This window comes from Curtobacterium flaccumfaciens (assembly GCF_018598405.1).
In the GTDB taxonomy this organism is placed as follows: Bacteria; Actinomycetota; Actinomycetes; order Actinomycetales; family Microbacteriaceae; genus Curtobacterium; species Curtobacterium aurantiacum.
The window spans coordinates 1-57,671 of the sequence record NZ_JAHEWS010000017.1 but is presented as its reverse complement, the minus strand read 5'-3'; the positions used below and the strand labels follow the sequence as shown (position 1 = coordinate 57,671).

Annotated in this window: 45 protein-coding genes and 1 pseudogene (1 of these 46 running past the window's edge); 41 read left to right on the top strand and 5 right to left on the bottom strand. The window is 70.5% G+C overall.

All coding sequences use genetic code 11. From position 1 onward, the window contains the following. From KK097_RS11910 to KK097_RS11815, 20 genes are all read left to right on the top strand, one after another. A protein-coding gene (locus KK097_RS11910) for a peptidoglycan D,D-transpeptidase FtsI family protein (RefSeq protein WP_214530815.1) crosses the window boundary here: on the top strand, window positions 1–1,693 show its 3' portion. 77 nt of this gene lie to the left of the window's left edge; the window shows 1,693 of its 1,770 coding nt (coding positions 78–1,770); the start codon falls outside the window, past its left edge; the stop codon is at window positions 1,691–1,693. A 14-nt stretch (window positions 1,694–1,707) separates the two neighbouring features. After that, window positions 1,708–3,354 carry a Mur ligase family protein gene (locus tag KK097_RS11905; protein WP_214544930.1) on the top strand — a complete coding sequence of 549 codons (1,647 nt, stop codon included), beginning with the start codon at window positions 1,708–1,710 and terminating at the stop codon, window positions 3,352–3,354. Further along, window positions 3,351–4,859 carry a UDP-N-acetylmuramoyl-tripeptide--D-alanyl-D-alanine ligase gene (locus KK097_RS11900; protein ID WP_214530818.1) on the top strand — a complete coding sequence of 503 codons (1,509 nt, stop codon included), beginning with the start codon at window positions 3,351–3,353 and terminating at the stop codon, window positions 4,857–4,859. Before KK097_RS11905 ends, KK097_RS11900 begins: the two co-directional genes overlap by 4 nt. Then, window positions 4,856–5,959 carry a phospho-N-acetylmuramoyl-pentapeptide-transferase gene (gene mraY / locus KK097_RS11895; protein ID WP_214530820.1) on the top strand — a complete coding sequence of 368 codons (1,104 nt, stop codon included), beginning with the start codon at window positions 4,856–4,858 and terminating at the stop codon, window positions 5,957–5,959. The genes KK097_RS11900 and mraY overlap by 4 nt, the downstream gene beginning before the upstream one ends. 4 nt (window positions 5,960–5,963) lie before the next feature. After that, on the top strand, window positions 5,964–7,499 hold the full coding sequence (gene murD / locus KK097_RS11890) for a UDP-N-acetylmuramoyl-L-alanine--D-glutamate ligase (RefSeq protein ID WP_214544928.1): 1,536 nt from the start codon (window positions 5,964–5,966) through the stop codon (window positions 7,497–7,499). Then, entirely contained in the window at window positions 7,462–8,727 is a 1,266-nt protein-coding gene (ftsW, locus tag KK097_RS11885) for a putative lipid II flippase FtsW (protein ID WP_214544927.1), read from the top strand. Before murD ends, ftsW begins: the two co-directional genes overlap by 38 nt. Next, complete coding sequence (locus tag KK097_RS11880) at window positions 8,724–9,845, top strand: UDP-N-acetylglucosamine--N-acetylmuramyl-(pentapeptide) pyrophosphoryl-undecaprenol N-acetylglucosamine transferase (RefSeq protein WP_214544925.1); 1,122 nt, start codon at window positions 8,724–8,726, stop codon at window positions 9,843–9,845. Before ftsW ends, KK097_RS11880 begins: the two co-directional genes overlap by 4 nt. Further along, window positions 9,842–11,263 (top strand): UDP-N-acetylmuramate--L-alanine ligase, encoded by a 1,422-nt coding sequence (gene murC, locus KK097_RS11875; protein ID WP_214530825.1) that lies wholly within the window; start codon window positions 9,842–9,844, stop codon window positions 11,261–11,263. Before KK097_RS11880 ends, murC begins: the two co-directional genes overlap by 4 nt. Further along, complete coding sequence (locus KK097_RS18705; RefSeq protein ID WP_214544924.1) at window positions 11,260–12,534, top strand: cell division protein FtsQ/DivIB; 1,275 nt, start codon at window positions 11,260–11,262, stop codon at window positions 12,532–12,534. The genes murC and KK097_RS18705 overlap by 4 nt, the downstream gene beginning before the upstream one ends. 169 nt (window positions 12,535–12,703) lie before the next feature. Then, the gene (ftsZ, locus tag KK097_RS11865) at window positions 12,704–13,864 is read left to right on the top strand and encodes a cell division protein FtsZ (protein ID WP_027465251.1); all 1,161 of its coding nucleotides are present in this window, start codon (window positions 12,704–12,706) and stop codon (window positions 13,862–13,864) included. Between the two features lie 7 nt (window positions 13,865–13,871). Next, a complete protein-coding gene (locus KK097_RS11860) occupies window positions 13,872–14,594 on the top strand; it encodes a YggS family pyridoxal phosphate-dependent enzyme (RefSeq protein WP_214544923.1) in 723 nt (240 codons plus the stop codon). 41 nt (window positions 14,595–14,635) lie between these two features. Beyond that, on the top strand, window positions 14,636–15,217 hold the full coding sequence (locus tag KK097_RS11855; RefSeq protein WP_214530832.1) for a cell division protein SepF: 582 nt from the start codon (window positions 14,636–14,638) through the stop codon (window positions 15,215–15,217). A gap of 67 nt (window positions 15,218–15,284) precedes the next feature. Then, the gene (locus KK097_RS11850; protein ID WP_214530851.1) at window positions 15,285–15,575 is read left to right on the top strand and encodes a YggT family protein; all 291 of its coding nucleotides are present in this window, start codon (window positions 15,285–15,287) and stop codon (window positions 15,573–15,575) included. Window positions 15,576–15,757: 182 nt separating this feature from the next. Further along, on the top strand, window positions 15,758–16,438 hold the full coding sequence (locus tag KK097_RS11845) for a DivIVA domain-containing protein (RefSeq protein WP_042537329.1): 681 nt from the start codon (window positions 15,758–15,760) through the stop codon (window positions 16,436–16,438). A gap of 2 nt (window positions 16,439–16,440) precedes the next feature. Further along, a complete protein-coding gene (lspA, locus tag KK097_RS11840) occupies window positions 16,441–17,109 on the top strand; it encodes a signal peptidase II (protein ID WP_250896685.1) in 669 nt (222 codons plus the stop codon). Further along, window positions 17,106–18,035, top strand: a complete 930-nt coding sequence (locus KK097_RS11835) for an RluA family pseudouridine synthase (protein WP_307858408.1) — start codon at window positions 17,106–17,108, stop codon at window positions 18,033–18,035. The genes lspA and KK097_RS11835 overlap by 4 nt, the downstream gene beginning before the upstream one ends. Window positions 18,036–18,520: 485 nt before the next feature. Further along, window positions 18,521–22,000 carry a DNA polymerase III subunit alpha gene (gene dnaE, locus KK097_RS11830; protein ID WP_250893310.1) on the top strand — a complete coding sequence of 1,160 codons (3,480 nt, stop codon included), beginning with the start codon at window positions 18,521–18,523 and terminating at the stop codon, window positions 21,998–22,000. 64 nt (window positions 22,001–22,064) lie between these two features. Then, the gene (hisD, locus tag KK097_RS11825) at window positions 22,065–23,372 is read left to right on the top strand and encodes a histidinol dehydrogenase (RefSeq protein WP_214530837.1); all 1,308 of its coding nucleotides are present in this window, start codon (window positions 22,065–22,067) and stop codon (window positions 23,370–23,372) included. Between the two features lie 13 nt (window positions 23,373–23,385). After that, window positions 23,386–23,886, top strand: a complete 501-nt coding sequence (gene nrdR, locus KK097_RS11820) for a transcriptional regulator NrdR (RefSeq protein ID WP_110892765.1) — start codon at window positions 23,386–23,388, stop codon at window positions 23,884–23,886. Then, window positions 23,883–24,959 carry a quinone-dependent dihydroorotate dehydrogenase gene (locus tag KK097_RS11815; RefSeq protein WP_214530839.1) on the top strand — a complete coding sequence of 359 codons (1,077 nt, stop codon included), beginning with the start codon at window positions 23,883–23,885 and terminating at the stop codon, window positions 24,957–24,959. Before nrdR ends, KK097_RS11815 begins: the two co-directional genes overlap by 4 nt. A gap of 218 nt (window positions 24,960–25,177) precedes the next feature. Here the strand turns inward: KK097_RS11815 and KK097_RS11810 are convergent, their stop codons facing one another. Then, window positions 25,178–25,753: a DUF3043 domain-containing protein gene (locus KK097_RS11810; RefSeq protein WP_307858409.1), complete on the bottom strand. Its 576-nt coding sequence runs from the start codon at window positions 25,751–25,753 to the stop codon at window positions 25,178–25,180. Window positions 25,754–25,805: 52 nt separating this feature from the next. On the opposite strand from KK097_RS11810, the gene KK097_RS11805 reads away from it, so the two are divergent. The 6 genes from KK097_RS11805 (at window position 25,806) to KK097_RS11780 (ending at window position 32,523) form a co-directional block, all read left to right on the top strand. After that, on the top strand, window positions 25,806–27,257 hold the full coding sequence (locus KK097_RS11805) for a dipeptidase (RefSeq protein WP_214544922.1): 1,452 nt from the start codon (window positions 25,806–25,808) through the stop codon (window positions 27,255–27,257). Window positions 27,258–27,315: 58 nt separating this feature from the next. Continuing rightward, a complete protein-coding gene (locus tag KK097_RS11800) occupies window positions 27,316–27,684 on the top strand; it encodes a HesB/IscA family protein (RefSeq protein WP_214544921.1) in 369 nt (122 codons plus the stop codon). 234 nt (window positions 27,685–27,918) lie between these two features. Next, the gene (gene ctaC, locus KK097_RS11795) at window positions 27,919–28,821 is read left to right on the top strand and encodes an aa3-type cytochrome oxidase subunit II (protein ID WP_307858364.1); all 903 of its coding nucleotides are present in this window, start codon (window positions 27,919–27,921) and stop codon (window positions 28,819–28,821) included. 11 nt (window positions 28,822–28,832) lie between these two features. Continuing rightward, on the top strand, window positions 28,833–30,569 hold the full coding sequence (ctaD, locus tag KK097_RS11790) for an aa3-type cytochrome oxidase subunit I (RefSeq protein WP_250893043.1): 1,737 nt from the start codon (window positions 28,833–28,835) through the stop codon (window positions 30,567–30,569). 4 nt (window positions 30,570–30,573) lie between these two features. Next, window positions 30,574–30,990 carry a cytochrome c oxidase subunit 4 gene (locus KK097_RS11785; RefSeq protein WP_214529786.1) on the top strand — a complete coding sequence of 139 codons (417 nt, stop codon included), beginning with the start codon at window positions 30,574–30,576 and terminating at the stop codon, window positions 30,988–30,990. 159 nt (window positions 30,991–31,149) lie between these two features. Then, window positions 31,150–32,523: a glucose-6-phosphate dehydrogenase gene (locus tag KK097_RS11780; RefSeq protein WP_214529787.1), complete on the top strand. Its 1,374-nt coding sequence runs from the start codon at window positions 31,150–31,152 to the stop codon at window positions 32,521–32,523. Between the two features lie 211 nt (window positions 32,524–32,734). Here the strand turns inward: KK097_RS11780 and KK097_RS11775 are convergent, their stop codons facing one another. Beyond that, window positions 32,735–34,651 carry a glycoside hydrolase family 15 protein gene (locus KK097_RS11775; RefSeq protein WP_214544920.1) on the bottom strand — a complete coding sequence of 639 codons (1,917 nt, stop codon included), beginning with the start codon at window positions 34,649–34,651 and terminating at the stop codon, window positions 32,735–32,737. A gap of 78 nt (window positions 34,652–34,729) precedes the next feature. Beyond that, complete coding sequence (locus KK097_RS11770; RefSeq protein ID WP_214529789.1) at window positions 34,730–35,794, bottom strand: App1 family protein phosphatidate phosphatase; 1,065 nt, start codon at window positions 35,792–35,794, stop codon at window positions 34,730–34,732. 139 nt (window positions 35,795–35,933) lie between these two features. Here KK097_RS11770 and KK097_RS11765 point away from each other — a divergent pair, with 139 nt between their 5' ends. The 13 genes and pseudogenes from KK097_RS11765 to holA all read left to right on the top strand — a co-directional run bounded on the left by KK097_RS11765 (window position 35,934) and on the right by holA (window position 53,117). Next, a complete protein-coding gene (locus tag KK097_RS11765) occupies window positions 35,934–36,581 on the top strand; it encodes a TetR/AcrR family transcriptional regulator (protein WP_307858363.1) in 648 nt (215 codons plus the stop codon). A 215-nt stretch (window positions 36,582–36,796) separates the two neighbouring features. Beyond that, on the top strand, window positions 36,797–37,723 hold the full coding sequence (locus tag KK097_RS11760; RefSeq protein ID WP_027465271.1) for an ABC transporter ATP-binding protein: 927 nt from the start codon (window positions 36,797–36,799) through the stop codon (window positions 37,721–37,723). Beyond that, window positions 37,720–38,436 carry an ABC transporter permease gene (locus tag KK097_RS11755; protein WP_214529792.1) on the top strand — a complete coding sequence of 239 codons (717 nt, stop codon included), beginning with the start codon at window positions 37,720–37,722 and terminating at the stop codon, window positions 38,434–38,436. Before KK097_RS11760 ends, KK097_RS11755 begins: the two co-directional genes overlap by 4 nt. Then, window positions 38,433–39,161, top strand: coding sequence for an ABC transporter permease (locus KK097_RS11750; protein WP_214544919.1), 729 nt, complete (start codon window positions 38,433–38,435; stop codon window positions 39,159–39,161). The genes KK097_RS11755 and KK097_RS11750 overlap by 4 nt, the downstream gene beginning before the upstream one ends. Next, window positions 39,158–40,081 carry an ABC transporter substrate-binding protein gene (locus KK097_RS11745; RefSeq protein WP_214544917.1) on the top strand — a complete coding sequence of 308 codons (924 nt, stop codon included), beginning with the start codon at window positions 39,158–39,160 and terminating at the stop codon, window positions 40,079–40,081. Before KK097_RS11750 ends, KK097_RS11745 begins: the two co-directional genes overlap by 4 nt. A gap of 284 nt (window positions 40,082–40,365) precedes the next feature. After that, window positions 40,366–41,778 carry a cytochrome ubiquinol oxidase subunit I gene (locus tag KK097_RS11740; protein ID WP_214529795.1) on the top strand — a complete coding sequence of 471 codons (1,413 nt, stop codon included), beginning with the start codon at window positions 40,366–40,368 and terminating at the stop codon, window positions 41,776–41,778. A 16-nt stretch (window positions 41,779–41,794) separates the two neighbouring features. Next, on the top strand, window positions 41,795–42,799 hold the full coding sequence (gene cydB / locus KK097_RS11735) for a cytochrome d ubiquinol oxidase subunit II (RefSeq protein WP_214529796.1): 1,005 nt from the start codon (window positions 41,795–41,797) through the stop codon (window positions 42,797–42,799). An 11-nt stretch (window positions 42,800–42,810) separates the two neighbouring features. Further along, window positions 42,811–44,511 carry a thiol reductant ABC exporter subunit CydD gene (gene cydD, locus KK097_RS11730; protein WP_214544915.1) on the top strand — a complete coding sequence of 567 codons (1,701 nt, stop codon included), beginning with the start codon at window positions 42,811–42,813 and terminating at the stop codon, window positions 44,509–44,511. Beyond that, the gene (gene cydC, locus KK097_RS11725) at window positions 44,508–46,196 is read left to right on the top strand and encodes a thiol reductant ABC exporter subunit CydC (RefSeq protein WP_214544913.1); all 1,689 of its coding nucleotides are present in this window, start codon (window positions 44,508–44,510) and stop codon (window positions 46,194–46,196) included. Before cydD ends, cydC begins: the two co-directional genes overlap by 4 nt. Before the next feature lie 50 nt (window positions 46,197–46,246). After that, a complete protein-coding gene (gene leuS / locus KK097_RS11720; protein WP_214544911.1) occupies window positions 46,247–48,802 on the top strand; it encodes a leucine--tRNA ligase in 2,556 nt (851 codons plus the stop codon). Between the two features lie 111 nt (window positions 48,803–48,913). Beyond that, window positions 48,914–49,681 carry a helix-hairpin-helix domain-containing protein gene (locus tag KK097_RS11715; RefSeq protein WP_214544909.1) on the top strand — a complete coding sequence of 256 codons (768 nt, stop codon included), beginning with the start codon at window positions 48,914–48,916 and terminating at the stop codon, window positions 49,679–49,681. Between the two features lie 720 nt (window positions 49,682–50,401). Further along, window positions 50,402–51,397, top strand: a pseudogene (locus KK097_RS18825) (ComEC/Rec2 family competence protein); the annotation flags it as partial. Window positions 51,398–52,097: 700 nt separating this feature from the next. Further along, the gene (gene holA / locus KK097_RS11705) at window positions 52,098–53,117 is read left to right on the top strand and encodes a DNA polymerase III subunit delta (protein WP_214529871.1); all 1,020 of its coding nucleotides are present in this window, start codon (window positions 52,098–52,100) and stop codon (window positions 53,115–53,117) included. A 212-nt stretch (window positions 53,118–53,329) separates the two neighbouring features. Here the strand turns inward: holA and rpsT are convergent, their stop codons facing one another. Beyond that, the gene (rpsT, locus tag KK097_RS11700) at window positions 53,330–53,590 is read right to left on the bottom strand and encodes a 30S ribosomal protein S20 (RefSeq protein ID WP_017886662.1); all 261 of its coding nucleotides are present in this window, start codon (window positions 53,588–53,590) and stop codon (window positions 53,330–53,332) included. A gap of 222 nt (window positions 53,591–53,812) precedes the next feature. On the opposite strand from rpsT, the gene KK097_RS11695 reads away from it, so the two are divergent. Continuing rightward, window positions 53,813–54,979, top strand: coding sequence for a pyridoxal phosphate-dependent aminotransferase (locus KK097_RS11695; protein WP_214544907.1), 1,167 nt, complete (start codon window positions 53,813–53,815; stop codon window positions 54,977–54,979). A gap of 234 nt (window positions 54,980–55,213) precedes the next feature. After that, window positions 55,214–57,064: a translation elongation factor 4 gene (gene lepA, locus KK097_RS11690; RefSeq protein ID WP_214544905.1), complete on the top strand. Its 1,851-nt coding sequence runs from the start codon at window positions 55,214–55,216 to the stop codon at window positions 57,062–57,064. A gap of 96 nt (window positions 57,065–57,160) precedes the next feature. Here lepA and KK097_RS11685 read toward each other — a convergent pair whose 3' ends face one another. After that, the gene (locus tag KK097_RS11685; protein WP_214544903.1) at window positions 57,161–57,598 is read right to left on the bottom strand and encodes a hypothetical protein; all 438 of its coding nucleotides are present in this window, start codon (window positions 57,596–57,598) and stop codon (window positions 57,161–57,163) included. Between the last annotated feature and the right edge of the window lie 73 nt (window positions 57,599–57,671).

Genomic DNA, 57,671 nt, shown 5'->3' with positions numbered 1-57,671 from the left:
CGTGGTCCGGCTCGTCGACATCCAGGTCGTGCAGGCGTCGGAGCTGAACAAGGCGTCGGCCCAGAAGCGCAGCATCCCCGTGACCATCTACGGCACCCGCGGGTCGATCGTCGACCGTACGGGCACCCAACTCGCCGACAGCGTCACCCGGTACAACATCACGACCTCCCCGCGCCTGGTGAAGGGCTTCAAGGGCAAGCTCGGCGGCACCCGCATCAAGGAGGTCAGCGTCGGAACCGCGCTCACTGCGCTGGCGAAGGCCTCCGGCGGCGACGTCGCGACCATGCGGAAGAACATCGCCGCGAACCCGAAGTCCGACTTCGCGTACCTGGTCAAGGGCCTCGACGTGTCGCACTACGAGGCCGTGACCGACCTCGGCATCCCCTGGATCTACAAGGAGCAGCAGGCCTCGCGGGTGTACCCGACGGGGGCGACGACGGGCAACATCACCGGGTTCATGGGGACCGACGGAGCACAGGCCGGCCTGGAGTACGCGTACAACAGGTGCCTGTCGGGCACGAACGGGTCGCAGACGTACGAGCGCGGTGAGGACGGCGTGCAGCTGCCCGGCAGCACCGTGACCACCAAGAAGGCCAAGGACGGCGGCACGCTCCAGACCACGATCGACAGCGACCTGCAGTACATGGCGCAGCAGACCATCGCGTCCGCCGCCAAGACCCTGCAGGCCGAGTCGGCGACGGCGACGGTGACCAGTGTCAAGACGGGCGAGCTGCTGGCGGTCGCGGACTACCCGACGGTGGACCCGAACGACGTCGACGCGACGACGGACAAGGGGGCCTTCGGCTCCCGGGCGCTGACGGACTCGTACGAGCCGGGTTCCACGATCAAGGCCGCGATCGCCGCCGCCCTGATCGACCAGGGCAAGTCGAGCCCGACCGACCAGGCCGTCGTGCCGTACTCGCGCACGTTCCCCTGGGGCGGCACGATCCACGACTCCGAGTTCCACCCGACCGAGAACCTCACGCTGACCGGCATCCTGCAGAACTCGTCGAACGTCGGCATCACCGAGCTCGGTGCGCGACTGACGCCGCAGCAGCGCTTCGACTACATGAAGAAGTTCGGCCTGTTCGAGCCGGAGACCGCGATCGACTACCCGGGCCAGCCGGCGATGGACTACGGCACGAGCCCGAACTGGGACCAGCAGACGAACATCAACTCGATGTTCGGGCAGGGCATCTCGACGACCGCCGTGCAGGTCGCCAGCGTGTTCCAGACCATCGCGAACGACGGTGTCCGGATCCCGCTGCACTTCGTCAAGGGCTGCACCACGGCCGACGGCACGACGATCGACGCGCCCGACGTGCAGAAGCAGCGCGTCGTGTCCGCCGCCGCCGCCACGCAGGTCACCGACATGCTGCAGAGCGTCGTCACGGGCGGCACACTGGTGGGGATGAAGCCGATCTCCGGCTACAACATCGCCGCCAAGACCGGCACGGCCGAGGTGGCCGAGGGGGCGCAGGGCTACGGCGGTCAGCGCATCACGTCGGTGGCCGGAATGGCACCCGCCGAAGACCCCCAGTATGTTGTCACGGTGACGTTCACGAAGCCGCAGACCAACAAGTGGTCCAGCGGAGCGGCTCCGGCGTTCCGCACACTCATGTCCCAGGTGCTCGAGAAGTACCGAGTAGCCCCCTCCGCGTCCGAGGCGAAGCTCTACCCGTCCACGTGGTGAGGAAGAAGGAACACTTGTCCGCACGGATCCCCCCGGTCCTCCGACCCGAACACCCGACCCCGAGGGCCGTCGCCGAACTCGCGAACGCGTTCGGTCTGCGTGTCGTCGGCTCGGTCGACAGCCTCGAGACCACCGGGGTCACCCTGAGCGCCACCGAGGTGCAGCCGGGTGACCTGTTCGTCGGCGTGCACGGTGCGAACCGGCACGGCGCGCAGTTCGCGACGGAGGCCGCCGAGCGCGGTGCCGTCGCCGTCCTGACCGACCAGGACGGCGTCGCACTGGTCGAGCCCTCCGGGCTGCCGGTGCTCGTGGTCGACGACCCCCGCGCCGCCCTCGGCGACGTCGCGGCGTGGGTCTACCGCACGCACCCCGACGAAGCCACCGACCTGCCGCAGCTGTTCGCCGTCACCGGCACGAACGGCAAGACGAGCACGTCCTACATCCTCGAGGGCATCCTCAAGCAGCTCGGCCTGGTCACCGGTCTGAGCTCGACCGCCGAGCGCCACATCGGCTCGCTCAGCGTCACGAGCCGCCTCACCACGCCCGAGGCCAGCGAGATGCACGCACTCCTCGCCCGGATGCGCGAGAGCGAGGTCCGCGCGGTCGCCGTCGAGGTCAGTGCCCAGGCCCTGAGCCGCCACCGCGTCGACGGCATCGTCTTCGACGTCGCGGCCTTCACGAACCTGTCGCACGACCACCTCGACGACTACGCCGACATGGAGGAGTACTACCAGGCGAAGCTCCCGCTGTTCCAGCCCGAACACGCCCGTCGCGGCGTCGTCTCGCTCGACACCGACTGGGGCCACCGCGTGGTGCAGGACTCCCGCATCCCGGTCACCACCATCACGGTGCACCCCGACGTCGAGGCCGAGTGGCACGTCGGCATCGTCGAGGCGCACGCCGCGTACACGGAGTTCCGCCTGACCGGACCCGAGGGCCGCGAACTGACCACCCGTGTGCCCCTCATCGGCTGGCACATGGCGGCGAACGCGGCACTCGCGATCGTCATGCTGGTCGAGGGCGGCTTCGAGCTCGGTGCCATCGCACACGCGCTGGAGAGCAACCACCGTCGCTACGCCGACGAGGACGACACGACCGATCGCGACGGCGAGCCGAACCGGGTCTCTGCCATCGAGTGCTACCTGCCTGGTCGCACCGAGCGCGTCTCCGGTGAGCACGGCCCGAGCGTCTACGTCGACTTCGGCCACAGCGCCGACGCCTTCGAGAACACGCTCGCCGCGGTGCGCCAGTTCACCGCAGGCAGGGTCCTCATGCTGTTCGGCGCCGACGGCGACCGCGACACCACGAAGCGCGGCGACATGGCCCGCGTGGCCGCGGCAGGCAGCGACATCCTCGTCGTCACCGACCACCACCCCCGCTTCGAGGACGCCGCGTCGATCCGCAAGACGCTGGTCGACGCCGCCCGTGCTGCCTACCCCGACCACGAGATCCACGAGGTCAGCCCGCCCGAGGCCGCGATCCGCACCGCGGTGAGCCTGCTCGGCGAGGGCGACTCGATCCTCTGGGCCGGTCCCGGTCACCAGGACTACCGCGACATCCAGGGCGTCCGCACGCCGTACTCCGCCCGTGACGAGGCCCGTGCGGCCCTGCGCGAGGCCGGTTGGGAGCCGAACTCCGGTCCGGCGGAGGACGTCCGATGATCGCCATGACCCTCGCCGAGATCGCCACCGCGGTCGGCGGCGAGCTCATCGGCGGTGCCCAGGCGACCGACGTCGCCCAGCCGGGCGACCTGGTCGTCGATGGCTCGGTCGAGACCGACTCGCGCCTGGTCGGCCCCGGCAGCGTCTTCTTCGCCCTGCCCGGTGAGGTCACCGACGGCCGGCGTTTCGTGCCAGCAGCGGTCGACTCCGGTGCCGCCCTGGTGATCACGCCCGAGCGCGTCGACACCACCGCGCCGCAGATCGTCGTCGCGGACGGCTACGAGGCCCTCGCCGCGCTCGCACACGAGGTCGTCACCCGCGTCCGGATGAGCACCGCGGACCGTGTCGACGACGACGGTCGCCCGGCACCCCTGCGGGTCGTCGGCATCACCGGCTCGAACGGCAAGACGAGCACGAAGAACATGCTCCGCACGATCCTCGAGCAGCACGGCGCGACCATCGCGCCCGAAGGCTCGTTCAACAACCACGTCGGCGCCCCGATCTCGATGCTCCGCGTCACCTACGACACGCGGTACCTGGTGGTCGAGATGGGCGCGAGCGGCGTCGGTCACATCGCCAAGCTCGTCTCGATCGCCGAGCCCGACGTCGGCGTCGTCCTCAAGGTGGGCCTCGCGCACGCCGGCGAGTTCGGCGGCATCGAGGCGACGCAGCGCGCGAAGTCCGAGATGGTCACCGACCTGCCCCGGACCGCCACGGCCCTGCTCAACGTCGACGACGACCGCGTCGCGTCGATGCGCGGCCTGACGGCCGCGCGCGTGGTCGGCTTCGGCACGTCGGCCGAGGCCGACTACCGCATCACCGGCATCGAGACGGACCGCAGCGGTACCCGCTTCACCCTCACCGCGCCTCCCGTCCGCCCCGAAGGTGACCGTCCGACGGACGCGACCCTGTCTGGAGGCCCGGATCACGTCGACGTGCGCCTCGCGATCCTGGGTGAGCACCACGCCATGAACGCGTCCGCCGCGCTCACCGTCGCCCACCTGTGGGGCGTCCCGCTCGCCGACGGCGCGGCCGCGCTCGCGTCGATGACGCGCGCCGAGCGCTGGCGCATGGAGCTGCTGCAGGGCGGACCCGAGGGCGTCACCGTCATCAACGACGCCTACAACGCCTCGCCCGACTCCACCGCAGCCGCGCTGCGGACCCTGGCGCAGATCGTGCGCCCGGGGGAGCGGACCGTCGCCGTGCTCGGTGAGATGGCCGAGCTCGGGGAGTTCTCCGTCGAGGAGCACGACCGCATCGGTCGGCTCGTCGTCCGGCTCGGCATCGGACAGCTCGTGGTCGTCGGCCGCGGTGCGATGCCGATCCACCAGGCCGCCACCCTCGAGGGATCGTGGGACGGCGAGTCCGTGTACATCGAGGACGTCGACGACGCCGTCCGTGCCATGCAGGAGATGCTCCGCCCCGGCGACGTCGTCCTCGTCAAGTCCTCGAAGTCTGCCGAACTGCGATTCCTCGGCGACCGCCTCGGAGGTGTCACCGAATGATCGCGCTCCTCGTCGCCGGCGCCACGTCGCTGGTGTTCACGTTGCTGCTCACCCCGTTCTTCATCAAGCTCTTCCACCGTCTCGGGTGGGGGCAGTTCATCCGTGACGACGGACCCCAGTCGCACCACACCAAGCGCGGCACCGCGACCATGGGCGGCATCGTGCTCATCATCGGTGCGGTGATCGGGTACTTCGTCGGGCACCTGGCCGGACGTGACTCGATCACGCTGTCCGGACTGCTCGTGCTGTTCCTGATGGTCGGCCTCGGGTTCGTCGGCTTCATCGACGACTTCCTCAAGGTCCGGCGCCAGCGGAGCCTCGGGCTCGGCGGCTGGGCGAAGATCCTCGGCCAGGTCATCGTCGGCGTCATCTTCGCCACGATCGCCCTGGTCGTGCCGACGTCGAACGGCAAGCCGCCGGCGTCCACGATGATCTCGGCGATCCGCGACGTGCCGTGGCTCGACTTCATGGCGCTCGGCACGGTCATCGGCACCGTGCTGTTCCTCGCCTGGATCGTCCTGCTCACGGTCTCCACGTCGAACGGCGTGAACGTGGCCGACGGGCTCGACGGCCTGGCCACCGGGTCGAGCATCCTGGCGATCGGCTCGTACGTCATCATCGGCTTCTGGCAGTCGAACCAGATCTGCGGCGGTGCCCGGCTCGACGCGAGCACCGAGCACGCCTGCTACACGGTGTCGAACCCGCTCGACCTCGCCGTGGTCGCGGCCGCGGTCTGCGGTGGGCTCATCGGGTTCCTCTGGTACAACACCTCGCCGGCGCAGATCTTCCTCGGCGACACCGGTTCGCTCGGTCTCGGTGGCGCCCTGGCCGGTCTCGCGATCCTCAGCCGCACCGAGCTCCTGCTCATCCTCATCGGTGGCCTGTTCTTCATCGTCACCGGTTCGGTCATCCTGCAGCGGGCGTACTTCAAGATCACGCACGGCAAGCGCATCTTCCTGATGAGTCCGCTGCACCACCACTTCGAACTGAAGGGGTGGGCCGAGGTGACCGTCGTCGTCCGCTTCTGGATCATCGCCGGGCTCTTCGTCGCGGCGGGGGTCGGGCTCTTCTACCTCGAATGGATCGCACGCGTTGGTTGACCCGGTGTCCTCGCCGTCCCGCCTCCAGTCCCTCGACAGCTGGTACTCCGAGGGGTGGAAGGGGCTCAACGTCGCCGTCCTCGGCCTCGGTGCCACCGGGTTCTCGGTCGCCGACACGCTCGTGGAACTCGGCAGCGAGGTGACGGTCTACTCGTCCGACGCCCCCGCCGACAGCGTCGAGCTGCTCGACGTGATCGGTGCCCGGTTCCTGCAGACGCCGCTCGACACCGTGCCGGACGCGCTCGTCGCGCAGGCACCGGACGTCGTGATCGTGTCGCCCGGCCTGCCCCCGCACAACCCGACCGTGCGGTGGTCGGTGGCGAACAGCACCGTCTGGGGCGACATCGAGCTCGCCTGGCGTGTGCGCGACAAGGTCGTCCGCGGTCCGGTCGCCGCGCCGTGGATCACGATCACGGGCACGAACGGCAAGACCACCACGACCCAGCTCACGACCGCCATGTACGAGGCCGGCGGCCTGCGCGCCGTCGCGTGCGGGAACATCGGCGTGCCGGTGCTCGACGTCGTCCGCGACCCGATCGGGTACGACGTGCTCGTCGTCGAGCTGTCGAGTCACCAGCTGCACTACGCGGCGACGTCCGGCGACGGCGCCGTCGTGCCGCTCGCGAGCGCCTGCCTGAACATCGCCGACGACCACCTCGAGTGGCACGGTTCCGCCGAGGCGTACCGCGCCGCGAAGGCCAAGGTCTACGAGCGCACCGTGATGGCGTGCGTGTACAACACCTCGGACGAGGTCACCCGGCAGATGGTGCAGGAGGCCGACGTGGTGGAGGGCTGCCGCGCGGTCGGCTTCACCCCCGGCGTCCCCGCCCCCGGCGACGTCGGCATCGTCGAGGACGTCCTGTGCGACCGGGCCTTCACCGAGGACCGACGCAACAGCGCACTCGAGCTGTCGACGATCGCCGACCTCGAGGCGGCCGGGCTCGCCAGCCCGCACATGACCATGAACGTGCTCGCCGCCGCCGCGCTCGCCCGCGCCGGCACCGTCCAGCCGAGCGCGATCCAGTCGGCCGTCCGGGCCTTCCGCGCCGACCACCACCGCACCGAGCTCGTGGCCCAGGCGGACGGCATCGCGTGGGTGGACGACTCCAAGGCCACGAACCCGCACGCAGCCACCGCGTCCCTGGCGTCCTTCGACACCGTCGTGTGGATCGTCGGCGGCCTGTTCAAGGGCGTGGACATCGACGGTCTGGTCGAGCGCTTCGGCCCCGGTGTCCGCGCCGTCGTGGTGATCGGCACCGACCGGACCCCGGTCCTCGAGGCATTCGCGCGACACGCGTCCACGGTCCCGGTGCTCCAGGTGGAGACGACGGACACTGATCAGGTCATGCGCGAGGCGATCCGGCATGCCGCATCGGTCGCGAGGCCGGGCGACACCGTCCTCCTCGCCCCGGCGGCGGCGTCGTTCGACCAGTTCGGCTCCTACGCCGACCGGGGGCAGCGTTTCGCGGCCGCGGTCAACGAGCACCTGGGAGGAGAAGTCGATGGCGACGACACCGACGGATCTTCCGAACAGCCGTAACGGCCGGAGCGCGTCGACCGCACGACGGACGAACGGCGCGATCGTCGCCGTCAAGAACGTCTTCGTCGCGGAGTCGAGCACCTTCTACACGATCCTCGGCGTCACGCTGTTCCTCGTCGTCTTCGGCGTCGTGATGGTGCTGTCCTCGTCGAGCGTCGAGGAGTACGCGGCGACCCACGACTTCTTCGGGGCGGCGTCCCGCCAGGGCCTGTACGCCGTGCTCGGCGTGCCGCTCATGCTCGTCGCCAGCCGGGTCCCGACCCGGATCTGGCGCAAGTGGGCCATGCGGCTGCTCGGCGCTGCGCTCGTGCTGCAGCTGCTCGTGTTCACCCCGCTCGGCATCGACATCCAGGGCAACCGGAACTGGATCGAGCTCGGTTCGTTCACCGCGCAGCCGTCCGAGGTCGTGAAGCTCGGTCTGGTGCTCGGCATCGGCGCGATCATCTACGTCAAGCGGGACAAGCTCGACGACTGGAAAGAGGTGTTCATCCCGATCGGGATCGCCTCGATGCTGTCGCTCGGGCTCGTCGTCCTCGGTGGCGACCAGGGCACCGCGATGGTCATGCTCATCCTGGTGTTCGGTGCGCTGTACATCGGCGGTGTCCGCGCCCGGCACCTGCTCGTCGGCCTCGCCGCGTTCGCCGTGCTGCTGCCGTTCGTGACGATGGCCTCGGCCTCGCGCTCCACCCGCATCAGCGCCTGGTTGTCCGGCTGCACCGACACGAGCCAGTACCAGGACATCTGCTGGCAGCCCGTCCACGGCATGTGGGCGCTCGCGTCCGGCGGCGTGTTCGGCGTCGGCCTCGGCAACTCGAAGGCCAAGTGGTCGTGGTTGCCCGAGGCGGACAACGACTACATCTTCGCCATCATCGGCGAGGAGCTCGGTCTGATCGGCGCCGTCGTCGTGCTCAGCCTGTTCGTGGTGCTCGCCGTCGGCATGATCAAGATCATCCGGCAGTCCCGCGACCCGTTCGTGAAGACCGTCACCGGTGGCGTCCTGGCGTGGATCATCGGGCAGGCGCTCATCAACATCGCCGTCGTCCTGGGCCTGCTGCCGGTGCTCGGCGTCCCACTCCCACTCATCTCGGCCGGTGGTTCGGCCCTCATCATGACCCTGGTGGCGATCGGCGTCGTGCTCTCCTTCGCCCGTGACCTGCCCGGCAAGAACGACCCCGGCCTGACGAACGCCCCACTCGGCCGGACCTCCACGAACGGATCACTGCGGTGAGCAAGTACCTCTTCGCCGGCGGCGGCACCGCCGGTCACGTCAACCCCCTGCTCGCCGTCGCCGATCGGCTGACCGAGCGCGAGCCCGACGCCGAGGTGCTCGTGCTGGGCACCGCCGAGGGCCTGGAGTCCCGCCTCGTCCCGATGCGCGGGTACGAGCTGCTGACGATCCCGCGGCTGCCCTTCCCGCGCAAGCTGAACGGCGCCGCCCTGCGCTTCCCGCAGCGCTTCGCCGCGGCCGTCAAGCGGACCGAGCAGATCATCCGCGACCACGAGATCGAGGTGGTGCTCGGCGTCGGCGGCTACGCGGCTGCCCCGGCGTACATCGCCGCGCGCCGCACCGGCACCCCGATCGTCGTGCACGAGCAGAACGCGAAGCCCGGGCTGGCGAACCGCCTCGCAGCGTTCCTCACCGAGCACGTCGGGCTGACCTTCTCGAACACGCGTCTGCGTCACGGCCGCGTCGTCGGCATGCCGCTCCGTCGTGAGATCGAGTCGCTCGACCGCCGTGCCTCCCGGGCCGAGGGCCTTGCCGAGTTCGGGCTCGACCCGGACCGTCCGGTGCTGCTCGTGACCGGCGGGTCCTCCGGAGCCCGGAGCATCAACCGGACCATCAACACGTCCGCCGCCACGATCGTGGGTGCCGGCTGGCAGGTGCTGCACGTCGTGGGTGCCGCGTCGGACATCGGTCCGAGCGACCTCGACGGCTACCACGTGCTGCCGTACTGCGACCGGATGGACCTGGCGTACGCGGCGAGCGACTTCGTCGTCTCCCGCTCCGGCGCCGGGATGGTGTGCGAACTGACGGCCGTCGGGCTGCCGAGCGTGCTCGTGCCGTACCCCGTCGGCAACGGCGAGCAGCGCCACAACGCGAAGGACGTCGTCGACGCCGGGGGAGCCGTCCTGGTGGCCGACGGGGAATTCGACCAGGACTGGGTGACGTTCCAGCTGCTGACGATCCTGCAGGACCGGTCCCGCATCGCGGACATGACCGTGCGCTCGGGCAGCGTCGGCCACCGCGAGGGCGCCGACCGGATGACCGACCTCGTCCTCGACGCCGCGAAGCCGGCACCCGCGCGGTCCGACCCGGACAGCGCCAGCACCACGGAGGAACCATGACCATCAAGCCGGACCTGACCCAGCCGATCCCGGACGACCTCGGCACGGTGCACTTCGTCGGGATCGGTGGCTCCGGCATGAGCGGCATCGCCCGGATGTTCCTCGCCGCCGGGCACCGCGTCACGGGCAGCGACTCCCGCGAGACCGCGACCACCGAGGCGATGCGTGACCTCGGCGCGACGGTGCACATCGGGCACGACGCCGCGAACGTCGGGCAGGCCGACACGATCGTCGTCACCAGCGCCCTCTGGCCGGACAACCCCGAGCTCCTCGAGGCGCAGCGCCGCGGCCTGCCGGTCCTGCACCGCTCGCAGGCCCTCGCCGCCCTGATCGCCGAGCACCGCCTCGTCGCGGTCGCCGGTGCGCACGGCAAGACCACCTCGACCGGGATGATCGTCACCGCGATGGTCGAGCTCGGCCTCGACCCGAGCTTCGTCAACGGCGGCGTCATCCAGTCCCTCGGCACCAGCTCGGCCCCGGGGTCGAGCGACCTCTTCGTGGTCGAGGCCGACGAGTCCGACGGCTCCTTCCTGCTCTACGACGTCGCCGTGGCCCTGGTCACCAACGTCGACGCCGACCACCTGGACCACTACGGCAGCGAGGAGGCCTTCACCGAGGCCTTCGTCGAGTTCGCCGCGAAGGCGAGCGAGCGCGTGGTCATCTCGAGCGACGACGCCGGCGCGAAGACGGTCACGGCCGGCATCCGCCAGCGCCCGGACGCGCCGGAGATCGTGACGTTCGGCGAGGCCGTCGACGCCGACGTCCGCATCGAGTCGATCACCGAGTCCGCCGGCGTCGAGGTCGACTTCCGCGCAGGTGGCGAGGCGCACCACCTGACCCTGCGCGTGCCCGGACGGCACAACGCGATCAACGCGGTCGGCGCCTTCGCGGTCCTCACCGGTCTCGGGGTCGCCCCCGCCGACGCGATCCGCGGGCTCGAGGCCTTCGGCGGCACCCAGCGCCGCTTCGAGCTGCACGGTGTCGAGCGCGGGGTCTCGGTCTACGACGACTACGCACACCACCCGACCGAGGTCGCCGCCGCGCTCAAGGCTGCCCGCAACGTCGTCGGTGACGGCCGCATCATCGCCATCCACCAGCCGCACCTGTACTCGCGCACCCGCCTGATGGCCGGCGACTTCGCGAAGGTCTACGAGGAGCTCGCCGACCACACGGTCGTGCTCGACGTGTACGGCGCCCGTGAAGACCCGGAGCCCGGCGTGACCGGCGCCCTGGTGCAGGAGCGGTTCGCCGACCAGTCGCGGGTGGAGTTCCTCCCGGACTGGGACGAGGCAGCGGCCCGCGCGGCCGCGGTCGCCCGGGATGGCGACATCATCATGACGCTCAGCTGCGGCGACGTGTACCGGATCATCCCGCAGGTGCTCGGCGCCCTGGGCACCGACGGAGCGTCGTCCCGGTGAAGCGCCCGGAGGGGTTCGACGAGGGGGACGCCCGCAGGGACGTCCCGGCCGAGGGTGCCGAAGCGCCCCGGCAGCGTCGTGGTCCCTCGAAGCCGCGGCTGCCGTTCCGCGGACGGGTCGCGGACGACCGGGAGGCCCGTCCCGCGTCCGCCCCGGAGGCTCCGCTCGACGAGACGGTCGAGCCCACCCCCGCCGACCAGCCGGACCCCGACACCTCCGGTTCGCACCGTGACCGCGTCGGCGCCCTCGCCGGTGCGGCCGGCCGTCGGTTCGGTGCCGGGCTCGGCGTCGTCGCCGACCGGCTCCGCGAGTACACGCCGAACGAGGACCACCGGGACCCGGAGGCCGACCGACGCGACGCGGAACGACGCGCCGCCACGAGCGGTGGAGCCGACCACGACGCGACGGTGACCGACGTGCTCGACGCGGGTGGGGCCTCCCGGCCGGACCCCCACGCGGAAGCGCCCATCGGCGCCCGGGTGCGGGCGGCGGAAACCGCGCGCGAGGCGCGGATCGCGAAGCGCCGACGCCGGTTGCTCGAGCGCGCCGAGGTCCGCCGCTTCACGCGGCGCAGTCGGCACCGGCGTGCGGCCTGGACCACGGCGGCGAGCGTCGTCCTGGTGCTCGGGGTCTCGATCCTCGTCGCGGTGTTCTCACCGCTGATGGCGCTCCGCACGATCGAGGTGAAGGGCACGAACCGCGTCGACGAGGCGGCCCTGCGGCAGGCCCTGTCCGACCAGATCGGCACTCCGCTCGCGCGGCTCGACTTCGACGCGATCAAGCGTGACGTCGCCGGGTTCCCGCTCATCGAGAGCTACGTGACCGAAGAGGCGCCGCCGCACACGCTGGTCCTCACCGTGACCGAGCGCACGCCGGTCGTCGCGGTGCGCTCCGGCAGCACGTTCGACCTGGTCGACCCGGCCGGCATCGTCGTGCAGTCGTCGCCGAAGCGGCCCGCCTCGATGCCGCTCGCCGACATCGGCCGTGCCCGCCTGGGATCCTCGAGCTTCCGCACCATGACCGAGGTCGTGCTGGCGCTGCCGTCGACCGTGCGGTCCCAGGTGACGCGGGTCGCGGGTTCGACGGCGGACGACGTGACCCTGACCCTGAAGGACGGTTCGACCGTCGTGTGGGGGAACCCGGACGAGTCCGACGCGAAGGCCGCGCTGCTCGCGGCGCTGGTCAAGGACCACCGGGCGCGGAACCCCGGCGTCGTGGTCGAGTACGACGTCTCGTCGCCGGACAACGGCGTGATCCGCGCGAAGGACTGACGCGTGTCCGCGGCGGAGATCGAATTGCGCCACCTGATCGGCGACACGCGGCGTGGCGGGGCGACACTGCGCCGAACGCACCCGTAGCGTCGGAGCCAGCACCACATCTACCAGCATTGCCCCTGAACTTCAAGTAGAGGTTGAGGGTTCTACCGGAGGCCTGACTGACGTGACCACGAACCACAACTACCTCGCCGTCATCAAGGTCGTCGGTGTCGGCGGCGGCGGCGTCAACGCCGTCAACCGCATGATCGAGCTCGGTCTCCGTGGGGTCGAGTTCATCGCGATCAACACCGACGCCCAGGCGCTGCTGCTCAGCGACGCCGACGTCAAGCTCGATGTCGGCCGCGAGATCACCCGCGGCCTCGGTGCCGGCGCGGACCCCGAGGTCGGCCGTCGTGCCGCCGAGGACCACGCCGAGGAGATCGAAGAGGCGCTGGCCGGCGCCGACATGGTGTTCGTCACCGCTGGTGAGGGCGGTGGCACCGGCACCGGCGGCGCACCGGTCGTCGCGCGCATCGCGAAGTCCATCGGCGCACTGACCATCGGCGTCGTCACGAAGCCCTTCAGCTTCGAGGGCAAGCGTCGCCAGTCCCAGGCCGAGAACGGCGTCGCGGGCCTCAAGGACGAGGTCGACACGCTCATCGTCGTCCCGAACGACCGCCTGCTCGAGATCAGCGACCGCGGCATCTCCATGGTCGAGGCCTTCGCCACGGCCGACCAGGTGCTCCTGGCCGGTGTGCAGGGCATCACCGACCTGATCACGACCCCGGGCCTGATCAACCTCGACTTCGCCGACGTGAAGAGCGTCATGCAGGGTGCCGGTTCCGCACTCATGGGCATCGGCTCGTCCCGCGGAGCCGACCGTGCGATCAAGGCGGCCGAGCTGGCCGTCGCGTCGCCGCTGCTCGAGGCCTCGATCGACGGTGCGCACGGCGTGCTGCTGTCGATCCAGGGTGGCTCGAACCTCGGCATCTTCGAGATCAACGACGCCGCGCGTCTGGTGCAGGAAGCCGTGCACCCCGAGGCGAACATCATCTTCGGCGCGGTCATCGACGACACCCTGGGCGACGAGGTCCGCGTGACCGTCATCGCCGCGGGCTTCGACGGCGGCGAGCCGGCGCAGCAGCAGAAGGAACGTCGCTCGAGCTACGTCGACCCGGAGTCGAGCGCCGCGGCGCCCGTCGCCGCCTCGACCGGCGCGATCGAGGACTCCACCACGTCGAGCCCGTCCTGGGCCTCGCAGGAGCACCAGCCGCCGGTGCAGCGCGCCGCTGACCCGGCGTTCGACGACGACGACGAGCTCGACGTCCCCGACTTCCTGAAGTAACCCACCCTTGGTAGCCGACACGCGCCTCCAGGCCTCGTCTCACGACGACGGACTGGAGGCGCGCGTCGCGTCCGTCCGGAGCGGCATCGCCGACGCGGCGCGCGCTGCAGGGCGTTCACCCGACGAGCTCACGCTCGTCGTCGTCACGAAGTACCACCCGGCGTCGCTCGTGCGCGAGCTTGCCGCACTCGGTGTGACGGACGTGGGGGAGAACCGCCACCAGGAGGCGCAGGCGAAGGCCGCCGAACTGGCGGACCTCGGCCTGACCTGGCACTTCGTCGGGCAGCTGCAGTCGAAGAAGGCCCGGCAGGCCCGGCGGTACGCCCACGTCGTGCAGTCGCTCGACCGGACCTCCGTGGTGGATGCCTTCGCGCCGACCGAGGCCGAGCCGGAGCCGCCGGTCATCGACGGGTTCGTGCAGGTGAACCTGACCGACGACCCCGGACGCGGCGGTGTACAGCCCGACGACGTCGAGGCGATGGCCGTGCGTGTGCTCGAGACCGGCACCGTCCGGCTGCGGGGTGTGATGGCCGTCGCACCCCTCGACGAGGAGCCCCGAGCCACCTTCGCCCGACTCCGCTCGATCTCCGAACGGGTCGTGGCACTCGAGCCCGGCGCGACCGACATCTCCGCCGGCATGAGCGGGGACTACGCCGAGGCGATCCTCGAGGGCGCGACACACCTGCGGATCGGCACCGCAATCACGGGAAACCGGCCGCTCGCACCCTAGCCTCGTTGCAGGGCACCACGAGCACGAACCCCGGAGGAACCATGGCCAACCCGCTGAAGAAGACGATGGTCTACCTCGGCCTCGCCGATGAGGAACTCGACTACGAGGACGAGCAGCAGGCCGAGCCCGCGCGCCAGCAGGCAGCCCCTGCTCGCCAGGCCGCAGCGGCTGCTCCGGCACCTGCGGAACCGCAGGAGGCTCCCGCAGCAGCAGCCCCGGCGGCCGCTCCCGCCGCGGCGCCGGCCCCCACCAAGACGCACACCCACCAGCGCGGCGCCCAGGTCACTCCGCTCCGCCGCTCGCACACGACCGCACAGAAGGCGACCCCGGTCCAGGAAATGAACGAGATCCTCACCGTCCACCCGCGCGAGTACAAGGACGCCCAGTCCATCGCCGAGAGCTTCCGCGACGGGATCCCCGTCATCATCAACCTCTCGCAGATGACCGAGGGCGACGCCCGCCGCATGATCGACTTCGCCTCGGGGCTGTCGCTCGGCCTCTACGGCAAGATCGAGCGCGTCACGAACAAGGTCTTCCTCCTGTCGCCGGCGCACGTCGCAGTGAGTGGTGAGCCCGCTGAGGTAGAGTCCGACATCGAGGCGAACTTCTTCGCCCAGTCCTGAGCCGTACCGGCCCACCCGCCCGTGAGGGCCGTCGCAGCACGGCCTTCGCCCGAGACGAGCGAGCCCCATCGTGTCCGCGATCTTCACGATCCTGTACTTCCTCCTCCTGCTCTACTTCTTCACGATGTGGGGGCGGTTCGCCCTCGACCTCGTGCAGAGCTTCAACCGGTCCTGGCGACCGCGCGGGGGGATGCTCGTGGTGTCCGAGTTCGTCTACACGGTCACCGATCCGCCCATCCGCGCGGTCCGACGGGTCCTCCCGCCGCTCCGTCTGGGCCCGGTGGCGCTCGACTTCGGCTGGACGATCGTGATGCTCGTGGTCATCATCGCGATGTCGATCGTCCGGACCATCATCTAGTCGCGGCCATCCGCGACGCGCCACGCCAGGGGCGTGGTCACGGTTCCGCCCCATCGTCGGTGTACGGTGGTCGGGATCGATGCTCGCTCCGGCGGCGCATCCGCACCGCACGGCTCGACTGGTAGATTCGGTCGGACCGCACGCGGTTCCACACGTTCAGCAGTTCTATTGAGGTGACGGCAATGGCTTTGACGCCGGAAGACGTAGTCAACAAGCGGTTCCAGCCGACGAAGTTCCGCGAGGGCTACGACCAGGACGAGGTCGACGACTTCCTCGACGAGGTCGTGGTCGAGCTCCGTCGCCTGACCGCGGAGAACGACGAGCTCCGCCAGCGCCTGCAGGCGGCCGAGTCGGCCCCGCAGTCGGCGCAGGCCGAGCAGCCCGCTCCGGCGGCCGAGCCGGAGCCCACGCCGGCCCCGGTCGAGGCAGCACCGGAGCCCGCTCCGGTCGCCGCCGCGGCACCGGCCACGACGGTCCCCGCCGACGAGGACACCGAGGGCACCACGAACCTCCTGACCCTGGCGCGTCGTCTCCACGAGGAGCACGTCCGCGAGGGCATCGAGAAGCGCGACGCGCTCATCGCCGAGGGCACCGCCCAGGCGGCTCGCCTGGTCTCCGAGGCCGAGGCGAAGCAGCGCCAGATCATCGCCGACACCGAGAACACGAACCGTCAGCGTGTCGCGGTGCTCGAGCAGGAGCAGCGCCAGCTCGAGGGCAAGATCGACGAGCTCCGGACCTTCGAGCGCGACTACCGTGCGCAGCTCAAGAGCTACATCCAGGGGCAGCTCTCCGAGCTCGACTCCTCGGGCGAGCAGTCCGGTCTCACCCCGGCGCCGGCTTCGGCGCAGGGCTTCGGCAACTGACGTTGTCGCGACCAGCATCACGAGCGAAGGTCAGTGTCCGCGCGATCGCGGCACTGGCCTTCGCCGCTGTCGTGGTGGTGGCGTTCGACCAGGTCGCCAAGACGCTGGTCGTCGCGAACCTGCCGTACGGCACCCCCGTCCCGGTCCTCGGTGGGGCGTTGCAGTTCCTGTACGTCCGGAACCCGGGGGCCGCATTCTCGTTCGCGGTGAACATGACCTGGGTGTTCTCGGTCATCTCGGCTGCGGTCGTCGTCGCGATCATCGTGTACTCGCGTCGCATCCGCTCGATGTGGTGGGCGATCGTGCTCGGCATGCTGCTCGGCGGCGCGCTCGGCAACCTGCTCGACCGGCTCTTCCGTGAGCCGGGCTTCGGCCGTGGCCACGTCGTGGACTTCATCTCGACGCCGTGGATGATGCCGGCGATCTACAACGTCGCCGACTCCTTCATCTGCATCAGCATGGTGGTCTTCGTGCTGCTGGTGATCCTCGGCGTGAACCTCGACGGCACCCGCACGCTCTCGGCCAAGCGCCGGGCGCAGCTCGACGCGGCGGAGCCGCTCGACGGTGGGGCCGCGTTCTCGTCGACCGATGCGGCTCTCGACGAGCCGACTCGCGCCTCCAGGCTGGACGACCGCGACCGTCGCGACACGCTGGGCCACGACGCCACGTGAGCGAATCGCGTTCTCTTCCCGTGCCCGACGGGCTCGCCGGTGAGCGCGTCGACGCCGCCATCGCGAAGCTCCTCGGGTTCAGCCGGTCGTTCGCGGCCGACGTCGTCGCGGCCGGTGGCGTCCGCGTCGACGGTGTGCCCGTCGAGAAGTCCGACCGGCTGCACGCCGATTCCTGGCTCGAGGTCGAGTGGACGCCCAAGGAGCCGCCGCGCATCGTGCCGGCGTCCGTTCCCGGCATGACGATCGTCCACGACGACGAGGACATCGTCGTGGTGGACAAGCCCGTCGGAGTCGCTGCGCACCCCTCGCCGGGGTGGGACGGCCCGACCGTGCCCGGGGGCCTCGCCGCCGCCGGCTTCACCATCGCGACCTCCGGCGCCGCTGAACGCGCCGGGATCGTGCACCGCCTCGACGTCGGCACGTCCGGCCTGATGGTCGTCGCGAAGACCGAGTTGGCGTACACGCACCTCAAGCGGGCGTTCAAGGAGCGCACGGTCGAGAAGGTCTACCACGCACTCGCGCAGGGCCACCCGGACCCGACCTCCGGGACCATCGACGCACCCATCGGTCGACACCCGTCGAGCGACTGGAAGTTCGCGGTCACCTCGGAGGGCAAGCCGAGCGTCACCCATTACGCGACGCTCGAGGCCTTCCGCTCCGCGACCCTGCTCGAGGTGCACCTGGAGACCGGGCGCACCCACCAGATCCGGGTGCACATGGCGGCGACACGCCACCCGCTCGTCGGGGACACGATGTACGGCGCCGACCCGGTGCTCGCGGCCGAACTCGGGCTGACACGCCAGTGGCTCGACGCCGTCCGGCTGGGCTTCGCCCACCCGCGGACGGGGGAGCGGGTGTCGTTCGAGGCGCAGTACCCCGCCGACCTGCAGGCCGCACTCGAGCAGATCCGGAGCGCGTCCGTCTGACGCGCCCGGGCGCTTGCGCCGAGTGGGCACGAACTGTCAGGTGCGGCGCCGCCAGGTGACACTTTCTGCACCCGCCGCGGCTCGTATGCGGCGTGTCCTGCCCTCTCGGCGCCGCGACCCGCTGCCGGCCTGGAGGCGCGGTGTGGCCCCGCCCCGCGCCTGGCGTCCGGCACGCCCGGGCGCTTGCGCCGAGGGGGCACGAACTGTCGGCTGCGGCGCCGCCAGGCGACGCTTTCCGCACCCGCCGCGGCTCGTGTGCGGCGTGTCCTGCCCTCTCGGCGGCGCGCCGCGCGCGTGTCGCGACCCGCTGCCGGCCTGGAGGCGCGGTGCGGCCCCGCCCCGCGCCTGACGTCCGCCCCGACGCGCGCGGGAATGTGGGCGGCCGCGGTTAGGCTGTTCCCACCCCGAAGCAGACCGTACGAACCGGAGGTTCCGTGTCGGATTCCGACTCCTTCGTCCACCTGCACGTGCACAGCGAGTACTCGATGCTCGACGGTGCCGCCAGGCTCTCCGACCTCGTGGCGGAGACCGCCGCGCAGGGCATGCCCGCCGTGGCGGTGACCGACCACGGCAACATGTTCGGCGCGTTCGAGTTCTGGAAGGCCGCGAAGGCCGGCGGCGTCAAACCGATCATCGGGACCGAGGCGTACATCACGCCCCGCACACACCGCTCGGACAAGACCCGCGTCCGCTGGGGCGACGGCGGCGGCGATGACGTGTCCGGTGCTGGCTCGTACACGCACATGACGATGTTCGCCGAGAACACGACGGGCATGCACAACCTGTTCCGGCTGTCGTCGAAGGCGTCGCTCGAGGGCTACTACTTCAAGCCCCGCATGGACATCGAGCTCCTGCAGGAGTACCACGAGGGCATCATCGCTACGACGGGCTGCCCCTCGGGGGAGATCCAGACGCGCCTGCGCCTCGGCCAGTACGACGAAGCCGTCCAGGCCGCGGCGGACTACCGCGACATCTTCGGCAAGGAGAACTACTTCGCCGAGGTCATGGACCACGGCCTCGAGATCGAACGCCGGATCATGAGCGACCTGATCCGTCTGGCGAAGGACCTCGACATCCCGCTCGTCGGCACGAACGACCTGCACTACACACACGCCCACGACGCCAAGTCGCATGCGGCCCTGCTCTGCGTGCAGTCCGGCTCGACCCTGAACGACCCGAACCGCTTCAAGTTCGACGCCGACGAGTTCTACCTGAAGACCCCGGCGCAGATGCGGCACGTCTTCCGCGACAACCTCGAGGCCTGCGACAACACGCTGCTCATCGCGGAACGCTGCAACGTCGAGTTCGACACCTCGGCGAACTACATGCCGAAGTTCCCGGTGCCCGAGGGCGAGACCGAGCACTCCTGGTTCGAGAAAGAGGTCGCGAAGGGGCTGGAGTACCGGTACCCGGGCGGCGTCTCGAAAGAGGTCCAGGACCGTGCCGACTACGAGGTCGGCATCATCAACCAGATGGGCTTCCCCGGCTACTTCCTCGTGGTCGCGGACTTCATCAACTGGTCGAAGAACAACGGCATCCGCGTCGGTCCGGGGCGTGGCTCCGGTGCCGGCTCGATGGTGGCGTACGCGATGCGCATCACCGACCTCGACCCGATCCGGCACGGCCTGATCTTCGAGCGGTTCCTCAACCCGGACCGCGTCTCGATGCCCGACTTCGACGTCGACTTCGACGACCGGCGCCGCGGTGAGGCGATCAAGTACGTCACCGAGAAGTACGGCTCGGAGCGCGTCGCGCAGATCGTCACGTACGGCACGATCAAGGCGAAGCAGGCGCTCAAGGACTCCTCGCGTGTCCTCGGGTTCCCGTTCGGCATGGGCGAGAAGCTCACCAAGGCGATGCCGCCGCCCGTGATGGGCAAGGACATCCCGCTCACCGGGATCTTCGACAAGGACCACCCGCGCTACAAGGAAGCGGTCGACGTCCGCACCGTGGTCGAGACGGACCCCGAGGCGAAGACCGTCTTCGACACCGCGCTCGGGCTCGAGGGGCTGAAGCGCCAGTGGGGCGTGCACGCGGCCGGCGTCATCATGTCGAGCGACCCGCTCATCGACATCATCCCGATCATGAAGCGGGAGCAGGACGGCCAGATCGTCACGCAGTTCGACTACCCGGCAGCGGAGTCGCTCGGCCTGATCAAGATGGACTTCCTGGGGCTCCGGAACCTCACGATCATCAGTGACGCCCTCGAGAACATCAAGACGAACCGGGGGATCGACCTCGACCTCGAGACCATGGGGCTCGAGGACCCCGAGGCGTACGCGCTCCTGCAGCGCGGCGACACGCTCGGCGTGTTCCAGCTCGACGGCGGGCCGATGCGTGGGCTCCTGCGCCTGATGAAGCCCGACAACTTCGAGGACATCTCCGCGCTCATCGCCCTGTACCGTCCGGGCCCCATGGGTGCGAACTCGCACACCAACTACGCGCTGCGCAAGAACGGCGAGCAGCCGATCACGCCGATCCACCCGGAGCTCGAAGAGCCCCTGAAGGACATCATCGGCACGACCTACGGCCTGATCATCTACCAGGAGCAGGTCATGGCCATCGCGCAGAAGGTCGCCGGGTTCTCCCTCGGCCAGGCGGACATCCTCCGCCGCGCGATGGGCAAGAAGAAGAAGTCCGAGCTCGACAAGCAGTACGCGGGCTTCCAGCAGGGCATGAAGGACAACGGGTACTCCGACGCGGCGATCAAGACGCTGTGGGACATCCTGCTGCCGTTCTCCGACTACGCGTTCAACAAGGCGCACTCCGCGGCGTACGGCGTGGTGTCCTTCTGGACCGCGTACCTCAAGGCCCACTACCCGGCCGAGTACATGGCCGCCCTGCTGACCTCGGTTGGCGACGCCCGGGACAAGCTCGCCCTGTACCTCAACGAGTGCCGCCGGATGGGCATCAAGGTCATGCCGCCGGACGTCAACGAGTCGATCGGCTTCTTCGCCGCCGTCGGTGACGACATCCGCTTCGGCATGGGCGCGATCCGCAATGTCGGGTTCAACGTCGTCGACGACATCGTGAAGGCCCGGACCGAGAAGGGCGCCTTCGAGTCCTTCCACGACTTCCTGCGCAAGATCCCGATCTCCTCTGCGAACAAGCGCACGGTCGAGTCGCTCATCAAGGCGGGTGCCTTCGACGAGTTCGGGGACACCCGACGCGCCCTGGTGGAGATCCACGAGGGCGCCGTCGAGGGCGCGGTCAAGGTCAAGCGCGACGAGGCCCACGGCAATGTCGGCTTCGACTTCGACTCGCTCTTCGCCGAGGCCGCGGAAGACGCCCCGAGCGCCGCGGTGTCCCAGGTGCCGGACCGCCCGGAGTGGTCCAAGCGCGACAAACTGGCGTTCGAGCGGGACATGCTCGGCCTCTACGTGTCCGACCACCCGCTCGCCGGGCTCGAGATCGAACTCGCGAAGCACCAGTCGATCACCATCGCCGACCTGCTGACCGCCGACGACTCGATCGAGGGCGAGACGGTCACCGTCGCCGGCCTGCTGACGAGCGTGCAGCACCGGGTGGCGAAGACGAGCGGCAACCCGTACGGCATCGTCGACATCGAGGACTTCGGCGGCCAGATCGGCGTGATGTTCCTGGGCAAGACGTACCAGGAGTTCGGCCCGTCCCTGGTCCCCGACTCGATCGTCGTCCTGCGCGGTCGCGTCAACGTCCGCGACGACGGCAAGGCCCTGCACGCGGTGAGCATGTTCCAGCCGAACGTCGGCGACGCGATGGGCTCCGGCCCGCTCACCCTGTCCCTGCCCGAACGCCAGGCCACGACGACCACGGTGACGGAACTCGCCGCCGTGCTCGGCCGCCACCAGGGCGACACCGAGGTCCGGCTGAAGCTGCTCAAGGACGACGTCGCGCGCACCTTCGAACTGCCCTTCCCGGTCAACCTCACGCCCGACCTGTTCGGCGAACTGAAGAGCCTGCTCGGACCGCGCTGCCTGGTGTAGCGACGGACCACGGCCGGAGGGGAGAGCCGCCGGCGACCACGAGGCCTCGGTAAGATCGTCCCCGATGATGCAGCGAATCGACCTCCGCGGCGGCCTCCCCGCCCGTGCCGAACTCCTCCGACTCATGCCCCGTGCCGCGGGTGACGTGTCGCACGCGGTCGACGCCGCGCGCGAGCTCGTCGAGGACGTCCGACACCGTGGCGCCGCGGCGCTGCACGACCAGGCCGAGCGCTTCGACGGCGGGGCTCCCGCGCACGTCCGGGTGCCCGCCGCCGAGATCGCCGCAGCAGTGGCCGGACTCACCCCCGAGCTCCGCGAAGCACTGGACGAGGCCATCCGCCGCGTCCGGGCCGCGAGTGCCGCGCAGATCCCCGCCGCCGCCGTGACGACCCTTGCCGACGGCGCCGAGGTCCACCAGCGCTGGCAGCCGATGCGCCGCGTCGGGCTCTACGTGCCCGGTGGCAAGGCCGTCTACCCGTCCAGCGTCGTGATGAACGTCGTTGCGGCCCAGGTCGCGGGCGTTGCCTCGATCGCCCTCGTGTCGCCGCCGCAGCGCGACCACGGCGGTGCGGTGCACCCGACGATCCTCGCCGCGGCGGGGCTGCTCGGCGTCGACGAGGTCTACGCGATGGGCGGCGCCGGAGCCGTCGGCGCGCTGGCGTACGGCGTCGCCGAGATCGACCTCGAGCCGGTCGACCTGGTCACCGGGCCGGGCAACAACTACGTCGCCGCAGCCAAGCGCCTGGTGCGCGGTGTGGTGGGCATCGACTCCGAAGCCGGGGCGACCGAGATCCTCGTGATCGCGGACGACACCGCCGACGCCGGGTTCGTGGCCGCCGACCTCATCAGCCAGGCCGAGCACGACGAGCAGGCCGGCAGCGTCCTGGTGACGACGTCCGCGGCGTTCGCCGACGCGGTGGAAGCCGCCATCCCGGAACGCACCGCTGTGCTCGGGACGGCCACGCGCCTCCAGACCGCCCTGGACGGCCCGCAGTCCGCGATCGTCCTGGTGGACTCGCTGACCGACGCGGCGACCGTGAGCAACGCGTACGGGCCGGAGCACCTCGAGATCCAGACGGTCGACGACGACGCCGTGCTGTCCGAGATCGACGCCGCCGGTGCGGTGTTCGTCGGTCCGCACACACCGGTGAGCCTGGGGGACTACCTGGCCGGGTCGAACCACGTGCTGCCGACCGGCGGCCAGGCCCGCTTCGGGTCCGGGCTGTCCGCATCGACGTTCCTGCGGCCCCAGCAGATCGTCCGGTACACGCCCGAGGCGCTGGCCGAGGTCGCGCCGCACATCGTCGCGCTGTCCACCGAGGAGCAGCTCCCCGCGCACGGGGCCGCCGTGACGGAGCGGACGAACCGATAGCCTGGGGAACGACATGTTCTGCCCCTTCTGCCGCCATCCGGACTCCCGCGTCGTCGACTCACGGACGAGCGACGACGGAACCTCCATCCGTCGCCGTCGCCAGTGCCCCAACTGCGGTCGGCGGTTCTCGACGACCGAGACCGCATCGCTCAACGTCGTGAAGCGCAACGGCGTCACCGAGCCGTTCAGCCGCGACAAGATCGTCTCCGGCGTGCGCAAGGCGTGCCAGGGACGCCCGGTCACCGACGGCGACCTGGCCGTGCTCGCGCAGCGCGTCGAGGAGACGGTGCGGTCCTCGGGCTCCAGCCAGATCGACGCGAACGACATCGGCCTCGCGATCCTCGCGCCGCTGCGCGAGCTCGACGAGGTCGCCTACCTGCGGTTCGCGAGCGTCTACCAGGCGTTCGACTCGCTCGAGGACTTCGAAGACGCCATCGGCCAGCTCCGTCGCGACCACCACGGGGCGGCCGACACGGCCGCCGGGTCGTCCGCACCGTCCGGCACCCGCGCGTGAGCGGCATCGCCGAACGCATCGTGCGTGGCGGCTACCGCGTCGTGTTCCGCTCCGTGTTCGCGAACATGGACCCGGAGCGCGCCCACCACCTGGCGTTCGCCGTCATCGCGGGGCTGCCGCGCGTGCCGTTCCTGAGCGGCGTCGTCGAGCGCTACTGCCGTCCCCCGGCGGCCGACGGCGTCACCACGATGGGCATCCACTTCCCGTCGCGTTTCGGCCTCGCGGCCGGGTTCGACAAGGACGCCCGCGGCATCGCCGGTCTCGGCCTGCTCGGTTTCGGCCACGTCGAGGTCGGCACCATCACCGCCAAGCCGCAGCCCGGCAACGAGCGTCCGCGCCTGTTCCGACTGATCGGTGACCGCGCCCTGATCAACCGGATGGGCTTCAACAACCACGGCGCCGCAGCGGCCGCGCGGCGTCTCGAGCGTGCCCGCCGCAACCCGGGTCGACCCGTCATCGGCGTGAACATCGGCAAGAGCCGGGTCGTCGCGGTCGAGGACGCCATCGACGACTACCTCGAGTCCACCCGACGCCTCGCGACGTTCGCCGACTACCTGGCGGTCAACGTCAGCTCGCCGAACACGCCCGGGCTGCGCGGACTGCAGGAACTCGACCAGCTCCGGCCGCTGCTGTCCGCCGTCCGCGATGCCGCCGGACGAACGCCGGTGCTCGTCAAGATCGCGCCGGACCTGACCGACGAGCAGATCGACGCGATCGCGGGCCTCGCGGTCGAGCTCGGGCTGTCCGGCGTGATCGCGAACAACACGACGATCTCCCGCGAGGGCCTGACCACCGACCCGTCCGACGTCGAGGCGATGGGTGCCGGGGGCCTCTCCGGTGCGCCCGTCGCCGCCCGCTCGCTCGAGGTGCTGCGCCGCGTCCGCTCCGTCGTGCCGGCGGACTTCTGCGTCATCGCCGTCGGCGGGGTGACCACGGAGCAGGACGTGCAGGACCGCATCGAGGCCGGAGCCACGCTCGTGCAGGGCTACACCGCCTTCCTCTACGAGGGACCGACCTGGGCTGCCCGCATCAACCGCCTGCGGCGTCGTCGGCTGCGTCGCGCTGCGCGGTAGACGCGACCACACGACGGACGGGAGGCCCGTGGCGACACCGCCACGGGCCTCCCGTCCGTCGTGGGGGCGCGCCCACGGCCGCTTCGTGAGCAGCGGTGGTCGGGTGCGCCGCGCCCACCCGACCATTCCTGCTCACGAAGCACGAGCGGGGGAGTGGTGAGTGGGAACGACGAAGCGCCGCCCGGCAGGCCGGGCGGCGCTTCGTCGTGTGCGTGTGCCTAGGGCGTGGGGTACTGCCCGCGCCGGACCTGGGGCTTCGGCAGCCGCAGGAAGCGCAGCTGCCACGCCCGCGTGAGGATGTAGAGGAACGTGCCGCGCTGGAACTCGCCGAACTTGGTGGTGAGCTTGCGGCGGAGCGACAGCCAGAGCACCACGCAGTCGATGATGAACAGCGCCACGAACGCCCACACCAGCAGGAGCGAGTAGGACGCCACGACGGTCTGCGCGGCCGCGAACCCGACGATCAGGAACAGCACGAGCACGGGCATCATGACCTCGCCGACGTTCCAGCGGGCGTCGATCCAGTCGCGGACGAAGCGTCGCTGCTCACCGCGGTCCTTCGCGGGCAGGTAGCGCTCTTCGCCGTTGGCCATGCCGACCCGGGCGCGCTCGCGCTCCGAGTTGAGACGGGCGCGGGCGGCCTTCTTGTCGACCGGCGTGTTGCCGACGAGGGGGCGGCGGTTCGCTGCCTCTCGCTCGCGGCGGGACGGCGTGGGGCGGCCCTTGCCCTGCTCGAGGAGCTCGGCCTCGGTCGGGTTCACGGTCGTGTTGGTCTTGGGGGCTGCCTTCGCCACGGTGCGTTCCTAACGGCGGTGTGCGTGCGGGATCTCCTCTAGATTACCGGGCATGACCGACACCGAACAGCACAGCCCCGCGACCGACCCCGCGCTCCTCGACGCCCTGCGCGAACACGTGCAGGGGGCGCTGCCCACGACGATCGCCGACCTGTCCGCGCTGGTGCGCCTGCCGTCGGTGTCCTGGTCGGCCTTCGACCCGGCGAACGTGCGCGCGAGTGCCGAGGCGGTCGCCGACCTCGCACGGTCCACGGGGGTCTTCGGGGCGGACGACGTGCGCATCGTGCGCTCGGCGGTGTCCGGGGCGACCGCGGACGTCGCCGAGGCGGACGCCGAGTCCGAGCTCGGTCAGCCGGCCGTCCTCGCGGTCCGTCCGGCTCGGAACGGGAAGCCGACCGTGATGCTCTACGCGCACCACGACGTGCAGCCGCAGGGCGACGAGGCCCTGTGGGAGACGCCGCCGTTCGAGCCGACGCTGCGCGGTGACCGCCTGTACGGTCGCGGCGCCTCGGACGACAAGGCCGGTGTGATGACGCACATCGCGTCGCTCCGTGCCGTGCACGCCCAGTTCGGTGACGACCTCGACCTCGGGATCGTGCTCTTCGTCGAGGGCGAGGAGGAGTTCGGCTCCCGCTCGTTCCGCACGTTCCTGCGCGAGCAGAAGGAGCACCTCGCCGCCGACGTCATCGTCGTGGCGGACAGCGACAACTGGTCGACCGAGGTGCCGTCGATCACGGTCTCGCTCCGCGGCAACGTCACCTTCAAGCTCACGCTGACCACGCTCGAGCACGCCAGTCACAGCGGGATGTTCGGGGGAGCGGCCCCGGACGCGATGATCCCGATGGTCAAGCTGCTCGCCTCGCTGCACGACGCCGACGGGTCGGTCGCGGTCGACGGGCTGACCTCGTACGAGGCCGACGTCCCCTCGCGCACGGACGAGGAGCTCGCCGCCGATGCCGCCCTGGTCCCCGGAGTGCGCCCGATCGGTACCGGCGCCGTCCTGTCGCGCATGTGGTTCCAGCCGTCGATCACGGTGACGGGCATGGACGTGCCGAGTGTCGCGAACGCGTCCAACACCTTGCTGCCCACGGTCTCCGCACGCGTGTCCGTCCGCGTCGCCCCCGGACAGGACGCGCGCGAGGCCTCCGCGGCCGTCGAACGACACCTGCGCGAGCACGTCCCGTTCGGAGCGCGGATGGAGATCACCGAGCCGGACAGCGGCGACGGCTTCCTCGTCGACACCGCGGGCTGGGCCGTCCAGGAGGCCCGCACGGCGATGCGTGAGGGCTGGGGCGCCGAGGCGGTCGAGCAGGGCATCGGCGGGTCGATCCCGTTCGTGTCGGACCTCGCCGCGGAGTTCCCGGAGGCGCAGATCCTGGTCACCGGCGTCGAGGACCCGGACACCCGGGCGCACAGCCCGAACGAGTCGCAGCACCTCGGTGTCCTGCACCGTGCCATCGCGTCCGAGACGATCCTGCTCGCCAGGCTCGCGACGCGCAGCTGAGGGTGCTTACAATCGACGCCAGGCGCGGTGACCAGCACCGCCCGGAGGGAGACGCGCGATGAGCGACACCATCACCGAAGCACCGGCGACCCGAACCCCGTCGCACGGCGTCCTCCTGAGCGACGCCGCTGCCGGCAAGGTGGCGAGCCTGCTCGAGCAGGAGGGCCGCGACGACCTGCGCCTGCGCCTCGCCGTCCAGCCCGGTGGCTGCTCAGGCCTGATCTACCAGCTGTACTTCGACGAGCGCATGCTCGACGGTGACGTCACCGCCGAGTTCGACGGGGTCGAGGTCGTCGTCGACAAGATGAGCGTCCCGTACCTCGACGGTGCGACGATCGACTTCGAGGACACGATCCAGAAGCAGGGCTTCACGATCGACAACCCGAACGCGCAGGGCAGCTGCGCCTGTGGCGACAGCTTCCACTGATCACCAGCGATCCGACACGCGAGCGGGGAGCGACCGAACGGTCGCTCCCCGCTCGCGTTCTCGTGCGGATCGAGGCCAGAACCGTGTCGCGTGTGCGCGAGCGGTACCGGGCTGCGAGTAAGCTAGGAGTGTTCCAATCAAGCTGGGAGCCAGCATTGAGTCGCCTTCGTGTGGCTCGCCGTCGGACTCGACGGGCTGACCTCCCGAAGCTCAGGTCTTTTGCGAGAGGTAACAGTGCGTTCGAATCGCCGTATACGTTGGGCGGCCGTCCCGGTGGCCGTCGGTCTGGTCATCGCACTGGCTGGCTGCACGCAGCAGCAGATGAACGGATGGCTCCCCGGCACGGAGGAGACGAAGGACGTCACGAACCACACGAGCCGCATCGTCGGCCTGTGGACCACCAGCTGGGTCGTGCTCCTCGCCGTCGGTCTCATCGTCTGGGGCCTCGTCATCTGGGCAGCGATCGTCTACCGCCGCCGGAAGGGCCAGACCGGCCTGCCCGTGCAGATGCGGTACAACATGCCGCTCGAGATCTTCTACACGATCGTGCCGCTGATCCTCGTGCTCGGCTTCTTCGCCTTCACCGCGAAGGACCAGGCCGCGATCGAGAAGCCCTTCGCCGACCCCGACGCCACCGTGCACGTCTACGGCAAGCGCTGGGCGTGGGACTTCAACTACATCAACAAGGACAACCCCGAAGAGAGCGTCTACTACCAGGGCATCCAGGCCCAGGAAGAAGAGAACGCCAACGGGGCGATCGACGAGTCGCAGCTGCCGACCCTCTACCTGCCGCAGGGCAAGAAGGTCGCGATCGAGCTCTCCTCGCGTGACGTCGACCACTCCTTCTGGGTCATCGACTTCCTCTACAAGAAGGACATGCTCCCGGGCAAGACCAACTGGGAGTACTTCATCCCGGAGAAGCTCGGCACGTACCAGGGCAAGTGTGCGGAGCTCTGCGGTGAGTACCACTCGCTGATGCTCTTCCAGGTGAAGGTCGTCACGCCGGCCGAGTACGAGAAGTACCTCGGCACCCTGAAGGACCAGGGCAAGGTCGGCCTGCTCGGTGACGAGTACAACACCAACACCAACGAACCGAACAACAAGGCGCCGGTCGAGGCGTCCAGCGAGAACAAGTAGGGGCTCGTCAGATGACAACGTCACTCGTCGGCCAACCGACCCAGACCTCGTCGCCGGACTTCCAGGCGTCGAAGGTGGGCCGGAAGGGCAACATCGTCGTCCGGTGGATCACCTCCACCGACCACAAGACCATCGGGTACATGTACCTGATCGCGTCGTTCATCTTCTTCCTGCTCGCAGGTGTGATGGCGCTCGTGATCCGTGCCCAGCTCTTCGAACCCGGCCTGCACGTGGTCGCGACGAAGGAGCAGTACAACCAGCTGTTCACGATGCACGGCACGATCATGCTGCTGATGTTCGCGACGCCGCTGTTCTCCGGCTTCGCGAACGCGATCATGCCGCTCCAGATCGGTGCGCCGGACGTCGCCTTCCCGCGACTCAACGGCTTCGCGTTCTGGCTCTACCTGTTCGGCTCGCTCATCGCGGTCGGCGGCTTCCTCACCCCGCAGGGCGCGGCCTCGTTCGGGTGGTTCGCCTACGCGCCACTGAGTGACACGACGTTCACACCAGGGCTCGGCGGCACACTCTGGGTCTTCGGCCTCGGCATGACCGGCTTCTCGACGATCCTCGGTGCGGTGAACTTCATCACCACGATCATCACGATGCGTGCCCCGGGTCTGACCATGTTCCGCATGTCGATCTTCACGTGGAACACCCTCGTGACGGCGCTCCTCGTCCTGATGGCCTTCCCGGTCCTCGCGACGGCGCTCTTCGGCCTCGGGCTCGACCGCGTGTTCGACGCGCAGATCTTCAACCCGGCCAACGGCGGGGCCCTGCTCTGGCAGCACCTGTTCTGGTTCTTCGGGCACCCCGAGGTCTATATCATCGCGCTGCCGTTCTTCGGCATCGTCTCCGAGGTCTTCCCGGTCTTCAGCCGCAAGCCGATCTTCGGGTACAAGACCCTCGTGTACGCGACGATCTCGATCGCGGCCCTGTCGATCACGGTGTGGGCACACCACATGTACGTCACCGGTGGCGTCCTGCTCCCGTGGTTCTCGCTCATGACGATGCTCATCGCGGTCCCGACCGGCGTGAAGATCTTCAACTGGGTCGGCACGATGTGGCGCGGTTCGGTCACGTTCGAGACGCCGCTCCTCTGGGCCCTCGGCTTCCTCATCACGTTCACCTTCGGTGGTCTCACCGGCGTGATCCTGGCGTCGCCGCCGCTCGACTTCCACGTGTCCGACTCGTACTTCGTCGTCGCGCACTTCCACTACGTGGTCTTCGGCACCGTCGTGTTCGCGATGTTCTCCGGGTTCTACTTCTGGTGGCCGAAGTGGACCGGCAAGATGCTCAACGAGCGTCTGGGCAAGATCCACTTCTGGCTCCTGTTCATCGGGTTCCACACCACGTTCCTCATCCAGCACTGGCTGGGCGTCATCGGCATGCCGCGTCGCTACGCGACCTACCTGCCGAACGACGGCTTCACCTGGATGAACCAGCTGTCGACGATCGGCTCGATGATCCTCGCGATCTCGTTCCTGCCGTTCATCTTCAACGTCTACGTGACCGCCCGGAACGCACCGAAGGTCGCCGTGAACGACCCGTGGGGCTACGGCCGCTCGCTCGAGTGGGCGACCTCCTGCCCGCCGCCGCGCCACAACTTCACGTCGATCCCGCGGATCCGTTCGGAGTCCCCGGCCTTCGACCTGAACCACCCCGAGGCCGGTGTGCCGATCGGTGTCGGTCCCGCGAAGGACGCCCCCGATGCCCCGACCTACGACGCCGCGAAGGGCGAGGTGAAGTAAGGCCATGCGCGCCAACACCAACCTGTTCTGGATCCTCTTCGGGTTCTTCATCGTGGCGGATGCCGCGTACACCATCTGGGCGCTGATCTACTACGGCCAGCCCGAGTGGGTGGGCACCGTAGCCATCGGGCTGACCGGCCTGATGTCCGCGTTCATCGCCTTCTACCTCGGCAAGGTGATGTCGTCCCAGGGCGGCGTCCTCCCCGAGGACCGCCCCGACGCCAACATCGAGGACGGCGACGCCGAGCTCGGGCACTTCAGCCCGTGGTCGTGGTGGCCCATCCTGCTGGCCGCCGCGGTCGGCGTCTGCTTCCTCGGCGTCGCCGCCGGCCTGTGGATCGTCCCGATCGGACTCGTCCTCGTGGCGATCACCCTGGTCGGCTGGGTCTACGAGTACTACCGCGGCAACTTCGGGCACTGACCCGGCGCTGCAGCGCACCTGACACTTCGGGCGGCACCACAACGGTGCCGCCCGAAGTGCGTCCGGGGAACGATCTCCCGGTTCGGATCCGGAACAAACGGGCCCGCCCGCGACTTGACTGGAGCGGACCTCCCACCACAGCGAAAGGAGTCACCTCAGGTGACCGACAAGCGCACCCTCATCATCTTCGGCGCGACGGGCGACCTCGCCTCCCGCCTGCTCCTGCCGGGCCTCGGCACGTTCCTGCAGAGCGGCCGTGCCGTCCCCGTGCAGCTGATCGGCACGGGCCGCAGCGAGCGCAGTCCCGAGAAGTGGAAGGACATCGTCACGCAGTCCTTCGCGTCGCAGGACGTCAAGGGGCCGGAGGTCGACGCGACCATCGAGTCGACGCAGTTCATCCAGGGCGACCCGACCGACCCGAAGCACCTCGAGGCGCTCCTGGCCGCGGCCGACTCCGAGCCGATCCTGTACTTCGCGCTCCCGCCGCAGATCGCCTCCGACATCTGCGAGGCGCTCCAGCAGGTGGAGCTCCCCGAGGGCACCACGTTGGCGTTCGAGAAGCCCTTCGGCACCGACGTCGCCAGCGCCCAGGCCCTCAACGAGACGGTGCTCAAGCTCGTCCCCGAGGACCGCGTGCACCGCACCGACCACTTCCTCGGCCGCACCACGGTGCTCAACATCATCGGTCTGCGCTTCGCGAACCGCCTGTTCGAGCCGATCTGGAACGCCGAGAACATCGAGAAGGTCGACATCTTCTACGACGAGACCCTCGGTCTCGAGAACCGCGCCCAGTACTACGACGAGGCCGGCGCGATGGTCGACATGATCCAGTCGCACCTGCTGCAGATCCTCGGCCTGGTCACGATGGACGCCCCGGCCGCGATCGACGCGGTCGAGTTCCGCTCGTCGCTCGCCCGGGTCCTGCGTTCCACCCGCCTCAAGGGCGACGACGCGAAGATCGCCTCGCGCCGTGCGGTCTACACCGCTGGCACCATCGACGGCAAGGAGCTGCCGTCGTACCAGGAAGAGGACGGCGTCGACCCGTCGCGCCAGACGGAGACCCTCGCCGAGATCTCGGTCGAGGTCGACACCGCCCGCTGGGCCGGCGTCCCCTTCACCCTGCGCTCCGGCAAGGCCCTCGGCGCCAGCCGCAAGGAGGTGCTGATCACCTTCAAGCCGGTCACGCGCCTGCCCTCCGGTCTGACCGGTCGCCCGAAGACCGACACGCTGCGCATCGTCCTGAACCCGGACGAGATCGAGCTGTCGGTGTCGGCCAACGGCGGCGGCAACCCGTTCGAGATGGGGCAGGTCACCCTGTCGTCCTCGTTCAGCGACGGTGAGCTCACCCCGTACGGCGAGGTCCTGAACGGCATCTTCCACGACGACCCGCTGCTCTCGATCCGCGGCGACGTGGCCGAGCGCTGCTGGGAGATCGTGGAGCCGGTCGTCGCCGCGTGGAAGGCCGACGAGGTCCCGCTCGAGGAGTACCGCGCCGGCTCGCGCGGCCCGGCGGACTGGGAGTCGTCGTCCTGACGGACGCGCCCCTGACGTCGTGAACGCGACGCCCTGACGGACGGGAGGCCCGGTGCCAGCTGGCACCGGGCCTCCCGTCCGTCAGGGCGTCGGCTACAGGGCATCGCGCGACGCCGTCGTGTCGTTGCGACGCCGCCAGATCCGGCGAGGTCTCGACGGCTTCGAGGTGTCTCGCGAAGACGACGGCGTCTGCACGGGGTGGAGCCAGGCGTCAGGCGGGGGAGCCGGCGCGGCCGCCCTCACCGGTCCACGACCTGGTGCCGCCGTCGTGCAGGGGCAGCCGTGTGCGGTGCCCGATCCGCCGACCGTGTGCGCGCTCGATCGCGTCGGCCGCGGACACGAGCGTCAGGTGCGACAGCACCTGCGGGGTGTTGCCGATGTGGTGGCCGGTGGCGACGTCGATCTCCTCGGACAGCATGCCGACGTCGTTCGCGTACCCGACGAGCACGTCCATCAGATGCTCGGCGTCGGCGACGCGGCCCGAGGCGGCGTACTGCTCCACCAGCCAGAACGAGCACGCGAGGAACGGGTGCTCGGCACCGGAGAGTCCGTCGAAGCCCGCGGTGGTGCGGTAGCGGAGCACGAGGCCGTCGTCCCCGACCCGGAGGTCCTCCTCGATCGCGCGCACCGTTCCCGTCATCCGGGGGTCGTCCGCACGGCAGAACCCGACCTGTGGCAGGACGAGCAGGCTCGCGTCGACCTCGTCGGTGTCGTAGTGCTGGCGGAAGGATCCCCGGCCGGCGTTCCAGCCGTGTTCCTCGATCTCGGCGCGGACGGTGTCGCGGAGTGTGCGCCAGCGCTCGACCGGCCCCTCGAGGCCGAACTCCTCGACGGCGGCGACCCCGCGGTCGAAGGCCGCCCAGATCATCACCCGGGAGTGCGTGAAGCTGCGCCGTGGACCGCGCATCTCCCAGATGCCGTTGTCCGGCTCCTGCCAGTGCTCCTCGACGTAGCCGAGCAGGGCACGCTGCAGCGCCCAGGAGTCGGCGTTCTCCTCGACCCCGAGCTCGCGCGCGTCGTGCAGTGCCGCGAGCACCTCGCCGAAGACGTCGCCCTGGTACTGGGTGGAGGCACCGTTGCCGATCCGCACCGGGGTGGACCCGAGGTAGCCCGGGAGCTCGGGCAGCTCCCGTTCGGGCAGCTCACGTTCCCCGGCGATGCCGTACATGATCTGCACGTCCGCGGGGTCGCCGGCGATCGCACGGAGCAGCCAGCCGCGCCAGTGCGTGGCCTCGTCCCGGTAGCCGTGGGCGATGAGCGAGGCGAGCGCGAGGGAGGCGTCGCGGAGCCAGACGTAGCGGTAGTCCCAGTTGCGTTCGCCGCCGGGGTCCTCGGGCAGGCCCGTGGTCGCGGCGGCGACGACGCCACCGGTCTCGCCGTGGGTCATCGCGCGGAGGAACACCAGCGACCGTCGTGCGGCGTCGGCGTACCGGCCGCTGGTCTGCGCTGGGGCGGTCCACGCCGTCCACCACTGCACCGTGTGGGCGAGGGCCGCGTCGACGTCGAGCGGCTCCGGCGGCTCGCGGTGCGACGGGTACCAGGTGAGCACCGTGTCGAGCACGTCGCCGTCGTGGATCGTCGTGACGGCGGTGTGTCGATGGTCGTCGGCGCGGAACTGCGGGCCCCGGACGATCACCGATCCCGGACCGGCTGTCGCGAGCAGCGCCGGTTCGTCGTCGTCCCCGATCTGCCGGATCCACGGCAGTGCGCGCGCGTAGTCGAACCGGATCCGGAGCGTCTGCCGGAGCTCGACGGTGCCGCGGAGCCCACGCACCCGCCGCACGATCGAGGGGCGGTGGGCTCCGACGGGCATGAACTCGGTGACCTCGACCACGCCGTCACGGGTCGTCCAGACGGTCGAGAGCACCAGGGTGTCGCCGTCGTACTTCCGCTCGGCGGTCGCGTCGCCGTCGACGGGCCGCAGGCTCCAGTGTCCGTGGTCCTCGGTGCCGAGCAGCGAGGCGAAGGTGGACGAGTTGTCGAAGCGCGGCAGGCACGCCCAGTCGATCGTCCCGTCACGGCCGACCAGGGCCGCCGTGCCGGTGTCGCCGATCAGGGCGTGGTCCTCGATGCGGTTCGGCGGTGTGTGCGGTGCGGCTGTGGGCGGTGCGGCCGGCTCGGTGCTCATGGACCGATCGAACACCCGCGGCCCGGGCGTCGCGCTCGGTGGAGCCTGTCCCGGACCGTGCCCGGGATGAGGGGTCGCTCAGGCCGGGTCGGAGGCGTCGGACTCGATGATGCCGACCCGCGCGAGCTCGCTCCACAGCCCGGCACCGTCCGGGGCGTAGACCCAGGGGGCCGAGGAGTCACGCGAGCGCTCCTGCGCCCGCGAGCGGCCACCGGCCAGGACGGCCTCGCTCGTGGACAGCTGCCGGATGGCGACTCCCGCGACGTTGTCCGGGTGTTCACGCGAGAAGTCGCCGTAGAGGGTCTCGTCGTGCTGGCCGTCGTCGCCGACGAGCAGCCAGCGGATGTCCGGGAAGTCCTTCGCGAGCCGCCGGAGGTTCTCCTGCTTGTGCAGCTGCCCGCTGCGGAAGAACCGGTCGTGCGTGGGCCCCCAGTCGGTGAGCAGCAGGGTGCCGGACGGGTACATGTTGCGCGACAGGAAGCGCTGCAGCGTCGGGGCGACGTTCCACGCGCCGGTCGACAGGTACACGGTGGGCGAACCGGGGTGCTGCGCGAGGATCCGTTCGTACAGCACGGACATGCCGGGCACGGGGCGACGGGCGTGCTCGGTCAGGACGAACGAGTTCCAGGCCGCCAGCATCGGGCGGGGGAGCGAGGTCACCATCACGGTGTCGTCGATGTCGGACAGCAGCCCGAAGCGGGTGTCCGGGTGCACGACGAAGACGTCCGCCTCGACGTCACGCCCGCCACCAGCTGACAGCCGTACGGTGCGCCAGCCCGGCTCGAGGTCGATCGGGACGATGGTGTCGACGACGCCTCCGCGGTCGGTCTCGACCACGTGGGAGACGCCTCCGGCGGTGACGGTGACCTCGGCGTGGTCGACGGCGACGCTCGTGAAGCTCTTCCAGCCGCGGACGCCGGCGTACGAGACGTCGGAGGCGAGACCGCGGCGCGTCAGCAGGACCCGGCAGAGGATGCGCACCCAACCGGGTGCGCCGTAGCCGGTGTAGGGGACCACCGTGGGGACGAGGCCGCGACGACGTGCGCGCTGCTCGCGGAACTCCTGGACGGCGTCCTCGATGCGGGCCGCGCGGTGCAGGAGCGGCTCGGCCAACGACGGCTCGTGGGGCGTCGGGTCGGGCATGGCGCCATCATCCCATGTGCGGCTGGCGAAACCACGCGCCGAGCGGGAACTGGTGAGTCGCAGCCACGTTCCAGGCGGCTTCTGCGAAAGTTGTCCCCGTCACACCAACGAACCGCGCTGGAGCGCAAGAGGAGAACACGTGCTCGTCACCGAGGTAACGAACGCTCTGCCGGGGGGATCATCACTGCTCAGGAACGAGCCGGTCCAAGCCCGCAGTTCGGCGCGCCTCGCCGGCCTCCTCGACGCCGCTGCCGCGGTGATCGACGAGATCGGGTTCGAGCGGCTCACGACCGCCATGGTCGCCGAGCGGGCGGGGGCGTCCATCGGCACCGTCTACCGGTACTTCCCGGACCGCATCGCCGTCGTCGAGGCGCTGGCCATCCGCTGCACCCAGCGGCTCGCGTCCCGCTTCGTGGAGGCGCTCGACGCCAGCGCCGCGGAGACCTGGCAGGACGCCAACGACGCGCTCATCGACGTGACCGCCGAGATGTACCGCACGGAGCCGGGCTTCCGGGCCATCCGGTTCGGCGACCCCGCCGACACCGGCACCGGTGACGCCGAGGATCGGATGGGCGCACTCGGTGCCACCGTCGGTCAGATCATGCGCGACCGCTTCGGTCTGCCGGACGACGAGCACATCGCACGCGCCTGGGTCGTGCTCGCCGAGTCCGGCCACGCGGTGCTGGCGCGGGCGCACCGCGACCGCGAGCACCCCGACACGGAGCTGATCGAGGAGTACCGCCGGATGAACCGCGCCCACCTGGAATCGGTGATCGCCGCGTCCTGACCACCGCGCCACGCCGCGCGACCGATCCGATCCCGCCCGCGTCTCCGAACAGGAGGCGCGGGCGGCGTCGTCCCGCCCCGTCGCGTCGTGCGTGGCGCACCTCCACCGCCGTCCGCCCCCAATGGATGGGTCATGCATCGTCACAACGAACCGATGTCGGTCCTCCCGGGTACTCTCATCCGAAGTCGGGCTACCTCCGAACAGAAGGGCACCCCATGATCGAGTTCCGCTCGGTGCGCAAGACCTACCCGGACGGCACGACTGCGGTCGAGCACTTCGATCTGGTCATCCCGTCCCGCACCACCACCGTCTTCGTCGGATCCAGCGGCTGTGGCAAGACCACGCTGCTCCGCATGATCAACCGCATGGTCGACCCCACCTCGGGGACGGTCGAGATCGACGGATCGGACGTCGCCGGGATCAACCCGGTCGAGCTCCGTCGTCACATCGGCTACGTCATGCAGAACTCCGGACTCCTGCCGCACCGCAAGGTCGTCGACAACATCGCGACGGTCCCGCTGCTGACCGGCGTCTCCAAGGCCGACGCGCGCAAGCGCGCCCTCGAACTGATGGACACCGTCGGGCTCGACCGCGCGTTCGCCGACCGCTACCCGTCCCAGCTCTCCGGCGGCCAGCAGCAGCGCGTCGGTGTCGCCCGCGGGCTCGCCGTCGACCCGAACATCCTCCTCATGGACGAGCCGTTCGGTGCCGTCGACCCCCTGGTGCGCAACGACCTGCAGGACGAGCTCATCCGCCTGCAGCGCGAACTCGGCAAGACCGTCGTCTTCGTGACGCACGACATCGACGAGGCGTTCAAGCTCGGCGACCAGGTCGTCATCCTCAAGAAGGGCGGCGAGATCGCCCAGCAGGGGACGCCCGCCGAGATCCTCGCCGCACCGGCCGACGACTTCGTCGCCACCTTCATCGGCGCGGGCCGCGGTCGACGCGCGCTCCGGGTCGAGCAGACCCCGACCGGCCCGATCGTCGTCGACGGTGAAGGTCGTGCCGCCGGCGTGCTGACGGGCCCCGTCGGGGTCGTCGACGCCGCCGAGGCCGTGCCGCAGTCCGACTCCCGAGCAGCAGAGGCCGGAGCGTCGCACGACGCACCGGGTGCTCCGGCGCAGGGTGGGGGCACCCGGTGAAGTGGGTGCTGGCGAACCTCGACACGATCTGGGACAACACGCTCTCCCACCTCGCGATCGCGATCCCGCCGATCATCATCGCGTTCCTGCTGTCGATCCCGATCGGCTGGCTCGTGGTCCGGTTGCAGCAACCCGGGGGATCGCGCCTCGCATCCGGGGTCGGCGGCAGCATCGTGACCCTCGCCGGTCTGCTGTACGCGATCCCGTCGCTGGCCCTGTTCGTCGCGCTGCCGGGGATCATCGGCACCGACCTGCAGAGCCCGGTCAACGTCGTCATCGGCCTGACCCTGTACGGCCTCGCACTGATGGTCCGGTCCACGGTGGACGGCCTGACCTCGGTCGACGCGGAGACCAAGTCCGCCTCGACCGCGATGGGCTACTCGTCGGCGCAGCGGTTCTTCCGGGTGGAGCTCCCGCTCGCCGGTCCGGTGCTGCTCGCCGGGCTCCGGGTGGTCGCGGTGTCCACGATCTCGCTCACCACGGTCGGCGCGGTCCTCGGCATCCCGAGTCTCGGCCTGCTGTTCACCGACGGCTTGGGGCGCGGGATCTACGAGGAGATCCTCTCCGGCATCGTCATGGTGCTCGTGCTCGCGTTCGCCCTCGACGGCCTCCTCGTGCTGCTCGGGCGCCTGGTGATGCCGTGGACCCGGACGGACTCGGTGTCGCGCCGACGGGCCCGCCGCGTCCTGCAAGCAGCGGAGGTCTCCTCGTGATCATCGGTCAGGCCTTCGCGTGGGTGCTCGACCCCACGAACTACGGCGGGTACAACGGCATCCCCCAGCGCCTCTGGGAGCACGTCTGGATCACGCTGCTCGCGGTCCTCATCGCCGCGGTCATCGCCGTTCCGGTCGGCTACGCGATCGGCCACACCCGTCGTGCCCGTGGCTTCTCGATCGCGGTGTCCGGCGGGGTGCGGGCACTCCCGACGCTCGGCGTGCTCTCGCTGTTCGGTCTGCTGCTCGGCATCGGGCTGCAGGCTCCCTTGCTCGCCCTCGTCATCCTGGCGATCCCCTCCGTGCTCGCCGGTGCGTACTCCGGCATCGAGGCCGTCGACCCGGTCGTCGTCGACGCCGCGAAGGCGCAGGGCATGACCGGGTGGCAGATCCTCTGGAAGGTCGAGATCCCGCTCGGGCTCCCGCTGCTGATCGGTGGGATCCGCGCCGCCGTGCTGCAGGTCGTCGCGACGGCCACGCTCGCCGCGTACGTCGGGGCCGGGGGCCTCGGCGGGTACTTCTTCCTCGGGCTGAAGACCCAGGACTACGCCGAGATGCTCGGCGCCTCCATCCTCGTGATCGCGCTCGCGATCGCGTTCGAGATCGTGTTCGCCGTGCTGCAGCGGGCGGCGGTGCCGAAGGGCACCGCGGCCCCGTCGGCCCGACAGCGTCAGGGGTCGCGTGAGCGAGCCCGCAATCCACTCCCGGAAGGAAATCCCTCGTGATCACAGCACCCAAGATCCGCGCCGGCGTCGCCGCCGCGATGGCGGTGGGCGTCGTCGCCGCCCTCGCCGGCTGCGCGTCGAGCGACCCGCTCGACAGCGGTTCCAGCGGCTCGTCCGACTCGAAGACCATCGTCGTCGGCTCGCAGCAGTACTACTCGAACGAGATCATCGCCGAGCTCTACGCCCAGGTCCTCGAGAAGGACGGCTTCGACGTGAAGCGCAACTTCAACATCGGACAGCGCGAGGTCTACATCCCGCAGCTCGAGAAGGGCGCCATCGACGTCATGCCGGAGTACAGCGGCAACCTGCTGCAGTACTTCGACAAGGAGTCCGACGCGAAGACCGCCGACCAGATCGACGACGGGCTCGACAAGGCCCTGCCGAAGGGCCTCCGTGTCCTCGACGAGGCCGACGCGACCGACCAGGACAGCTACACCGTCACGAAGAAGTTCTCCGAGGACAACGACGTCACGAGCCTGGCCGACCTGAAGAACGTCGACGAGAAGCTCACCGTCGGGGCGAACTCCGAGAACCAGACCCGTCCGTACGGGCCGGAGGGACTCAAGTCGGTCTACGGCGTCGACGTCGACTTCAAGGCGATCGAGGACGGCGGCGGTGCCCTGACCGTCAAGGCGCTCAAGGACGGCACCGTCCAGCTGGCCGACATCTACACGGCCGACCCGAGCATCAAGGCGAACGGCTTCGTCACGCTGGAGGACCCGGAGAACCTGATCCTCCCGCAGAACGTCGTCCCCGTGGTGTCGGACAAGGTCGACGAGAAGGCCGCAGACGCGATCGACTCGGTCAACGAGAAGCTCTCGACCGAGGCCCTGATCGCGCTCAACACCAAGAGCACGGCCGACAAGGAGAAGGCGTCCACCATCGCCGAGGACTGGCTCAAGGCCGAGGGCCTGCTGTAAGCACAGCACCACATCTGCACCACGAACAAAGCGACAGGCGTCGGGTATCTACCCGGCGCCTGTCGTCGTTCGCGCAAGGGGCAACGCGAACATCCGTGCCGCACGGTTGTGCCGTGCAGACGCTTTGCACGTTTGTGCACAGCGAGGTTCTACAAGTTGTCGAATCGGGGTGCCCCGCGATAGCGTTGGGGTGTCCCAAGGGCTGTGACACCTGATGTATCCGTTCCACAGGAAGCAACTGACGTGCACGAACAGCGCGCGGCCACCCGTCTCGGAATCGCCGCATGAACGACCTCCTCGATCCGCTCCTCCTGTCGCGGTGGCAGTTCGGTCTGACGACCATCTACCACTTCCTCTTCGTCCCGCTGACGATCGGCATGGCAGCCGTCGTGGCCGTGTTCCAGACCGCCTGGTACCGGACCGGCCGCGCGCACTACCTGCAGCTGACGCGGTTCTTCGGACGGATCTTCCTGATCAACTTCGCCATGGGTGTCGTGACGGGCATCGTGCAGGAGTTCCAGTTCGGCATGAACTGGTCGAACTACTCGCGCTTCGTCGGTGACGTCTTCGGTGCACCGCTCGCGCTCGAGGGCATCCTGGCGTTCTTCTTCGAGGCGGCGTTCATCGGCATCTGGATCTTCGGCTGGGACCGCCTGCCGAAGGGGCTCCACCTGGCGAGCATCTGGTGCGTGAGCGCGGGCACGATCATGTCGGCCTACTTCATCATCGCGGCGAACGCCTTCATGCAGCACCCGGTCGGCTTCGCGATGAACGAGGCCAAGGGCCGTGCGGAGCTCACCGACATCTGGGCGGTGCTCGGCAACAAGGTGGCGCTGGCGGCGTTCCCGCACACGCTCTTCGCGTGCTTCATGGTCGCCGCTGCGGTCATCATCGCGGTGGCGGCGTACCACCTGGCCCGCAACCAGAACCTCGAGACGATGATGCCGGCGCTGAAGTTCGGCATGTGGACCATGGTCGCTGCCGGCGCCCTGACCGTCCTGACCGGCGACCAGCTCGGTCTGACCATGGTCGACACCCAGCCGATGAAGATGGCGGCTGCCGAGGCGCTGTACAACACGGCGACCGGCAAGGACGCCTCGTTCTCGATCTTCACGCTCGGCACACCGGACGGCGTCCACGAGCTGTTCTCGATCCGGGTGCCGTACCTGCTGTCGTTCCTGTCGACACACACGTTCAACGGCACGGTCGAGGGCATCAACGACCTGCAGGCGCAGTACACCGAGGTGTACGGCCCGGGGGACTACAAGCCGATCATCTGGGTCACCTACTGGTCGTTCCGCTGGATGATCGCCCTCGGTGTGGGCGCGGTGCTGGTCTCGCTGGCCGGCCTGTGGCTGACCCGCAAGGGCCGGTTCCCGACGCAGCGCTGGATCTGGCGCATCGCCACCTGGACCGTACCGCTGCCGATGGCCGCGATGATCGTCGGCTGGATCTTCACCGAGATGGGCCGCCAGCCGTGGCTCGTGTTCGGGCTGCTCCAGACGAAGGACGGCGTGTCCCCGAACGTGACCGGGCTCGAGGTCCTGATCTCGCTGCTGGTCTTCACCCTGATCTACGGCTCACTGGCCGTCGTCGAGTTCAAGCTCATCAAGAAGGTCGCGCAAGAGGGGCCCGCCGACCCGGCCGAGGTCGACGAGGAGACCGGCGAGGTCAAGCACGAAGTGACGGTCTACTAGAAATGGACGCTGCCTGATGGATCTCCCTGTTCTCTGGTTCGCGATCGTCGGCGTCTTCTTCGTCGGCTACTTCGTCCTCGACGGGTTCGACTTCGGTGTCGGCATGTCCCTGCCGTTCCTCGGCAAGGACGACACCGACCGTCGCGTCCTGATCAACACCATCGGCCCGGTCTGGGACCTCAACGAGACCTGGGTCATCGTGGCCGGGGCGTGCCTGTTCGCGGCGTTCCCCGAGTGGTACGCCACGATGTTCTCCGGCTTCTACCTGGCGCTGCTGCTCATCCTCGCCGCGCTCATCGCCCGCGGGGTGTCGTTCGAGTACCGGCACCAGAACAAGCACCTCGAGTGGAAGCGCCGCTTCGACCTGATGATCATCGTCGGCAGTGCCGTGCCGTCGTTCCTGTGGGGCGTCGCCTTCGGCAACGTCGTCCGCGGCATCCCGATGGACGCCGGGCACAACTACACGGGCACGATCTTCGACCTGCTCAACCCGTTCGCGCTGCTGACCGGTGTCGCGACGCTGCTGGTGTTCTTCACCCACGGGGTCGTCTTCGTCGCGCTGAAGACCGAGGGCGAGATCCGTGAGCGCGCCAAGCGCCTGGCGACCCGGGCCGGCGTCCTCACGATCGTGGTCGGCGCCGCGTTCCTGGTGTCGATGGCGTTCGTCCGTGCCACCCCGGCGTCACTGGTGCTCTCCGTGGTCGCCGCCTTGGCGCTCGTGCTGGCGGTGCTCTGCAATGCCTGGGGCAAGGAGGGGCGTGCGTTCACCCTCATGGCGATCACCATCGCGGCGATCGTGCTCGCGATGTTCACGGCGATCTTCCCCGACGTGATGCCCGCGTCGAACGACGTCGCGAACAGCCTGAACGTGTACAACGCCTCGTCCGGGTCCTACACCCTGACGGTGATGAGCTGGGTCGCGCTGATCTTCGTGCCCCTGGTCTTCGCGTACCAGGCGTGGACCTACTGGGTGTTCCGCAAGCGCGTCTCCCGCGCCCAGATCACCGCGTCCGCGCACTAGGCGGACGCCCGATGAAGCCCCTCGACCCCCGACTCCTGCGGCTGTCCCGGACGGCGCGCGGCTTCATCGTCGCCGCCGCCGGCACCGGGGTCCTCCGCACGGTCGCGACCATCGCGATCGCGTGGGGGATCGCCGCGGCGGTCACCCTCGGGGTCGACGCCGTCGGTGACGGCGCGGTCCCGGCGGCGTTCGGGCAGGCGCTCGCACTGCTCGGCGGGGCGTTCGCACTCCGCGCCCTGGCCGCGTGGGCCACCGACGACCTGGCTGCCCGTGCGGCGGCGAGGGTGAAGAGCGAGATGCGCACGACGGTGCTCGCCCGCGCCGCGGAGCGCGGTCCGTCGTGGCTCGCCGGGCGCTCGAGCGCGGGGTTCGCCACGACGCTCGGCCCCGGACTCGACGCGCTCGACGCCTACTTCGGCCGGTACCTGCCGCAGCTCGCGCTCACGGCGATCGCGACGCCCGTGCTCCTGGTGGCGATCGGCCTGGCCGACCTGACGAGCGGGCTGATCATCCTGTTCGCCCTGCCGGTGATCCCGGTCTTCATGATCCTGATCGGCCTGGCGACGCAGGCGCTGCAGCGGAAGCAGTCGGACGCGCTCGCCCGGCTCGGCGGCGCCTTCACCGAGGCGGTCGAGGGGCTCGCCACGCTCAAGGTCTTCGGCCGGGCCCGTCGCCAGGTCGGTCGCATCGGCGCGGTCACCGACGAGTACCGTCGTGGCACGATCGGGGTGCTCCGGTTGTCCTTCGTCAGCGGGTTCGCGCTCGAGCTCGCGGCGAGCCTGTCCGTCGCGCTCGTCGCCGTCTCGATCGGCATCCGGCTGGTCGACGGCTCGCTCGGTCTGGGGGCCGCGATGTTCGTGCTCGTCCTCGCACCGGAGGCCTTCGCCCCGATCCGCCAGGTCGGAGCCGACTTCCACGCCGCCCAGGACGGCGTCGAGGCCTCGGCCGCGGTATTCGACGTCCTGGCCGACGACGAGATCGCATCCCCGTCCGCGACCGGCAGCAGCAGCGGCAGTGGGACCGACAACGGGACCCACACAGACCCCGCCGCGGCCGCACCCGCACCCGCACCCGCCCTCGACGTCCGCGGGCTCATCGTCCGCCGCCCTGAGGCCGAGATCGGTCCGTTCGACCTGCACGCCGAGGCCGGCGCCGTCGTCGTGCTCGCCGGACCGAGCGGGTCCGGCAAGTCGAGCATCATCGCCGCCCTCCGCGGCGTCCTGCCGCACGACGGCACCGTGGCGGTGCCCGGCGCCCCGGGTGCGACCGTCGCCGAGCGCACCACCTGGGCCGACCAGCGTCCCCGTCTCGTGCGCGGGACCATCGCCGAGAACGTCGCGCTCAGCGCGACCCCCGACGACGCCGACGTGCGTGCCGCGCTGCGGGACGCGGGGCTGGGACTCGACCCGGGCCTCCCGGTCGGCGCCGGCGGCAGCGGCCTGTCCGGCGGCCAGGCGCAGCGCGTCGCGGTCGCACGCGCGCTGTACCGGGCGCGGCGCGTCGGCACGCCCCTGGTGCTGCTCGACGAGCCGACGTCCGCGCTGGACGCCGAGGCCGAGGCGTGCGTCATCGGGGCCGTGCGCGGCCTCGCGGCCGACGGCGCGGTCGTCGTCGTCGCCAGCCACCGGCCGGCGGTCGTCGCCGCTGCCGACGTCCGCGTGGACGTCGGCGCCGACGGATCCGTGACGGTCCGCAGGGGGGTGCGCGCATGAGCCGGGAGGCCCGTGGGCAGTCCGTCCTGCGGCTCGCCATGCCGCACGGGCCGGGTTGGGCGAAGGCGGTGGCCGCCGGGTCCCTCAGCGCCGTCTGCGCCGTCGCGCTCCTCGCCGCGAGCGGCTACCTCATCACCCGTGCCGCCGAGCACCCGCCGATCCTCTACCTGACGCTCGTGATGGTCGGGGTGCGGGCCTTCGCCCTCGGGCGGGCCGTGCTGCGGTACGTCGACCGGCTCGCCGGGCACGACGCCTCGTTCCGGCAGCTCGCCGTCGTGCGGACCGAGATGTACCGGCGGCTCGCGTCCGTCGCGCCCGCCGGCCTCGGTCGGACCGGTCGAGGCGACCTGATGACGCGCCTCGTCACCGACACCGACCGGCTGCAGGACCTGCCGATCCGCGTGGTCGGGCCGCTCGTGTCCGCCGGTGTCGTCGCTCTGCTGTCGGTCGTCGCGGTGGCGCTCGTGTCGGTGCCGGCGGCGGTCGTGCTGGTCCTCGCGCTGGCGGTCGCGGCCCTGGTCGGCACCATCGTCACCCGCGCGATCGCCGACCGCTCGGACCGCGAGACCGCTGCCGACCGGGGCCGCGTCGCCGACCTCGTGCTCGACACGGTCCGCACGCTCGACGTCTTCGCCGCGTACGGCACCCTCGACGAGCGGCTCGCGCACATCGCCCGGCTCGACGCCGGCGTGACCCGGGCCGTCCGGCGCCGTGGCACGGTCGAGTCACTCGTCGGGGCACTCGTGGGCCTGGTCGGCGGCGGTGCCGTCATCGGGATCCTCGCCGTCGGGGCCCCGGCCGTTGTCTCCAGCGCACTGGACGGCCCGCTCTGGGCGCTGACGGTCTTCGTGCCGCTGGCGCTGTTCGAGGTCGTCGGGACCGTCCCGCTCGCCGTCCTGACGCTCCGCCGCGTGCGTGCTGCTGCCGAACGGGTCGAGCAGGTCGTACCGGCCGAGGTGCCAGCGGGCATCGTGCCCGAGCCCGACGACGACGCCGATCCGGCGTCGCTCGTGGTCCAGGGCCCGGTCACGCTCGCCGTGCAGGAACTCACGGTCCGCTGGCCCGGGGCGGCCGAGCCCGCGGTCGACGGGGTCTCGTTCACGCTCACCCCCGGCGAGGTCGTCGTGCTCGAGGGGCCGAGCGGCGCGGGCAAGTCGACCCTGGTCGACGCGCTCGTGCGGTTCGTGGACCACGACGGCTCGTACACGCTCGACGGCGTCGAGGCGAAGGCGATGCACCCGGACGCGGTGCGGGCCCGGGTCGGGCTGATCGAGCAGGACCCGTTCGTGTTCGACCAGTCGGTGCGGCAGAACCTGCTCTTCGCCCGCGACACCGCGACCGACGAGGAACTGCTCGCCGTGCTCGACCGGGTCGGGCTGGGTGACTGGGTCGTCCGGCGCGGCGGGCTCGACGCCTCGGTGGGGGAGCGCGGCGTGCTCGTGTCCGGCGGGCAGGCGCACCGCCTCGCGCTGGCCCGGGCGCTGCTGCACGCGTTCCCGGTGCTGGTGCTCGACGAACCGACCGCCGACGTCGACCCCGACCTCGGCGACACCGTGCTCCGCGACCTCGTCACCACGGCCCGCGCAGCGGGCCGGACGGTCGTGATCGTGTCGCACGTGCCGGTGGCGCCGGACCTGGTCGACCGCACCCTGCGGATGCGGGACGGACGCCTGCTCGTGCCGTGAGCCGACGGGCGGACGCGGGACGGGCCTCCCGGCTTGTATCGTTGACGACCGTGACCACCGAGCAGCACGCCGAGGACCCGAACGCCTACGACTTCCGTCGTATCCAGGAGAAGTGGCAGCCCCGCTGGGAAGAGCTCGGGCTCTTCACCACCGACCTCGACGACACGCGTCCGCGCAAGTACATCCTCGAGATGTTCCCGTACCCGTCCGGCGACCTGCACATGGGGCACGCCGAGAACTGGGCGCTCGGGGACTTCGTCGCGCGCTACTGGCGCCAGCAGGGCTTCAACGTGCTGCACCCGATCGGCTGGGACTCCTTCGGACTGCCGGCCGAGAACGCTGCCATCAAGCGCGGGGTGGACCCGAAGGACTGGACCTACGCGAACATCGAGCAGCAGAAGGCGTCCTTCAAGCGCTACGCGCCGTCGTTCGACTGGACCACCGAGATCCACACCTCGGATCCCGAGTACTACAAGTGGAACCAGTGGCTGTTCCTGAAGATGTACGAGAAGGGCCTGGCGTACCGCAAGGACAGCTGGGTCAACTGGGACCCGGTGGACCAGACCGTGCTCGCGAACGAGCAGGTCCTGCCCGACGGCACCTCGGACCGCTCCGGCGCCGTCGTCGTGAAGAAGAAGCTCACGCAGTGGTACTTCAAGATCACCGAGTACGCCGACCGGCTGCTCGACGACCTGAACCAGCTCGAGGGGCGGTGGCCGGCGAAGGTCATCGCGCAGCAGCGCAACTGGATCGGCCGCTCGGTCGGCGCCGACGTCGACTTCGTGATCGAGGGCCGCGACGAGCCCGTCACGGTGTTCACCACGCGTCCGGACACGATCCACGGGGCGACGTTCCTGGTGGTGGCACCGGACTCCGACCTGGCGGCATCGCTGGTTTCGTCGGCTCCGGACGATGTCCGTGCTGCGTTCGACTCGTACCTGGTCGCCACCCAGAAGACCTCCGAGATCGACCGGCAGAACGCCGACCGGCCGAAGACCGGTGTGCCGCTCGGCCGCTCCGCGATCCACCCGCTGACGGGGGAGCGCCTGCCCATCTGGGCCGCCGACTACGTCCTCGCCGACTACGGCCACGGCGCCGTGATGGCCGTGCCGGCGCACGACCAGCGCGACCTCGACTTCGCGCGGGCGTTCGACCTGCCCGTCAAGGTCGTCGTCGACACGAACGCCGCCGTCACCGGGTCGATCCCGGTGATCCCCGAGGGCGCCACGATCGAGGACTTCGACGTGCCGACCCTCGACCCGGTCGCCACGGGTGAGGCGCTGACCGGCCAGGGCCGGATGATCAACTCCGGGCCGCTCGACGGCATGTCGAAGCAGCACGCCATCACCGCGGCGATCGCGCTGCTCGAGGAGCGCGGGACCGGCCGTGCCGCCAAGACCTACCGCCTGCGCGACTGGCTCATCTCGCGCCAGCGCTTCTGGGGCACCCCGATCCCGATCATCCACGGCGCCGACGGCACCGAGCACCCGGTGCCCGAGGACCAGCTGCCGATCGTGCTGCCGGACACCGAGGGCCTCGACCTCAAGCCGAAGGGCACGTCGCCGCTCGGTGGCGCGACCGACTGGGTGAACGTCCCGAACCCCGTCGACGGCACCCCGGCGCTCCGCGACACCGACACGATGGACACCTTCGTCGACTCGTCGTGGTACTTCCTGCGGTTCCTGTCGGCGAACGACGACACCCAGGCCTTCGACCCCGCAGCAGCCCGCCGTTGGGCCCCGGTCGACCAGTACATCGGCGGCATCGAGCACGCGATCCTGCACCTGCTCTACGCCCGCTTCGTCACCAAGGTCCTGTTCGACCTCGGCTACCTCGACTTCACCGAGCCGTTCTCGGCGCTGCTCAACCAGGGCATGGTGCTGTCCGGCGGCTCGAAGATGTCGAAGTCGAAGGGCGGCGTCTCGCTCGGTGACGAGCTCGACGCGAACGGCGTCGACGCCATCCGCCTGGTGATGGGGTTCGCCGGCCCGCCGGAGGACGACATCAACTGGGAGGACGTCTCACCGTCCGCCTCGGCTCGGTTCCTGGCGCGCGCGTACCGCCTGTCGCTCGACGTCACGTCTTCGCGCGACGCCGTGTGGGCCGACGGCGACCGGGCACTCCGCCAGGTCACGCACCGGTTCCTCGCCGACGCCCCCGGGATGATGGAGTCGTTCAAGTTCAACGTCGTGATCGCGCGACTGATGGACCTGGTCAACGTCACCCGCAAGGCGATCGACAGCGGCCCCGGCGCCGGTGACCCCGCCGTCCGTGAGGCCGTCGAGACCATCGCGCTCGGCCTGAGCGTCTTCGCGCCGTACACCGGCGAGGAGATGTGGGAGAAGCTGGGCTACGACGCGACCGTCGCCACGTACGGCTGGCGGAAGGCCGACCCGACGCTGCTCGTGCAGGAGACCCTGACGGCCGTGGTGCAGGTCAACGGCAAGGTGCGTGACTCGTTCGAGGTGTCGAAGTCGATCGAGGCGGACGAGCTCGAACAGCTCGCTCGCTCCTCGGCGAACGTGCAGCGGTACATCGGTGACCGCGAGATCGTGAAGGTGATCGTCCGGGCCCCGAAGCTCGTGAACATCGCCATCAAGGGGTAGCGCCCGCCGTCCCTCTCGTCGTCCCTCCACAGCAGGGGCGTGCGCGGCGCCCGTCCACGGGTGTGCCCTCCGGAGCCCGGCCGATCGGCCGGGCTCCGTAGCGTTCGGGGCATGTCATCGCCGTCGTCTCCCGGGCCGTGGTGGTCCCGCCTGGTGCTGTCACCGCGGGCCGCCGTGGTCCTGGCGGCGGTCGTGGTGGTGGTCGCCGTCGTCGTGGTCCTCGTCGGGGCACTGGCGCCGCGTGGCGACGAAGGGACCCTGGGGTCCGGCGGGGCTGTCGTGCGTGGGGCGCCGACAGCCGGGGCGGGTGGGGTGTCGGGCGCTCCGTCGTCGCCGCCCTCAGGGGGCGCTACCGGTCCCGGTGCGGGTACTGGCGCGTCGTCCGCCCCCGATGCCGGTCGTGTCCTCGTGCACGTGCTCGGAGCCGTGCGGCGCGACGGTGTCGTCGAGCTGCCGGCGACGAGTCGCGTCGGGGACGCGATCGACCGAGCCGGTGGGGCAACCGACGATGCCGACCTCGATCGGATGAACCTGGCCCGAGTGCTGATGGACGGTGAACGTCTGTACGTGCCGCGGGTCGGGCAACAGGAGGTGCCCGACGCGCTCGGGCCGGTGACCGGCGGTGACACCACGGGGTCGCCGGCGAACGGTGCTGGTGCCGGGGGTGCCGCGAGCGGGGCCGATGCTGCCGTCGTCGACCTGAACACCGCCGACCTGACGGCGCTCGAGACCCTGCCCGGTATCGGCCCGGGGCTGGCCGGACGGATCATCGCCTGGCGTGACGAGCACGGCCGCTTCACCTCGATCGAGGACCTGCTCGACGTCAGCGGCATCGGAGACCTCCGGTTCGCCGAACTCCGCGATCGCGTGCGGGTCTGAGGGCCGCGCGTGCAGCTCGCTCCGAGTGCGATCGACCTGCGGGTCGCGGTGCCGGTGGCCGTCGCCTGGATCCTGACCGCCCTGCTCGTCGGAGCGCCGGACGTGGCACTCGTGGTCGGTGGGGTCGCGGCGCTCCTGACCAGCGTGAGCGGCACCGTGCTCCGGTGGCGACAGGGCGCCGGGGTCGTGCCGGTCGTCGCCGGGCTGGTGCTCGTCGCCGGGGCGCTGACCACGCTGCTCGCGGTGTCGGTCACCGTGGGGGAGTCCCGACGGGCTCCGGAGCCGCTGCGCGCCCTCGTCGACGGTCCGGGTGCCGGGCGCGTCGACATCGAGGCGGTGTTGTCCCGCGACCTCGTGCCGGGGGACCGCTCCGTCCCCGCGACGCTCGTGCGTGCCGACGGACTCGACGGTCTCCGTGCGCCCGTCCGGCTCGTCCCCGACCTGCGCGGTGACGCGCCCGACGACGTGCTGGCGGCGGGGGCTCGGGTCACCGGGACCGCCGCCGTGCAGCCGGACGAACCCGGATCGGCGACCGCGTTCGTGGCGTTCTTGCGGGGAACGCCGTCGTCGGAGCCTCCCGACGGGCTGCTCGCCGCCACCGACACCGCGCGACAGGCGTTCGTCCGGGCCACGGCCGACCTGCCGCAGCCCGGTGCGGCACTGCTGCGGGGGTTGGCGATCGGCGACCGCTCCGGCCTCGACCCGGGGACCGAGGCGGCGATGGAGACCGCGGCGCTGACACACCTGACGGCGGTCTCCGGGGCGAACTGCGCGGTGGTGGTGGGGCTGGTGGTCGTCCTCGGCCGCGCCTGCGGTCTGCCGCGGGGGCTCCGGGCCGCGGTGGCCGTCGTGGTGCTCCTGGTGTTCGTCGTCCTGGTGCGGCCCGACCCCTCGATCGTCCGCGCGGCGGTGATGGCGATCGTGGTGCTCGTCGTGCACCTCGCCGGTCGACCGGTCCGTGGCGTCCCGCTCATCGCCCTCGCGGCGATCGGCATGCTCGTGGTGGACCCCTGGTTCTCGCGGTCGTTCGCGTTCGCCCTCTCCGTGCTCGCCACCAGCGGGATCGTGGTGCTCGGCCCACCGCTCACCGAGTTGCTGGCCCGCCGACTGTGGACGCCGGTGGCCGCTGCGCTGGCGATCCCCGTCGCGGCACAGGTGGCGTGCTGGCCCGTGACGATCCCGTTGTCGGCGGCGCTCCCGACCTACGCGGTGCCGGCGAACCTGCTCGCGGAGCCGTTCGCACCGGTCGTCACCGTGATCGGGCTCGCGGCGTGCGTCCTCGCGCCGCTGTGGCCAGCGGGCGCGCAGGTGCTCGCTGCCGTCGCGTGGGTCCCCGCCGCTGCCGTCGGGGGCATCGCCCACGCGGCGGCGGCCCTGCCGTACGCCTCGGCATCTTGGCCGGCCGGGGCGCCGGGTGTCGCGGCCGCCGCGCTGGTGTGCGGCTGCATCGCGACGGCGGTGCTGGTCCGAGGGCGGATCGGCTCCCGGTTGCTGCTCGCCGCCGGGGTGATCGTCGTGGTCGGCGTCGCGGCGGTGACCGTCCCGGTGCTCGTGGTCCGGGGGTCGGTCCCGGGCGACTGGTCGGTCGCGGCGTGCGACGTCGGCCAGGGGGACGCCGTGCTGCTCCGGGGCGGCGACGCCGTGGCGCTCGTGGACACCGGCGACGACGAGGGACGACTCCGCGCGTGCCTGGACCTGCTCGGGATCACCCGGATCGACGTGCTCGTCCTCACGCACTTCGACCGCGACCACGTCGGGGCGGCGGGGGCGGTGTCCGGCATGGTCGAGACCGCCCTGGTCGGTCCCGTCGGCCGGGCATCGGACGGCCGGGTCGTCGACGACCTGCGGGGTGCCGGTGTCGACGTCCGTGCGGCGGACGACCGGGTCTCCGGCAGCCTCGGGCCGCTCGGGTGGCGCGTGGTGTGGCCCCGGGCCGGCGACCGCGACTCCGGCAACGACGCGAGCATCGTGCTGGTCACGGGGCCGGCGGACGGGGAGCCCTGCGCCACGTGCCTGACCGGGGTCTTCCTCGGTGACCTGGGGGAGTCGTCGCAGCGCAGGCTGCGGATCTCCGGCGCGCTGCCGGCGGGGCCGATCGACGTCGTGAAGGTGGCGCACCACGGCTCGGCGGACCAGGACCCCGAGCTCTACCGGGGGCTCACCGCGCGGGTCGGGCTCATCGGGGTCGGCGCGGACAACACCTACGGGCACCCGACCGCGTCCGCGCTCGGCATGCTCGAGGCCGCGGGCACGGTTCCGCTCCGCACCGACGAACGCGGCACGGTGGTGCTCGCCCGCTCCGGTACCGATGCGGTGCGGGTGTGGACGGAGCACCCGCCGTCGGCGGCCGCCCGTAGGATCGTCCGTGCACCACTCGACCCGGCACCGTCCGGGCCGGCACCACCGGAAGGACCACATGGCCGCCAAGAAGCCCGCGCGCGCCGCAGCGAAGATCGACCAGGTGCCCTGGTCGGGGATCCGTCCGGCGCCCGTCGTGCTCATCACCGGGCCCGAAGCGTTCCTCGCCGACCGCGCCCGCGGTGTGCTGAAGGACCTGCTGCAGGGCGAGGACCCCGCGCTCGAGGTGCACGACCTCGAAGCCGACCAGTACGCCCCCGGCCTGCTCTCCACCCTCGCCAGCCCGTCGCTGTTCGGCGAACCGCGGCTCGTGCAGGTCACGAACGTCGAGAAGTGCACCGACGCCTTCATCACGGAGACGATCTCGTACCTGCAGGCGCCGGCCGACGACGTCACCCTGGTGCTCCGGCACGGCGGCGGCGTGCGCGGCAAGAAGCTCCTCGACACGATCCGCAGCGGTGTCGGCGGCGGGGTCGAGGTGCTGTGCGACGAGCTCAAGCGCGAGACCGACCGCATCGACTTCGTGAACGCCGAGTTCCGCGCCGCACGACGCCGCATCGCGCCGTCGGCCGTGCGCACGCTGGTCACGGCCTTCGCCGACGACCTCGCCGAGCTCGCAGCCGCGTGCCGGCAGCTCCTGGCGGACGAGGCCGACGAGATCACCGACAAGGTCGTCGACAAGTACTACGGCGGGCGGGTCGAGACGAACGCGTTCAAGGTCGCCGACATCGCCCTCGCGGGCCGGTCCGCACCGGCGATCGTGGAGCTCCGGCACGCCCTGGCCACCGGCGAGGCACCCGTGCCGATCGTCGCCGCGTTCGCGAGCAAGATCCGCACGATGGCGAAGGTCAGTGCCTTCCGGGGACCGAGCGGTCAGGCGGCCTCGGCTCTCGGCATGGCGCCCTGGCAGGTGCAGCGCGCGCAGCGTGACGTCGCCGGGTGGAGCGAGTCCGGGTTGGCCAACGCGATCATCAGCATCGCCGAGGCGGACACCGCGGTGAAGGGTGGCTCGCGCGACGCGCACTACGCGCTCGAGGTCATGGTCCGCACCATCGCCCGACGCGGCGAGCCCCGCTGAGGCGAGTCGGGCCTCCTGGCCGTCCCGCGCCTGTCGGCCGGCACTTCGTGAGCAGGAACGGTCGGGTGCGCCCTCGCGACCCGACCGTTCCTGCTCACGAAACGAACGCAGCGCACGCACCCCCGCGCACACCACCACGCGCGCAGCGCCCCGCGCACGACGAAGGCCCCGCACCAACGGTGCGGGGCCTTCGGACCAGAAGGGTCAGGACGTCAGAGCGACGAGACCTTCTTCGCGATGGCCGACTTGCGATTCGCGGCCTGGTTCTTGTGGATGACACCCTTGCTCACGGCCTTGTCGAGCTTCTTCGACGCGAGGGCCAGGGCGGCAACGGCCTTGTCCTTGTCACCGGCGGCGACGGCGTCGTTGGCACGACGGATGTGCGTCTTGAGCTCCGACTTGTAGGCCTTGTTGCGCTCGGTTGCCTTGAGGTTGGTCTTGATGCGCTTGATCTGCGACTTGATGTTCGCCATGAATTGCTCCTGCTCGTCTCGTACGGGTGGGCGCGACCGCAGGGTAGAGGGGCCCTTGGTCGCATCGCGTTCCACCCGTGGGCGGGGAACGCGGAAGCCAGCCACCAACACTACCAGGCAAGCGGGCTGCCACCAAAGCACGAAACACCGCCGGATGGGCGGAAGCCCGCGGCCGACCGCGGCGAAACCCCGCGGCAACACGCACCGGATACCGTGACGGACATGCCATCCCTCGCACCGCGCATCGACACCGTGCCCGCCTCCGGCATCCGGAGGGTCTTCGAGCAAGCGGCGCTGCTGCACGCGAGCGGCACCGACGTCACGATGCTCGTGATCGGCGAGCCGGACGTCCCGGTGGCGCCGCACATCGGCGAGGCGGCTCGTCGTGCCTGGACCGAGGACCGCACCGGGTACACCCCGAACGGCGGCATCGGGCCCCTCCGGGAGGCCGTCCGCGACAAGCTCCGCCGCGAGAACCGGATCGAGGCCGACCTCGAGCAGATCTGGATGACGATCGGCGCGACACAGGCGCTGTTCCAGGCGATGACGCTGACGCTGAGCCCGGGCGACGAGGTGCTCGTGCCGGACCCCGGCTACACGACCTTCACGATGAACGCCCACATCATCGGCGCCACCCCGGTGCCGTACCGGCTGGAGCCGCAGCACGGGTTCGAGCCCGACCTGGAAGCCCTCGAGGCGAGCGTCACCGAACGCACCCGGGTCCTGGTCGTCAACTCGCCGTCGAACCCGCTCGGCTCGGTCTTCGGGGAGGAGACCCTGCGCGCCCTCCTCGCCTTCGCGAAGCGGCACGACCTGTGGGTGATCAGCGACGAGGTCTACGAGTACTTCACCTACGGCACCCGGCACGTGAGCCTGGCGGCGCTCGACGAGGACGACCGCGTGTTCTCGGCGTTCTCGCTGAGCAAGACGTACGCGATGACCGGCGTCCGGGTCGGCTACCTCGTCACCCCGAAGGGGCTCGGCGCGACGATGCGCACCACGCAGGAGGCCATGATCAGCTGCGTCGCCGAACCCGACCAGTACGCGGCCCTCGCGGCGATCGTGGGGGACCACTCCGCGGTGCGTGACGCCCGGGAGCACTACCGCGCGAACCTCGAGGTCGCGAGGGAGACGCTCGATGCCGCCGGCATCCGGTACCTCGACCCACGAGGGGCGTTCTACCTGTGGATCGACATGTCGCACGCCTCCGACGGGGACATCGCCGAGTGGGCGCTCGGGTTCCTGCAGCGCGAGCGGGTCGCCGTCGCGCCGGGCAGCGCCTTCGGACGCACCGGCGAGGGGTGGATCCGCGTCTGCCTCGCAGCCACCCCGGACGACCTCCGGCGCGGCCTCGGCGCCCTGCCGGCTCCGGCGCACGCGACCGTCTGACGCGCGATCGGCACGGCCAGGAGGCCCGGTGCTGGTCCGCAAGACAGCGCACGGTGCGCAGTCCTCCACCTGGTGCGAGCATGCTCGCCCCGTGCCGCGCTGCATCCGGGCACCGGGCGGTCAACTGCGCACGGACCCGCCGACCTCGCACCGTGCGGGGTCGACGCGAGCCGTGCCGCCAGGGCGGGTGAAGCGTGGGAGACTGTTGCGACCGTCCGACCCACCTGAGGAACCGTGAGCCCACAAGCATCCGCTCCGCTGGAGCCCGCAGCGACCCCGGCCGACGCGATCCGCAACTTCTGCATCATCGCGCACATCGACCACGGCAAGTCGACGCTGGCCGACCGCATGCTGTCGATCACCGGCATCGTCGAGGACCGCGCGATGCGTGCGCAGTACCTCGACCGCATGGACATCGAGCGCGAGCGCGGCATCACGATCAAGTCGCAGGCCGTGCGCATGCCGTGGGAACTCGACGGCGAGACCTTCGCGCTGAACATGATCGACACTCCCGGGCACGTCGACTTCTCGTACGAGGTCTCGCGTTCCCTGGCCGCGTGCGAGGGAGCGATCCTGCTCGTCGACGCCGCCCAGGGCATCGAGGCGCAGACGCTCGCGAACCTGTACCTGGCGCTCGAGAACGACCTCGAGATCATCCCGGTCCTCAACAAGATCGACCTCCCGGCGGCGGATCCGGACAAGTACGCCGCCGAGCTCGCACAGCTGATCGGCGGCAAGCCCGAGGACGTCCTCCGGGTCTCCGGCAAGACCGGCGTCGGCGTGCCCGAGCTCCTCGACCTGGTCGTCCGTCGTGTGCCCGCACCCGTCGGCGACGCCAGCGCAGCGCCCCGCGCGATGATCTTCGACTCGGTCTACGACAGCTACCGCGGCGTCGTCACATACGTCCGCATGATCGACGGCACCATCTCGCCCCGCGAGAAGGTGCAGATGATGTCGACCAAGTCGACGCACGAGATCCTCGAGATCGGTGTCTCGAGCCCGGAGCCGAAGCCCACGAAGGGTCTGTCGGTCGGTGAGGTCGGCTACCTGATCACCGGCGTGAAGGACGTCCGCCAGTCCAAGGTCGGCGACACCGTCACGAGCGCGCAGAAGCCCGCGACCCAGGCGCTGCCCGGCTACACCGACCCGAAGCCGATGGTGTTCTCGGGCCTGTACCCGATCGACGGCAGCGACTACCCGGTGCTCCGCGAAGCCCTCGACAAGCTCAAGCTCTCCGACGCCGCACTGGTCTACGAGCCGGAGACCTCGGTCGCGCTCGGCTTCGGGTTCCGCTGCGGGTTCCTCGGGCTGCTGCACCTCGAGATCATCACCGAGCGGCTGTCCCGCGAGTTCGGCCTCGACCTCATCACCACGGCCCCGAGCGTGATCTACGAGGTCACGACCGAGGACAACTCCGTGATCGAGGTCACGAACCCCTCGGAGTTCCCGACCGGGCGCATCGTCGAGGTCCGCGAGCCGATGGTCCGCGCCGCGATCCTGGCCCCGAAGGACTACGTCGGCGCGATCATGGAGCTCTGCCAGCAGCGCCGCGGCTCCCTGCTCGGCATGGAGTACCTCGGCGAGGACCGCGTCGAGATCCGCTACGAGATGCCCCTCGGCGAGATCGTCTTCGACTTCTTCGACCAGCTGAAGAGCAAGACCCAGGGCTACGCGTCGCTCGACTACGAGCCCACCGGCGACCAGGCCGCCGACCTCGTGAAGGTCGACATCCTGCTGCAGGGCGACCAGGTCGACGCCTTCAGCGCGATCGTGCACCGCGACAAGGCGTACGCCTACGGCACGCTCATGACCGAGCGCCTGCGCAAGCTCATCCCGCGTCAGCAGTTCGAGGTGCCGATCCAGGCCGCCATCGGTGCCCGCATCATCGCCCGCGAGAGCATCCGCGCGATGCGCAAGGACGTCCTGGCGAAGTGCTACGGCGGTGACATCACCCGCAAGCGCAAGCTCCTCGAGAAGCAGAAGGAGGGCAAGAAGCGCATGAAGACCATCGGACGGGTCGAGGTCCCGCAGGAAGCCTTCATCGCGGCACTCTCCGGCGACGTCGAAGAGAAGAAGAAGAAGTAGCGCCGGGCGCTCAGCGCGACGCGTTTCGCGCTGAGCGACAGTCCACGCGCTGTGGCCGCCGTGACGTGTCGGTGAGCGCGAAAGCCCGGTGCGCGGTCAGCGGGAGCGGCGGGCGCGAGCCCGCAGGGCGGCCAGGCAGAGGGCCGGGAGGCTCGCCGCGGCCAGTCCCGCCAGTGCGGTCCGCAGGATGGCCCAGTGCGCGGCCGCGTCGAAGTCGGTCTGCTCGCCCGAGGCAACGCTGGAGACCACGGCGCCCACCACCATCGCGAGGGTCACGACCGCGAGGGCGAGCGGCAGCCGACGGCCACGGTTCCGACGCACCGCGGACACCAGGGCTGCGCCGAACAGCAGCACGCCGGCACCGGCGCAGCTCGCCCCGACGGCGGCGATGACGTTCGCGGTGTCCAAGCCGTTCCACGCCTCCGGGGCGAGCGCGACGGCGGCGTACCGGGCGGGAGACGCCGCGGCCGAGGTCGTCACGTCCACCAGCCCCCGGGCGGTCGCCGCCACGCCGAACGCGACGAGCGTGAGCACGGCGAGGGCGGCGGTCCGGCGGTCGACGGACCGCCGCCCTCGCCGTGCTCACGCTCGTCGCGTTCGGCGTGGC

Excerpts from the sequence above, each read along its gene's own strand:
- KK097_RS11900 (WP_214530818.1), top strand. The coding sequence starts at position 3,351 with ATGATCGCCATGACCCTCGCCGAGATCGCCACCGCGGTCGGCGGCGAG.
- mraY (WP_214530820.1), top strand. The coding sequence starts at position 4,856 with ATGATCGCGCTCCTCGTCGCCGGCGCCACGTCGCTGGTGTTCACGTTG.
- ftsW (WP_214544927.1), top strand. The coding sequence starts at position 7,462 with ATGGCGACGACACCGACGGATCTTCCGAACAGCCGTAACGGCCGGAGC.
- murC (WP_214530825.1), top strand. The coding sequence starts at position 9,842 with ATGACCATCAAGCCGGACCTGACCCAGCCGATCCCGGACGACCTCGGC.
- KK097_RS11855 (WP_214530832.1), top strand. The coding sequence starts at position 14,636 with ATGGCCAACCCGCTGAAGAAGACGATGGTCTACCTCGGCCTCGCCGAT.
- KK097_RS11845 (WP_042537329.1), top strand. The coding sequence starts at position 15,758 with ATGGCTTTGACGCCGGAAGACGTAGTCAACAAGCGGTTCCAGCCGACG.
- dnaE (WP_250893310.1), top strand. The coding sequence starts at position 18,521 with ATGCTCGACGGTGCCGCCAGGCTCTCCGACCTCGTGGCGGAGACCGCC.
- hisD (WP_214530837.1), top strand. The coding sequence starts at position 22,065 with ATGATGCAGCGAATCGACCTCCGCGGCGGCCTCCCCGCCCGTGCCGAA.
- nrdR (WP_110892765.1), top strand. The coding sequence starts at position 23,386 with ATGTTCTGCCCCTTCTGCCGCCATCCGGACTCCCGCGTCGTCGACTCA.
- KK097_RS11805 (WP_214544922.1), top strand. The coding sequence starts at position 25,806 with ATGACCGACACCGAACAGCACAGCCCCGCGACCGACCCCGCGCTCCTC.
- KK097_RS11800 (WP_214544921.1), top strand. The coding sequence starts at position 27,316 with ATGAGCGACACCATCACCGAAGCACCGGCGACCCGAACCCCGTCGCAC.
- ctaD (WP_250893043.1), top strand. The coding sequence starts at position 28,833 with ATGACAACGTCACTCGTCGGCCAACCGACCCAGACCTCGTCGCCGGAC.
- KK097_RS11785 (WP_214529786.1), top strand. The coding sequence starts at position 30,574 with ATGCGCGCCAACACCAACCTGTTCTGGATCCTCTTCGGGTTCTTCATC.
- KK097_RS11775 (WP_214544920.1), bottom strand. The coding sequence starts at position 34,651 with ATGAGCACCGAGCCGGCCGCACCGCCCACAGCCGCACCGCACACACCG.
- KK097_RS11770 (WP_214529789.1), bottom strand. The coding sequence starts at position 35,794 with ATGCCCGACCCGACGCCCCACGAGCCGTCGTTGGCCGAGCCGCTCCTG.
- KK097_RS11760 (WP_027465271.1), top strand. The coding sequence starts at position 36,797 with ATGATCGAGTTCCGCTCGGTGCGCAAGACCTACCCGGACGGCACGACT.
- KK097_RS11740 (WP_214529795.1), top strand. The coding sequence starts at position 40,366 with ATGAACGACCTCCTCGATCCGCTCCTCCTGTCGCGGTGGCAGTTCGGT.
- cydB (WP_214529796.1), top strand. The coding sequence starts at position 41,795 with ATGGATCTCCCTGTTCTCTGGTTCGCGATCGTCGGCGTCTTCTTCGTC.
- cydD (WP_214544915.1), top strand. The coding sequence starts at position 42,811 with ATGAAGCCCCTCGACCCCCGACTCCTGCGGCTGTCCCGGACGGCGCGC.
- cydC (WP_214544913.1), top strand. The coding sequence starts at position 44,508 with ATGAGCCGGGAGGCCCGTGGGCAGTCCGTCCTGCGGCTCGCCATGCCG.
- KK097_RS11715 (WP_214544909.1), top strand. The coding sequence starts at position 48,914 with ATGTCATCGCCGTCGTCTCCCGGGCCGTGGTGGTCCCGCCTGGTGCTG.
- holA (WP_214529871.1), top strand. The coding sequence starts at position 52,098 with ATGGCCGCCAAGAAGCCCGCGCGCGCCGCAGCGAAGATCGACCAGGTG.
- rpsT (WP_017886662.1), bottom strand. The coding sequence starts at position 53,590 with ATGGCGAACATCAAGTCGCAGATCAAGCGCATCAAGACCAACCTCAAG.
- KK097_RS11695 (WP_214544907.1), top strand. The coding sequence starts at position 53,813 with ATGCCATCCCTCGCACCGCGCATCGACACCGTGCCCGCCTCCGGCATC.